Source organism: Pseudomonas sp. NPDC087029 (assembly GCF_044745345.1).
Taxonomy (GTDB): domain Bacteria; phylum Pseudomonadota; class Gammaproteobacteria; order Pseudomonadales; family Pseudomonadaceae; genus Aquipseudomonas; species Aquipseudomonas faucium.
The window spans coordinates 110,517-168,187 of the sequence record NZ_JBIVAB010000009.1 but is presented as its reverse complement, the minus strand read 5'-3'; the positions used below and the strand labels follow the sequence as shown (position 1 = coordinate 168,187).

Genomic DNA, 57,671 nt, shown 5'->3' with positions numbered 1-57,671 from the left:
CAAGAGCACCGAGCCATTGGCCTTCAGCGTGGCCGGCAAGGCCCAGGTCAACCAACTGCATACCCTGGACACCATCAAGGACCGCGACTTCGTCAAATGGCAGCAGGTGAACGTGGACGGCCTGTCCTACGTCCACGGTGATGCCCTGTCGATCGACAAAGTGACGCTGCTGCAGCCCTATGCGCGCTTCATCATCAACGAAGACCGCACCACCAACGTCTCCGACATGCTCATTGAACAGCCGGCGGGCGGAGCCAGTTCCGGCCCGGCCAGCAAGCCCAGCGCGCCTGCCAGCAAGCCATTGGGCATCCGCATCGGGCAGATCGACATCAACGATGGCTCGGCCAACTTCGCCGACCTCACCCTGACCCCGAACTTCGCCACTGCCGTGCAGCAACTCAATGGCCAGATCGGCACCATCGACAACCGCAAGCCGGCGCCGGCCAAGGTCGACATCAAGGGCAAGGTCGATCGTTACGCACCGGTCACCATCAAGGGCGCGCTGAACCCGTTCAACCCGCTGGCCAGCCTGGACATCGCCACCAGCTTCAAGCGCGTCGAACTGACCACGCTGACCCCCTACTCCGGCAAGTTCGCCGGCTACCGTATCCGCAAGGGCCGCCTGAACCTGGACCTGCACTACCTGATCACCAACGGCCAGCTCAAGGCCGAGAACAAGGTGGTGGTGGAGCAGCTGCAATTGGGCGAGAAAGTCGACAGCCCGGACGCGGTGGATTTGCCCATTCGCCTGGCCGTTGCCCTGCTCAAGGACACCGAAGGCAAGATCTCGATCGAGCTGCCGGTCACCGGCGACCTCAACAACCCGCAGTTCAGCGTCATGCCGATCGTCTGGCAGACCCTGCGCAACCTGGTGCTGCGCGCGGCCCAGGCGCCGTTCAAGTTCATCGGTGGGTTGATTGCCGGCGGTGGCGACGACGACCTCGGCAGTGTCGCCTTCGCCCCCGGCTCCAGCGAGCTCAGCGGCGATGCGCAATCGGCCCTGGACAAGCTGGCCTCGGCCCTCAAGGCGCGCCCTGAGCTGCGCCTGGAGATCGAGGGCACCAGCGCCCAGAGCAGCGACGGCCCGCTGATTGCCCAGCAGCGCCTGGAGCGCGAGTACCAGGCCACCTGGTACAAGATCCTGCAACGGCGTGGCGACAAGGTACCGGCCAATGCCTCGCAGCTGGTGGTCGACGACAGCGACAAGCCGGCGATGCTCGAAGGCATCTACCGCACCCGCCTGAAGCAGCAGCCGCCCGCCGAATGGCAGCAGCTGGGGCGTGACGAGCGCACCGCCAAGCTGCGCGAGGCGGTGATCAAGTCGTGGGCCGAGAGCGCTGCCCTGCTGCGTAACCTGGGCCAGGAGCGGGCCAGCAGCATCAAGGATTACCTGGTCGACAAGGGCAAGCTCGAAGATGACCGGGTGTACTTCATCGACACCAGCCTGGGGCAGGCTGAGAAAGATGGCCGGGTGATTACCCCGATGCATCTGGATGCCGAATGATTCCCATCGCCTGTTCAGGCCCTATCGCCGGCAAGCCGGCTCCCACAGGTACAGTGTGGGAGCCGGCTTGCCGGCGATAGGGCCACCGGCTTCGACGCAGCAGCTTCAGACCAGCCGCTGCCCCGACACCGCCGGATGATAAAGCGGCTGCACCTTGTTCCCGGCCGGGTCCAGCAAGTGGAAGCTGCGTGCCCCGTCACCATGGTTGAACGGCCGGTCGAGCAAGGTCACCCCACGCGCCTTGAAGTACTGGTACCACGCCTCCAGCTCCTCGACGCTGTCGACGATGAACCCGTAATGGTCCAGGGTCTGCAGCCCATTGGCCGCCCCTGCGCCACGCCCCAGCGAGAGGTTGTCGTTGCCACAGGTGAGGTACACCAGGTCCTCGTTGGCGCGGTTGAGCACCTCCATGCCCAGCACATCGACATAGAAGCGCTCGCACTCTTCCAGATTGGGTACCAGCAGGGCGATATGACGCAGGCCGTTCAGGCGACCCGGGCGGGCAGGTAATTCAGACATTGGCGCGGCTCCATTTTTGTATACAATTCATATCTGAATTTAAAACAAAAGGAGCGTCTTGTGTACAGCCTGTTCATCAAGACTCGCGTGAAACCCGGTTGCGCCGAAGCCTTTCTCACTGCCATCAACGTCAATGCCGCTGCTTCGGTAGCCACCGAGCCAGGCTGCCTGGTGTTCGATGTGTCCCAGGACCGGGCCGACCCCGAGGTGATCTACCTGTACGAGATCTACCAGGACGACGACGCCTATGAAGCCCACACCCGTACCGCGCACTTTCGCGACAGCCGCCCACTGGTCGAGCCGCTGATTCTCGAACAGGAATATTTCGAAAGCGATGTGATCGCCCGCAACCCGGTGAACTGAGCGGCAATGAAAAGCCCCGACCGAGGCCGGGGCTTTAGGTGAAAGTGGCCAAATCCTTTTGGCCGACGAGACATTCCTTATTCGGCTTTCAGGCCGTCAGCCGAAACGGCCTTCACGCCTTTGATCTTCTTGGTGATGTCGACTGCCATTTTTTTCTGCGATTCGGTCACGGCAGTGGTGGACGAGAGCGAAACCACACCTTTGTTGGTCTCGACCTTGATGTCAGAGCCCGGGATGCCTTTTTCAGTCATCAGGTCCGATTTGACCTTGGTGGTGATCCAGGTATCGGAGGTCGCTTCCTTGGCTTTGGTCATTTCACCGGCCGCCAGCGTCATTGGGGCCTGCGTGGACTGCTGGGCAAACGCCGCGTTAGCCATGGTCAGGGTCAGAGCGGTAGCAGTAGCGGCAGCAATGGCGAACTTCTTCATGTGGGTCACTCCTGTTTTTTTCAAAGGTCTGCGCCGTGTGTCCTGGCGGCAGGTAACAAGGTAGTTGCATGCGCTGTGCCAGCTTTCCCGCTTCGCTTGTTTCCTTTTAAATCAATAACTTACGATAGAATCCCGGTCCATCGAATCGTGCAATTTGCAATCTGCAGGGTAAAACTGCATGCAAGATGCAAGTGCGCAAAAGGTTCCCGCAAGCCAATAAAAAAAGGGCCCCGAAGGGCCCTTTTTCACAGCGTGTCAGTCACTCAGACGCCGGAAGCCTTGGCTGCGGCAACGTCCTTGATCGACAGCTTGATACGGCCGCGGTTGTCCACGTCCAGTACCAGTACTTCCACTTCCTGACCTTCTTTCAGAATGTCGGTCACTTTCTCTACGCGAGCATCGCTGAGCATCGAGATGTGAACCAGGCCATCCTTGCCAGGCAGGATGTTGACGAAGGCGCCGAAGTCGACGATACGCTCGACCTTGCCCACGTAGATCTTGCCGATCTCGGCCTCGGCAGTGATGCCCAGGACGCGCTGGCGAGCTGCCTCGGCCGCTTCCTTGGTTTCGCCGAAGATCTTGATCGAGCCATCGTCTTCGATGTCGATCGAAGCCTTGGTCTCTTCGCAGATCGCGCGGATGGTGGCGCCGCCTTTACCGATGACGTCACGGATCTTGTCGGTGTCGATCTTCATCGCGATCATGGTCGGTGCGTTGGCCGACAGCTCGGTACGCGACTGGGCGATGATCTGGTTCATCTGGCCGAGGATGTTCAGGCGCGCTTCCAGGGCCTGGCCCAGGGCGATTTCCATGATCTCTTCGGTGATGCCGTTGATCTTGATGTCCATCTGCAGCGCGGTGACGCCTTTGGCGGTACCGGCTACCTTGAAGTCCATGTCGCCCAGGTGGTCTTCGTCACCCAGGATGTCGGTCAGGATTGCGAACTTCTCGCCTTCCTTGACCAGGCCCATGGCGATACCGGCAACCGGTGCCTTCATCGGCACACCGGCGTCCATCAGGGCCAGGGAAGCACCGCAGACCGAAGCCATGGAGCTGGAGCCGTTGGATTCGGTGATTTCCGACACCACGCGGATGGTGTACGGGAACACGTCGGCGGCCGGCAGCATGGCCTGGACCGAACGGCGGGCCAGACGGCCGTGGCCGATTTCACGACGGCCAGCACCACCCATGCGGCCACACTCGCCTACCGAGAACGGTGGGAAGTTGTAGTGCAGCATGAACGGGTCTTTCTTCTCGCCTTCGAGGGTGTCCAGCAGCTGGGCGTCACGGGCAGTACCCAGGGTCGCGACGACCAGGGCCTGGGTTTCGCCACGGGTGAACAGGGCCGAGCCGTGGGTCTTGGGCAGCACGCCGACTTCGATGGCCAGCGGGCGCACGGTCTTGGTGTCACGGCCATCGATACGCGGCTTGCCGTTGACGATGTTCTCGCGAACGGTGCGGTATTCGATCTCGCCGAAGATGTCTTTGACTTCCGAAGCCGAAGGCTGGCCTTCTTCACCGGAGAACTTGGCGATGGCCTGATCGCGCAGCTCGCCCAGGCGCGCATAACGGTCGGCCTTGACGGTGATGGTGTAGCCCTGCGAAACGCCCTCGCCGAACTCGGCGCGGATGGCGTTGAGCAGTTCGGTGTTGGCAACGGCCGGCTTCCAGTCCCAGGTCGGCTTGCCCGCTTCGGCAGCCAGTTCCTTGACAGCCTGGATGACCGACTGGAATTCGTCGTGGGCGAACAGTACGGCGCCCAGCATCTGGTCTTCGGTCAGCTCTTGGGCTTCCGATTCAACCATCAGTACAGCGGATTCGGTACCGGCCACGACCATGTCCAGGCTCGAAGCCTGCAGCTGCTCGTAGGTCGGGTTCAGCAGGTAGCCGGTGCTCTCGTGGAAGGCAACACGGGCGGCGCCGATCGGGCCTTCGAACGGAATGCCGGAGATGGCCAGGGCAGCCGAGGTACCGATCATCGCAGCGATGTCCGGATCGGTCTTCTTGCTGGTGGAAACCACGGTGCAGACGACCTGGACTTCGTTCATGAAGCCTTCAGGGAACAGCGGGCGGATCGGACGGTCGATCAGGCGCGAGGTCAGGGTCTCTTTCTCGGAAGGACGGCCTTCACGCTTGAAGAAGCCACCAGGGATCTTGCCAGCGGCATAGGTCTTTTCCTGGTAGTGGACCGACAGCGGGAAGAAGCCCTTGCCCGGGTCAGCCTGCTTGGCGCCGACCACGGTCACCAGCACGGTAACGTCGTTGTCGACGGTCACCAGCACGGCGCCGGTCGCCTGACGGGCGATGCGGCCCGTTTCGAGAGTAACGGTCGATTGACCGAACTGGAATTTCTTGATTACCGGGTTCACGGTTTCCTACCTTTTTCAGTGGCTCTGGGGGAACTGGTTTCTTGCGAATTCTTGGGCAGAACGGGGAATCGGCCCCATTGACCGTCCAGATACAACACGAGGCTGGGAGCCTGGCGCCGAGCGGAAATTCCGCTCAGCATTGCCAGGCTGCCAACCTCGAAGATACGCGTGACGTGTCCAACGAAAACGCTGCCAAGCAGCGTTCTCGAAGCATGCGACACGCCATGCACACCACTGACCAGGCCGCTATTAGCGACGCAGGCCCAGGCGACCGATCAGGGCGCTGTAACGAGTGGTGTCTTTGCCCTTCAGGTAATCCAGCAGCTTACGACGCTGGTTGACCATGCGGATCAGGCCACGACGGGAGTGGTGGTCTTTGCCGTTGGCCTTGAAGTGGCCTTGCAGCTTGTTGATGTTCGCGGTCAGCAGAGCAACCTGAACTTCCGGGCTACCAGTGTCGCCAGCGGCTTGCTGGTAGTCGGTAACGATTTGAGCTTTTTCTTCAACGCTGAGGGCCATGAGGCAACTCCTGATTAAACGGATCCCGTCACCGGGGTCCAATAGGCCAGGGACAAATCCCTGTATTAATAAGAAAGGTGTGACCGTGCCTACTGACAGCCACCCTTGTATCCGCAGGCTTGAGCCGAAGCCTTGACCTGCGGTTTCGGTCATTCCGACCGAATCAGTCGACGCGGCGCAATGCGCCCGTCTTCGCTCACTTCACCGATACCGATGAAGCGACCGTTGTGATCCTGTACCCGGACCATGCCGAACTGCGGCGCTTCCGGGGCTCGTACTGCCTGGCCATGCAGCCAGTAGAACGCACTGTGTTCGGACAGGCAGACCAGCGGCCAGTCCAGCAGCCCGCTGTCAGAAGGCATCAGGAAGCGATCGAGCGCTTCGTTACCGCCTTCGGCGTGGGCCTGCTCGAGTTCTTCGAGGGTGACCGTCTGTGCCAGCGCGAAGGGCCCGGCATGGGTCCTGCGCAGCTCGGCGACATAGGCGCCGCAGCCCAGGGCCTCACCGATATCCTCCACCAGGGTGCGAATATAGGTGCCTTTGCTGCAACCAACCGACAGCCGTGCACGGGTGCCTTCGCACTCGAGCAATTCCAAGCGGCCAATAGTAACAGAACGCGCCTCGCGCTCCACTACCTCTCCTGCACGTGCCAGTTTGTACAGCGGCTGGCCATCGCGCTTGAGCGCCGAGTACATCGGCGGTACTTGAAGGATCTCACCGCGAAAACGCGGGATGACCGCTTCCAGATCGGCGCGACCAACGGTCACTTCGCGGGTCTGCAGGACTTCGCCTTCAGCGTCCGCGGTGCTGGTAGTCTGCCCCAGCTGCATGACCGTTTCGTAGCCCTTGTCGGAATCGAGCAGGTACTGGGAAAACTTGGTCGCTTCACCGAAGCACAGCGGCAGCACGCCGGTGGCCAACGGGTCGAGGCTGCCGGTGTGCCCGGCCTTCTCGGCATTGAGCAACCAGCGGACTTTCTGCAACGCGGCGTTGGAGGTGAACCCCAGCGGCTTGTCGAGCAGGATGATGCCGCTGACGTTGCGGCGGATACGTTTGACCTGGGCCACCGCTTACTCCTTGGTGTCCAGCTCGTCGGCATCCTTGTGCAGGCGGTCTTCGGCCACCGCACGCTCGATCAGTGCCGACAGGTGTACACCACGGCTGACACTTTCATCGAAGTGGAAATGCAATTGCGGCACGCTGCGCAGCTGCATCGAGCGGCCCAGGTGCAGGCGCAGGAAGCTGGCGGCGCTGTTCAGTGCCTTGAGCGACTGCTGCACGGCGTCAGGGGTTTCTTCGCCCATGACGGTGATGAAGACCTTGGCATGGCCCAGGTCGCGGCTGACGTCCACGGCGGTGATGGTCACCAGACCGACGCGTGGGTCTTTGACTTCACGGCGGATCAGTTCTGCCAGCTCGCGCTGCATCTGATCACCGATACGTTGGGTACGGCTGTATTCTTTGGCCATTCTTGCTACCTGTAACTTAAAGCGGCAAACGCCCGGTCAAGCTTGAGCCTGACCGGGCGCTACCTTCCGAGGCGCTGCCACCGCCCTGCGGCGGGGGCTGGCGCCATGCCCGCCCTTAAAGGGTACGAGCAACCTGGACTTTCTCGAAGACTTCGATCTTGTCGCCGACCTTGACGTCGTTGTAGCTCTTGACGCCAATACCGCACTCCATGCCCGAACGCACTTCCGAGGCGTCGTCCTTGAAGCGACGCAGCGATTCCAGCTCGCCTTCGAAGATCACCACGTCGTCGCGCAGTACGCGGATCGGACGGTTGCGGTACACGGTACCCTCGATGACCATACAGCCAGCGATGGCGCCGAACTTCGGCGAACGGAACACGTCACGCACTTCGGCGACACCCAGGATGTTCTCGCGAACATCGCTGCCGAGCATGCCGGTCAGGGCTTTCTTGACGTCTTCGATGATGTCGTAGATCACGTTGTAGTAACGCATATCCAGACCTTCCTGCTCGACGATCTTGCGCGCACCGGCATCGGCACGCACGTTGAAGCCGAACAGCACCGCGTTGGACGCCAGCGCCAGGTTGGCGTCGCTTTCGGTGATACCACCGACGCCGCCACCGATCACGCGAACCTGAACTTCGTCGTTGCCCAAACCGCCCAGCGAACCCTGCAGTGCTTCCAGGGAACCGCGCACGTCGGTCTTGAGGACGATGTTGAGGGTCTTCTTCTCTTCCTGACCCATGGTCTCGAAGATGTTTTCCAGCTTGCCGGCGTGAGCACGGGCCAGCTTGACCTCGCGGTACTTGCCTTGACGGAACAGGGCAACTTCGCGGGCTTTCTTCTCGTCGGCAACCACCGACAGCTCGTCACCGGCTTCCGGCGTGCCGTCCAGGCCGAGGATCTCGACCGGGATCGACGGGCCAGCTTCCTTCACAGGCTTGCCGTTCTCGTCGAGCATGGCACGCACGCGGCCATAGTTGGAGCCGCACAGGACCATGTCGCCCTGACGCAGGGTACCGTCCTGAACCAGGATGGTGGCCACTGGGCCACGGCCCTTGTCCAGGCGCGATTCGACGACCACACCACGACCTGGAGCGGTCGGCGTGGCGGTCAGCTCGAGGATCTCGGCCTGCAGCAGAACGGCTTCGAGCAGTTCGTCGACACCGGTACCCATCTTCGCCGAAACCTTGACGAACGGCGTGTCACCACCCCAGTCCTCGGAGGTCACGCCTTCGACGGCCAGCTCGTTGCGGATGCGATCGAGGTCGGCACCCGGCTTGTCGATCTTGTTCACCGCGACCACCAGCGGAACGCCAGCTGCCTTGGCATGCTGAACGGCTTCGCGGGTTTGCGGCATCACGCCGTCGTCCGCCGCCACCACCAGGATGACGATGTCGGTCGCCTTGGCACCACGTGCACGCATCTGGGTGAAAGCTGCGTGGCCCGGGGTGTCGAGGAAGGTGACCATGCCGCGGTCGGTTTCCACGTGGTAGGCACCGATGTGCTGGGTGATACCACCGGCTTCGCCAGCGGCAACCTTGGCACGACGGATGTAGTCGAGCAGCGAGGTCTTGCCATGGTCAACGTGACCCATGACAGTTACCACCGGCGCGCGCGACTCGGTCTGGCCTTCGAACTTCAGCGATTCTGCCAGGGAGTCTTCCAGGGCGGTGTCGCTGACCAGGGTAACCTTGTGGCCCAGCTCTTCTGCGATCAGCTGAGCGGTTTCCTGGTCGAGCACCTGGTTGATGGTGACCGGGGTGCCCATCTTGAACATGAACTTGACCACTTCAGCGCCCTTGACGGACATCTGGTTGGCCAGTTCCGAGACGGTGATGGTCTCGCCGATGGTCACGTCACGGATGACGGGGCCGGTCGGGTTCTGGAAGCCATGCTGGTTGCGCTTCTTCAGCTTGCCCTTGCCACCACGACCACGACGAGCGCCATCGCTCTCTTCGTCGGTAGTGCGCGGCGCGGCACGTGGAGTCGGCGCTTTTTCCTTCTCCTTGACCTTGACCTTGATCGACACACGCGGCGCCTCGCCACGACGACGGTCGTCATCGCGAGTGCGGCTTTCGTTGCGACGGGTCTCGTCCTTCTTGCGCTCGGCAGCACGGGCAGCGGCGTCTTCCGACGCCGGGGCCTCGGCAACTACCGGTGCCGGAGCGGCAGCAGGTGCCGGCTCGGCCTTGGCAGCTGGCGCTTGAGCAGCCGCAGGGGCCTCGGCCGCCTGACGACGGGCCTGCTCTTCGTTGCGCTGGCGAACGTCGGCTTCGACCTTCTCGCGCGCAGCGTTTTCGGCCGCGCGGCGCTCTTCCTGCTCACGCTTCTGCTCAGCCTGGATTTCTTCAGGGCTGCGCTGAACGAATACTTTCTTCTTGCGTACTTCTACGCTGATGCTTTTGCTACCGGCGACACGCAGGGTGCTGGTGGTCTTGCGCTGCAAGGTAATCTTGCGCGGCTCTTCCGCCTTGCTCTTGTGGCTGCTCTTCAAATGGGTCAGCAGAGTCTGCTTCTCATTGTCGGTCACTACCTGACCGGCGTCGGTGTGCGGCAGACCTGCCTCACGCATCTGCTGCAGCAGGCGCTCTACCGGTGCCTCGACCTCTTGGGCCAGTTCTTTCACCGTGACTTGCGTCATGCACTTCTCTCCTCAGGCCGCGCCTAATTACTCGAACCAGTGGGCTCGGGCGGCCATGATCAACTTGCCGGCACGCTCTTCGTCGATGCCGTCGATGTCGAGCAGGTCGTCAATCGACTGCTCGGCCAGGTCTTCGCGGTTAACCACGCCGCGCACCGCCAGTTCCGCCGCCAGGTCCTTGTCCATGCCCTCGAGGGAGAGCAGGTCTTCGGCCGGATGGGCGTCTGCCAGTTTTTCTTCGGTAGCGATGGCCTTGGTCAACAAACGGTCCTTGGCTCGAGCGCGGAGCTCATTGACGATGTCCTCGTCAAAGCCATCGATGTTGAGCATTTCTTCCAACGGTACGTAGGCAATTTCTTCAAGGCTGGTAAAGCCTTCGTCGACCAGCACTTGGGCCAGCTCCTCGTCGACTTCCAGTTCCTCGATGAAATTGCGCAGGATGTCACCGGTTTCGGCCTGCTGCTTGGCCTGGATGTCCTTCTCGGTCATCACGTTCAGGGTCCAGCCGGTCAACTGACTGGCCAGGCGAACGTTCTGACCGCCACGGCCAATGGCCTGGGCCAGGTTGTCCTCGGCAACGGCGATGTCCATGGCATGGGCATCTTCATCAACGATGATCGCCGCGACTTCGGCCGGCGACATGGCGTTGATGACAAATTGCGCCGGGTTCTCGTCCCACAGGACGATATCCACACGCTCACCACCCAGCTCGCCGGATACGGCCTGGACGCGCGAACCGCGCATGCCGATACAGGCACCTTGCGGGTCGATGCGCTTGTCCTTGGAGCGGACGGCGATCTTGGCACGCGATCCCGGATCACGGGATGCAGCCATGACTTCGATGAGGCCTTCGGCGATTTCCGGCACTTCGATGCGGAACAGCTCGATCAGCATCTGCGGCGCGGTGCGCGACAGGATCAGCTGAGGGCCGCGGTTCTCGGTGCGGATTTCCTTGAGCAGCGCGCGCAGGCGCACGCCAACCCGGAAGGTCTCACGTGGAATGATGTCTTCGCGAGCCAGCAGCGCCTCGGCGTTGTTGCCCAGGTCGACGATGACGTTGTCGCGGGTGACCTTCTTGACGGTGCCCGAGATGATCTCGTTGACACGCTCGCGGTAGGCGTCGACCACCTGGGCGCGCTCGGCCTCGCGGACCTTCTGCACGATCACCTGCTTGGCGGTCTGGGCGGCGATACGACCGAATTCGATGGACTCGATCTTCTCTTCGATCACGTCACCCACCTTGGCTTCAGGGTGAGTCTCGTGGATCTTCGCCAGCCAGGTCTCGATGGCCGGATCGTCCAGATCGGCTTCGTCGACGACAGTCCAGCGACGGAAGGTTTCGTAGCTACCGGTGTGGCGGTTGATTTCCACACGCAGGTCGACTTCGTCCTCAAAACGTTTTTTGGTTGCAGTGGCCAGAGCCACTTCCAGCGCTTCGAAAATGACGCCGGGTGGTACACCTTTTTCGTTGGATACCGATTCAACAACCAGCAGTACTTCTTTGCTCATCGTACGCCTCGCCTTGCGCAAGCCATTGGGCCCGGAAAGTCCGCCGGGCCCGGCACGTCTCAGTCAAAACTGGGAATAATATTGGCCTTGTCGATCGAGTCGATCGGCAACAGGAATTCGTGATTGTCCACCTGGACCACAACGTCCTGTTCCTCCACACCGCGGAGGAGGCCCTGGAAGTTACGACGACCTTCGAAGGGCGTACGCAGCTTGATCTTCACTTGTTCGCCGGCATGCGAGGCAAACTGTTCCAGAGTGAACAGCGGGCGATCCATGCCTGGTGAGGACACCTCAAGGGTATATTCACTGCTGATCGGATCTTCAACATCGAGGATGGCACTGGCCTGACGGCTGACCGCTTCGCAGTCGTCCACCAGGATGCCGCCTTCCTTGTCAATGTAGATGCGCAATACCGAATGCTTACCCTGGGATACGAATTCGATCCCCCAGCACTGATAGCCCAGACCCTCGACCACCGGGGCCAACAAGGCCTGCAACTGTTCTAGCTTGCTCGACACCTGAACCCCCTCGTGCATGCTGTGCAAATAAAAAATGGGCGAAGCGCCCATCCCTGAAAGCGCCGTTGGACAACGGCGCCGAAAACTGTTCGGCTAGCAAAAAGCCCCTGAAAAGGGGCTCCGCTGAAGCTGGTTGCGGGGGCTGGATTTGAACCAACGACCTTCGGGTTATGAGCCCGACGAGCTACCAAGCTGCTCCACCCCGCGACAAAGCTGGGGCGAAAGTATAAGACCGAACCCGTTGCTGGGTCAATCCAACCTCCACCTACGAGAAAGCCCGCTAAAGCGGGCTCTCAAGCTTTAATTGGTACCGAGAAGGGGACTCGAACCCCTACACCCTATGGGCACAACCACCTCAAGGTTGCGTGTCTACCAATTCCACCACCTCGGCAATACTACTTCTTGAAACCCGTTACTTCTGCTCTTCGGTTGGAGGAGGTACATCACCAGTGTTGGTGGTTTCGCTCTTCTGCTCCTGGAGCACCGGTACATCATCATTTACTGCCGGCTTTGGCTGTTTCACTTCCAAGACCGCTGGATCTGGGAGACCCGCCTGGCTCAGCTGGTGAGCTTGTTGCTTGGCGAAGTATCCTAACCCAAGTGCTGTCAAAAAGAAAGTGGCAGCAAGTATAGCAGTTAATTTACTCAGGAAGGTAGCAGAACCTTGGCTTCCGAACACAGTATTTGAAGCACCTGCGCCGAAAGATGCACCTGCTTCCGCACCTTTACCCTGTTGCAACAGAACCAGCACTACAAGCGACAGCGCTGCCAACAGATGAAAAACAACGATGACTGTTTCCAGCATTTGTTCAGTTTCCTGCGGCGCGACAAATTGCACCGAATTCGTCTGCGTTCAGGGACGCTCCACCAATGAGCCCCCCATCGATATCCGGCATGCCGAACAGTTCGGCCGCATTGGCCGCCTTCACGCTGCCGCCGTAAAGAAGCTGCACGTTCGCGGCAACTTCGGCGTCCTCGGCCGCCAACTGCGCCCGGATGGCTGCGTGCACATCCTGAGCTTGCTGAGGCGAGGCTGTCAAACCTGTGCCAATGGCCCAAACAGGCTCATAGGCAATTACTGCATTGGCAAAAGCCTTAACACCGAAAGCATCGATGATACTGCTTAGTTGACGCCCGACAACTTCGAGCGTCTTGCCTGCTTCGCGCTCTTCAAGGGTCTCCCCTACGCAGAGCACCGGCATTAAACCACTAAGTTGAGCCGCTGCAAACTTGCGATTGAGCACTTCTTCATTTTCACCAAGGATCTGGCGGCGTTCGGAGTGGCCAATCAACACCAACTTGCAACCTGCTTCAACCAACTGACTCGGTGCAATTTCACCTGTCAGCGCGCCCTGTTCGGGCTGTATTGCAGAATTCTGTGCACCTACGGCAATCGCCTTACCCTGCAAACCATCAATCACCTGATTGATGAACAAAGCCGGCGGAAAAACCGCAACTTCGACACCGTTCGGCACGGGCATATTGCCCAAACCCTGGATCAGCTCAGCGACGCTGGCGCGGGTACCGTGCATCTTCCAGTTACCAGCTACCATGGGGCGACGCATGCTTTACCTCGTCGGTCAAAGTGGGCGCAGATCTTACCCAACCCGATCTGCGCTGGCAAGCCTCTTTCAGATACAAACTTCTGCAACCAGTTTGGCCAAGGCCTCGGCATGCGTGCGCACCTGGCTTTCGTCGTCGCCCTCGACCATCACCCGCACCAAGGGCTCGGTGCCGGACTTGCGCAGCAACACACGGCCACGCCCTGCCATGTCCTCGGTCACCTTGGCACTGGCTTCCTTGACTGCCGGGTGCTCCAGCGGGTCGACCTTGCTTGCGCCGAAACGCACGTTGATCAGTACCTGCGGGCACTTGCGCAGGGCCTGGCGCGCCTGTGCCAGGGTCTCCCCGCGGCGCTTGAGGGCCATCAACACCTGCAGCGCGGCAATGATCGCGTCACCGGTGGTGGTGTGGTTACAGCACACCACGTGGCCGGAGTTCTCCCCGCCCACCAGCCAGTCGCGCTCGAGCAGTTCGGCCATCACGTAGCGGTCACCGACCTTGGCCCGCACGAACGGGATATCCAGGTCCTTGAGCGCCAACTCCAGGCCCAGGTTACTCATCAGCGTACCGACCACGCCGCCCTGGAGCTTGCCACGCTCCTGCAGGTCGCGGGCGATGATGAACAGCAATTCGTCACCGTCGACGATGGCACCGGTGTGGTCGACCATCAGCACGCGGTCGCCATCGCCATCGAAGGCGATGCCCAGGTCGGCGTGCCCGACCAGCACGGCAGCCTGCAGCGATTCGATATGGGTCGAGCCACAGCCTTCGTTGATGTTCAAGCCATCGGGTTGCGCGTGCAGCACCGTCACATCGGCACCCAGCTCACGGAACACGCTCGGCGCGACCTTGTAGGTGGCGCCGTGGGCGCAGTCGATCACAAGCTTCAGGCCATCGAAACTGGTGCTGCTCGGCACACTGCTCTTGCAGAACTCGATGTAGCGACCAGCGGCATCGTTGATGCGCGAAACCTTGCCCAGCTTGCTGGATTCGACCACGGTCATCGGCTGATCGAGCAACTCCTCGATCATCAGCTCGACTTCGTCCGGCAACTTGGTGCCCTGGCCCGAGAAGAACTTGATGCCGTTGTCATCGTGGGGATTGTGCGAGGCACTGATGACGATGCCGGCTTCGGCATGGAAGGTGCGAGTGAGGTAGGCGATCGCCGGGGTCGGCATGGGGCCGAGCAGCAGCACATCGGCACCCGCCGCGGAAAGGCCGGCCTCGAGTGCGGATTCGAACATGTAGCCGGAAATACGCGTGTCCTTGCCGACCAGCACGCGGCAATTGCCCTGCTTGCGGAAGGCCATGCCCGCCGCCCAGCCCAGCTTCAGCATGAAGTCTGGCGTGATCGGGTATTCGCCGACGCGGCCACGAATGCCGTCGGTACCAAAATATTTTCTGCTCATAGGGACTCCAATGTTCTTATTCGGCGTTCTGTACTGCAGCAATCATGCGCACGACATCGACGGTTTCGGCCACATCATGGACGCGCAGGATACTGGCCCCCTTGGTCATGGCCAGAGCCGCCAGCGCCAGGCTGCCATACAACCGCTCAGCGACCGGACGATCCAGCGTCAGGCCGATCATGCTCTTGCGTGAAACGCCCACCAGTAGCGGGCGACCGAGGCGATAAAGCGCCTCCATGTGTTTGAACAGGCTCAGGTTGTGCGCCAGCGTCTTGGCGAAACCGAAGCCTGGGTCGAGGATGATGCGTTCCTCGGCAATGCCAGCCGCCGCGCAGGCAGCCATGCGCTGTCCAAGATAACGCGTTACATCCGCGGTTACATCTTCGTAATGCGGGTCATCCTGCATGTTTCCAGGCTCGCCGCGCATGTGCATGAGGCACACCGGCAAGCCGGTATCTGCCGCTGCATCCAGGGCGCCGTCGCGCTCCAGGGCCCGCACATCGTTGATCAGGCCCGCACCGAGGCGTGCCGACTCGCGAATCACGGCAGGCGTTGAAGTATCCACGGAAATCACCACATCGAGGCGACTGTTGATAGCCTCGACCATCGGCGCCACCCGCTCCAATTCTTCGGTCACCGATACCGCGCGAGCGCCAGGGCGCGTCGACTCCCCGCCGATATCGATCAGCGTGGCACCCGCCGCGACCATGGCCTCGGCATGGCGCAACGCTTCGTCACGCTGGCTGAAGCGCCCGCCATCGGAGAAGGAATCGGGAGTGATATTGAGAATACCCATGACATGGGTACGGGACAAATCAAGAACCCGGTTGCCGCAAGGCAACCGGGTCGGGTACAGCTTCGAGCTCATAGATGCCCTTAGTGTTGAGCCGCTGGGCCGCCGATCGGCGATTCCGGACGGTCATTCTGGGCAGCCGGGGTGCCCGAGGTCTTGTCGTCGTCCCAGTCACGCGGTTCGCGCGGGGTGCGGCCGGACATGATGTCGTCGATCTGGTCGGCGTCGATGGTCTCGTACTTCATCAGCGCTTCGGCCATGGCGTCGAGCTTGTCGCGGTTGTCGGTCAGCAGCTGCTTGGCAGTGGCGTAGCACTGATCGATGATGCTGCGCACTTCGGAGTCGATCAGCTTGGCCGTTTCGCCGGAAACGCTGGCGTGCTGGCTACCGGCACTGCGACCGAGGAACACCTCGCCCTCTTCTTCCGCGTACATCAGCGGGCCGAGTTTCTCGGACAGGCCCCACTTGGTAACCATGTTACGGGCGATCTGGCTGGCCCGCATGATGTCGTTGGAGGCACCGGTGGTGACGCCATCAAAGCCCAGGGTCATCTCTTCGGCGATACGGCCGCCATACAGCGAGCAGATCTGGCTGATCAACGCACGCTTGGACAGGCTGTAACGGTCTTCCTCAGGCAGGAACATGGTCACGCCCAGGGCACGGCCACGTGGAATGATCGAAACCTTGTAGACCGGGTCGTGCTCGGGCACCAGGCGGCCGACGATGGCATGACCTGCCTCGTGGTAAGCGGTGTTCTGCTTCTCTTTCTCGGACATGACCATGGTCTTGCGCTCGGCGCCCATCATGATCTTGTCCTTGGCCAGCTCGAACTCTTTCATTTCGACCAGGCGCTTGTTGGAGCGTGCAGCGAACAGCGAAGCCTCGTTGACCAGGTTGGCCAGGTCGGCACCGGAGAAGCCCGGGGTACCACGGGCAATGACTGCCGGGTTGACGTTTTCGCCGACCGGCACCTTGCGCATGTGCACCTTGAGGATCTGCTCACGGCCACGGATGTCCGGCAGGCCGACCACTACCTGGCGGTCGAAGCGGCCGGGGCGCAGCAGCGCCGGGTCAAGGACGTCCGGACGGTTGGTGGCGGCGATGACGATGATGCCATCGTTCATTTCGAAGCCGTCCATCTCTACCAGCAGCTGGTTGAGGGTCTGCTCGCGCTCGTCATGACCACCGCCCATGCCGGCGCCACGGTGGCGACCGACGGCGTCGATTTCGTCGATGAAGATGATGCACGGTGCGTGCTTCTTGGCCTGCTCGAACATGTCGCGCACGCGGCTGGCACCCACGCCGACGAACATCTCGACGAAGTCGGAACCGGAAATGGTGAAGAACGGCACCTTGGCTTCACCCGCAATGGCCTTGGCCAGCAGGGTCTTACCGGTACCCGGTGGGCCAACCATCAGCACACCACGCGGGATGCGGCCACCCAGGCGCTGGAACTTGCCCGGGTCGCGCAGGAACTCGACCAGCTCGCCAACCTCTTCCTTGGCCTCGTCGCAACCCGCAACGTCAGCCAGGGTAGTCTTGACCTGGTCTTCGGACAGCAGGCGTGCCTTGCTCTTGCCGAAGCTCATCGGCCCGCCCTTGCCGCCCGCGCCGCCTTGCATCTGGCGCATGAAGAACATGAATACGGCAATGATCACCAGGATCGGGAAGCTGGCCACCAGCAGTTGCGTCCAGATGCTCTGCTGCTCGGGCTGCTTGCCTTCGACGACCACGTGGTTGTCGACCAGGTCGCCGATCAGGCCATTGTCGGTGATGGCCGGGCGCACGGTCTTGAAGTTGTCGCCGTCGGCGCGCTTGCCGGTAATGATGTAGCCGTCTACGGTCACACGCTCGACCTTGCCATCCTTGACCTGCTGGATGAAGTCGGAATAGTTGAGGGTCTGCGGCTCGTTAGGGCTGGAGAAGTTGTTCATCACCGTCACCAGGACAGCCGCGATGATCAACCACAGGATCAGATTCTTTGCCATGTCGTTCAATTCGCTACCCTCTGAGGCCGGCGCACGACGCAGCCGTGCCTCGCATGATATTCATCGCCCTAACTTACTACATTACCTACGCATCCGCAGGCACCGTCTGTAACCCTTTGTGAAAGCTAGACTACACGAAGTTCGGACAATCCAGACGGGGCAGCCAATTGGAAATAACTATCGGCCACCCCGCATTACGCCTCATTCCCCCTTGAAACCCCTGGCCAGCAGGTACTGTTCGCGAGAACGGTCCCGCGACGACGACGGCTTGCGCATCTGCACCTTGTCGAACTTGCTGCGCACGTCCTTGAGGTATACGTCGAAGCCTTCGCCCTGGAAGATCTTGATCAGGAAATCGCCGCCGGGCTTGAGCACGCGGGTCGCCAGATCCAGAGCCAGCTCGCAGAGGAACATGGCACGCGGCATGTCCACCGCAGGCGTACCACTCATATTGGGGGCCATATCGGAAATCACAAGGTCTACGTGCGAATCGCCGACTGCCTGGAGAATCTGCTGCAGCACTTCATCCTGGGTAAAGTCGCCCTGGATGAAGGTCACATCAGGGATCGAGTCCATTTCCAGGATATCGGAGGCAATCAGCCGGCCCTGGCCACCAATCAGACGACTGGTCACCTGCGACCACCCGCCCGGGGCCGCGCCAAGGTCGATCACGCTCATGCCAGGGCGGATCAGGCGGTCTTTTTCCTGGATCTCAAGCAGTTTGTAGCTCGCGCGCGAGCGGTAGCCATCCTTCTGCGCCTGCTTCACAAAAGGGTCGTTAAAATGCTCTCGCAGCCAGTTGGCGCTGCTTTTGGAACGTTGTACCACGGGGCACCTCGATGATATGCGTCGTGTTTGACTGGGCGGAGCCACAGGCCCTCGGGTAAAATGCCCGTCAATTTTACAGAATCAGACGGAAAGGGTCAGATTATGCCGCTCAATAACGAGCAGAAGAAGCAATACAAGTCCATTGGTCATGACCTGAAGCCGGTCCTGATCGTTGCCGGCAACGGTTTGAATGAAGGCGTGATCGCCGAACTCGAGCGTGCACTCGCCGACCATGAACTGATCAAGGTCGAGATTCGCTCGGAAGATCGCGAAGAACGCGCTGCCGCCATCGCCGAGCTGTGCAAGGCCGGCCGCGCCGAGCTGGTGCAGACCATCGGCAAGAAGGCGCTGATCTATCGCAAGAACCCACAGCCGAACAAGCAGCTGTCCAACATCCACCGCTACAAGTAACAGCGGCTCCGATCAGTGGCGCGCCTGGCGCGCCCTGACCGGTACTGGCTGGGCCACCAGCACAATGCCGGAAAAGCCCAGCACCAGGAAGCAGAACATCTGCCAGCGCTCACCGACCGAGATGCCATAGCGCAAGGTGTAGTACCCCACGCAGGCCGCAAGGCCGAGCAACAGCATCTGGCCACGGAACTGTCGCCACCAGGCCGGTAGGCCGTCGACCCGCGCCAGCACCGCCAGCTGCGTCAGCAGCCCGAGCAACGCCACGCCAATCAACCAGCGGTCGATCTGCCCGGCGATGTCCTGCACCAGCAAGGGTGCCAGGCCACTGACCTTGAGTGCCGGCACCAACCCCACATGGAACACCCACAGGCCACCGACCCAGAATACCTGGGCCAGTTGCCAGAGGATCCCCTCCAGGGAAGGCGCCCGCAGGCGCCGGTCAGATGTGCTTGACTTCGACAATCTCGTACTCGACCGTGCCGCTTGGCGTCTTGACGACGACCGTATCACCTTCTTCCTTGCCGATGATGGCACGGGCAATGGGCGCACCGCTCGAAAGCTTGCCCTGCTTCACGTCGGCTTCGTCCTCGCCGACGATCTGGTAGGTCACCTCGTCATCGGTTTCGGTATTGGCCAGCACCACGGTGGTGCCGAAAATGACCTTGCCGGTGTGAGGGATGGTGGTCACGTCGATCACGACCGAGTTCTGCAGGCGGCCTTCGATATCACGGATACGCGCCTCGACCATGCCCTGCTCCTCACGGGCGGCATGGTATTCGGCGTTTTCCTTGAGGTCGCCCAGCTCGCGCGCTTCGCCAATTGCCTGGCTCAGGCGCGGGCGCTCGGTCTTGCTCAGGAACAGGTGTTCCTCTTCCAGGGCGCGAGCGCCCTGGACGGTCATCGGGTACTTGGTAATGCTCATGCTTTAAGTCCTGCATGCAGATCCTGCAAGCGGCGAACGGTCTTTTCAGGGCCGAATTTCAGCGCTTCGCAGATGGCTTCACCAGCCGCAATGGTCGTGGTGCAGTAGATCTTGTGCTGCAACGCATTGCGACGAATCGAGTAGGAATCGGCGATCGACTGGCGGCCTTCGGTGGTGTTGATGATCAGCGACACTTCGTCGTTCTTGATCATGTCGACCACGTGCGGGCGACCCTCGGTCACTTTGTTCACACGGCGCACTTTCAGGCCAGCCGCTTCGATGACCTTGGCGGTACCTGCAGTAGCAACCACTTCAAAGCCCAGGGCGATCAGGTCGCGAGCAACGCCGGCCACTTGTGGCTTGTCGTCGTCACGCACGCTGATGAACGCGGTACCGCCGGTCGGCAGCACTTCGCTGGCACCCATCTGGGCCTTGGCGAAGGCTTCGCCGAAGCTGTCGCCGACACCCATGACTTCACCGGTGGATTTCATCTCAGGGCCGAGGATCGGGTCAACCCCTGGGAACTTGGCGAACGGGAAGACGGCTTCCTTGACGCTGTAGAAGTTCGGGATGATTTCCTGGGTGAAGCCCAGCTCTTTCAGGGTTTTGCCAGCCATCACGCGGGCCGCGATCATGGCCAGGGAGGTGCCAATGCACTTGGAGACGAACGGCACGGTACGCGAGGCGCGCGGGTTGACTTCGATCACGTAGATCTTGTCGCCCTGCAGGGCCAGCTGCACGTTCATCAGGCCGACCACGCCCAGCTCCAGGGCCATCTTGCGCACCTGGTCGCGCACTTCGTCCTGCACTTCCTTGCTCAGCGAGTACGGCGGCAGCGAGCACGCCGAGTCACCGGAGTGAACACCGGCCTGCTCGATGTGCTGCATGATCGCGCCGATCACCACGTCGGTGCCGTCGCAGACCGCGTCCACGTCCATCTCGATGGCGCAGTTGAGGAAGTGGTCGAGCAGCACCGGGCTGTCGTTGGAAACCTGTACCGCTTCACGCAGGTAGCGCTTGAGCTCGTCCAGCTCGTAGACGATTTCCATCGCACGGCCGCCCAGTACGTAGGACGGGCGCACCACCAGCGGGTAGCCGATACCGCCCGCGGCGCGGATGGCTTCTTCTTCGCTGCGCACGGTGGCGTTTGGCGGCTGCAGCAGGTTCAGGCGCTGAACCATCTGCTGGAAGCGCTCGCGGTCTTCGGCGCGGTCGATGGCGTCCGGGCTGGTACCGATGATCGGCACGCCGGCTTCTTCCAGGGCGCGAGCCAGTTTAAGCGGGGTCTGGCCGCCGTAGTGGACGATCACGCCCTTCGGCTTCTCGACGCGGCAGACTTCCAGCACGTCTTCCAGGGTCAGCGGCTCGAAGTACAGGCGGTCGGAGGTGTCGTAGTCGGTGGAGACGGTTTCCGGGTTGCAGTTGACCATGATGGTCTCGTAACCGTCTTCACGCAGCGCCAGGGCCGCGTGCACGCAGCAGTAGTCGAACTCGATGCCTTGGCCAATACGGTTCGGGCCGCCACCCAGGATCATGATCTTGTCACGGGTCGACGGGTTGGCCTCGCACTCTTCCTCGTAGGTCGAATACAGGTAGGCGGTGTCGGTGGCGAACTCGGCGGCGCAGGTGTCGACGCGCTTGTACACCGGGAACACTTCCAGCTTGTGGCGGTGGCGACGCAGATTCTTGTCGGTGATGCCGAGCAGCTTGGCCAGGCGCTGGTCCGAGAAGCCCTTGCGCTTGAGGCGCAGCATGTAGTCCTTGTCGATTGCCGACAGGGCCAGGGTCTTGACCTTCTCTTCTTCCTTGATCAGATCTTCCATCTGCACCAGGAACCACATGTCGATGCCGGTCAGGGCGAAGATCTCTTCGCAGGTCATGCCCGAACGCATGGCGTCGGCCACGTACCAGATACGCTCGGCGCCCGGCACGGTCAGCTCGCGCTTGAGGATGCCGGCCGCTTCCGGGCTGGCCAGGTCGACTTTCGGGTCGAGGCCGCAAGCGCCGACTTCCAGGCCGCGCAGGGCTTTCTGCAGGGATTCCTGGAAGGTACGGCCGATGGCCATGACTTCACCCACGGATTTCATCTGGGTGGTCAGGCGTGCGTCGGCCTTGGGGAATTTCTCGAAGGCGAAGCGCGGCAGCTTGGTGACGACGTAGTCGATCGACGGCTCGAAGGAGGCTGGGGTACGGCCGCCGGTGATGTCGTTCTGCAGTTCGTCGAGGGTGTAGCCGATGGCCAGCTTGGCGGCGATCTTGGCGATCGGGAAGCCGGTAGCCTTGGACGCCAGCGCCGAGGAACGCGAAACGCGCGGGTTCATCTCGATCACGACCATGCGGCCAGTGTTCGGGCAGATACCGAACTGCACGTTGGAACCGCCGGTTTCGACACCGATTTCACGCAGCACCGCCAGCGAGGCGTTGCGCATGATCTGGTATTCCTTGTCGGTCAGGGTCTGCGCTGGAGCAACAGTGATCGAGTCACCGGTGTGCACGCCCATCGGGTCGAAGTTTTCGATGGAGCAGACGATGATGCAGTTGTCCTTCTTGTCGCGGACCACCTCCATCTCGTATTCCTTCCAGCCGATCAGCGATTCGTCGATCAGCAGTTCCTTGGTCGGCGACAGGTCCAGGCCACGGGTGCAGATTTCTTCGAATTCTTCACGGTTGTAGGCGATGCCGCCGCCGGTGCCGCCCATGGTGAACGACGGGCGGATGATGCACGGGAAGCCGAGCTTCTCGAGCACCGCATAGGCCTCTTCCATGCTGTGGGCGATACCCGAGCGCGGGCACTCCAGGCCGATGTCCTTCATGGCCTTGTCGAAGCGTGAGCGGTCTTCGGCCTTGTCGATGGTATCGGCGTTGGCACCGATCATCTCCACGCCGAACTTTTCCAGCACGCCGTGGCGCTCCAGGTCCAGGGCGCAGTTCAGTGCGGTCTGGCCACCCATGGTCGGCAGGACGGCGTCAGGGCGCTCTTTCTCGATGATCTTGGCCACCGACTGCCACTTGATCGGCTCGATGTAGGTGGCGTCGGCCATGGCCGGGTCGGTCATGATGGTGGCCGGGTTGGAGTTCACCAGGATGACGCGGAAACCTTCCTCGCGCAGGGCTTTGCAAGCCTGGGCGCCGGAGTAGTCGAATTCGCAGGCCTGGCCGATCACGATCGGGCCAGCGCCGAGAATCAGGATGCTTTTGATGTCTGTACGTTTTGGCATGGTTGTCACTCAAATCCGGGGTCAGTCGGCAAGCCGCTTTGAACAATCTGGGTCAGGCGCTGCCGGGCGCGGCAAGTGCCGGCCCGGGGCCTTGAAGCAGGATGCTCAGCGGCGCTTGGCCATGGCATCGGTGAAACGATCGAACAGTGGCGCGACGTCGGTCGGGCCCGGGCTCGCTTCAGGGTGGCCCTGGAAGCTGAACGCGCTCTTGTCGGTGCGCTCGATGCCCTGCAGGGTACCGTCGAACAGCGACTTGTGGATGGCGCGGACATTGCCCGGCAGGGTCGCTTCGTCGACGGCGAAACCGTGGTTCTGGCTGGTGATCATGACCACGCCGGTGTCCAGGTCCTGGACCGGGTGGTTGGCGCCGTGGTGGCCGTGGCCCATCTTCACGGTCTTGGCGCCGGAGGCCAGGGCCAGCAGCTGGTGGCCGAGGCAGATGCCGAAGACCGGGATCTCGGTTTCAAGGATTTCCTTGATCGCCTGGATCGCGTAGTCGCATGGCTCGGGGTCGCCAGGGCCGTTGGACAGGAACACGCCATCGGGGTTGAGGGCGAGCACTTCGCTGGCTGGGGTCTGGGCAGGCACCACGGTCACGCGGCAGCCGCGGGCAACCAGCATGCGCAGGATGTTCAGCTTGACGCCGTAGTCGAAGGCGACCACGTGGTACGGCAGGTCGGCAGCGTCGATGGTCGGGTGGCTGTCGGTTTTCAGCTCCCACACGCTGGAGCGCCACTCGTAGCGTTCCTTGGTGGACACGACCTTGGCCAGGTCCATGCCTTTGAGGCCTGGGAAGCCGCGGGCAGCGGCGATGGCGGCCTCTTCGCTGATGTTGTCACCGGCGAGGATGCAACCGTTCTGGGCGCCCTTTTCACGCAGGATACGGGTCAGGCGGCGGGTGTCGATGCCAGCGATGGCGACGACATTGTTGGCCTTGAGGTACTCAGGCAGCGACTGGGTGTTGCGCCAGTTGCTGGCCAGCAGCGGCAGGTCACGGATGACCAGGCCAGCGGACCAGACACGGTTCGACTCGGCGTCTTCCGGCGTGGTGCCGGTGTTGCCGATGTGCGGGTAGGTCAGGGTAACGATTTGCTGCGCGTAGGAAGGGTCTGTAAGGATTTCCTGGTAGCCGGTCATAGCGGTGTTGAATACCACCTCACCAACGGTTTGACCGTCGGCACCAATGGCTTCACCGCGAAAAATACTGCCGTCGGCAAGGGCGAGTATGGCTGGCTTTGTCAAGAAGACCTCCCGTAAATCAAGCATGAAAGGGCGATCGCAGGTTGCAAAAAAGCGGAGTGACGTATGGACACGTCACCCCGCTTTTATGTGCTGAATTCAATTCGCTGCGCGCTTTTAGTGGACACACTAAAGCTGTAGCTTACAGAAAAGTGCGTTTTCGGTCTACCGTATATGTGTCTCTAAAACACATGATTGCGACAGAGGGGTGCGTTGCACCCCCATCGCCGGCAAGCCGGCTCCCACAAAGAACGCCACAAGGCTCTGGGCCTGCGCGCTTCCCGTGGGAGCCGGCTTGCCGGCGATGAGGCCATCAAGGCTTAGCGCAGCTCCAGCACGTCCTGCATGTCATACAGGCCCGGCTCGCGGCCATCGAGCCACAGCGCCGCACGCACGGCGCCCTTGGCGAAGGTCATGCGGCTGGAGGCCTTGTGGGTGATCTCCAGGCGCTCGCCTTCGGCGGCGAACAGCACGGTGTGATCGCCGACCACATCGCCGGCACGCACGGTGGCAAAGCCGATGGTCTTGCGGTCACGCGCACCGGTCTGGCCTTCACGGCCATACACCGCCACTTCCTGCAGGTCACGCCCCAGCGCATTGGCAACCACTTCACCCATGCGCAGCGCGGTACCCGACGGCGCATCGACCTTGTGCCGGTGGTGCGCCTCGATGATCTCGATGTCGACATCGTCACCCAGCACCCGCGCCGCCATGTCCAGCAGCTTGAGGCTGAGGTTGACACCGACGCTGAAGTTGGCAGCGAACACGATGGGAATGTCCTTGCCCGCCTCGGCCAGCAACTGCTTCTCCTCGACGGTGAAGCCGGTGGTGCCGATGATCATCGCCTTGCCGTGCTTGCGGCAGAACGCCAGGTTCTTCAAGGTCACCGACGGGTGAGTGAAGTCGATCAGCACATCGAACTCGTCGGCAACCTTGGCCAGGTCATCGGACAGCAGCACGCCGATCCGGCCCAGGGCTGCCAACTCACCCGCGTCAGCGCCGACCAGCGAGCTGTCCGGACGGTCGATCGCTGCGGTCAGCCCGGCACCTGGAGTTTGCTGCACGGCTTCGACGAGGGTCTTGCCCATCCGCCCTGCCGCGCCCATCACTGCAATACGTCGCATAGCCAATTCCTTATCAGAGATCGCCGAAGAAGCGCTTCACGCCATCGAACCAGCCATTGGCCTTGGGCGAGTGGGAGCTGTCACCTTCGAGCGAGTCACGCAGCTCTTCGAGCAGCTCGCGCTGACGGCGGCTGAGGTTGACCGGGGTCTCGACCGCCACGCGGCACAGCAGGTCACCTGCACCACCACCACGCACCGGCGCCACACCCTTGCCGCGCAGGCGGAACTGCTTGCCGGTCTGGGTGCCTTCGGGGATCTTCAGCTTCACGCGACCATCGAGGGTCGGCACTTCCAGCTCGCCACCCAAGGCAGCGTCGGTGTAGCTGATCGGCACTTCGCAGTACAGGTGCTTGCCGTCACGCTGGAAGATCTCGTGCTCGCGCACGTTGATCACCACATACAGGTCGCCAGTCGGGCCGCCGTGGGTGCCCGCCTCGCCTTCGCCGGACAGGCGGATGCGGTCGCCGGTATCGACACCGGCCGGCACCTTGACCGACAGGGTCTTGTATTCCTCGACACGGCCTTCGCCGTGGCACGAGCCGCAAGGGTCGGTGATGATCTTGCCCTGGCCATGGCAGCGTGGGCAGGTCTGCTGCACCGAGAAGAAGCCTTGCTGCATGCGCACCTGGCCGATGCCGCCGCAGGTCGGGCAGGTGGCCGGGGTCGAGCCCTTCTTGGCGCCGGAGCCATCGCAGGGCTTGCAGTTGACCAGCGTGGGAACGCGGATATTGACCGTGGTGCCACGCACCGCTTCTTCCAGGTTCAGCTCCAGGGTGTAGCGCAGGTCGCTGCCGCGCTGGGCGCCGCCACGCGAACCGCCGCGGCCGCCACCGAAGAAATCGCTGAACACATCACCGAAGATGTCGGAGAAGTTGGCGCCACCGAAGCCGGCACCACCGCCACCCATGCTGGGGTCGACGCCGGCATGACCGTATTGGTCGTAGGCCGCGCGCTTGCTCGCATCGGACAGCACTTCGTAGGCCTCGTTGGCCTCCTTGAACTGCTCTTCCGACTCTTTGTCACCCGGGTTGCGGTCGGGGTGGTACTTCATCGCCAGGCGGCGATAGGCCTTTTTGAGATCACCTTCACTGGCGCCACGCTCGACACCCAGGACCTCATAATAATCACGCTTTGCCATAGGTCATTTGCACTCTTGGGGGCGTTCGGCATACCTCTGCGCTATGCGCTGTGCCGCAGCAGCTGCCAGCCCGCAGGGGCTTTGACAGATGCTGTAAAAATTCTCGTATTCCAGACACACCAACGCGGGAGCAAGCCCCCGCGCGGCGACATCCTACCAGTTCACCGGCTAACGCCGGTGAACTGGCCGACAACATGCAACGATTACTTCTTGTCGTCGCCTTTTACTTCTTCGAACTCGGCGTCAACCACGTCGTCGTGCTTGGCTTCAGGCTCGGCCTGCTGCTGGGCAGCGCCTTCCGGTTGCTGAGCCTGATCGGCGTACATCTTCTGGGCAACCGGTGCCGAGACTTTCGACAGTTCTTCGACCTTGGCGTCGATAGCAGCCTTGTCGTCGCCTTTGACGGCGGCTTCCAGGGCAACCACGGCCGCTTCGATGGCCGTCTTCTCTTCGGCGGTGACCTTGTCACCGGCGTCAGCGACCATCTTGCGGGTCGAGTGAACCAGTGCATCACCCTGATTACGGGCAGCGGCCAGTTCTTCGAACTTGCGGTCTTCCTCGGCGTTGGCCTCGGCGTCACGCACCATGCGCTCGATTTCCTCGTCGGACAGGCCGGAGTTGGCCTTGATCACGATCGATTGAGCCTTGCCGGTGGCCTTGTCTTTGGCGCCGACGTGCAGGATGCCGTTGGCGTCGATGTCGAAGGTCACTTCGATCTGTGGCACGCCACGCGGTGCTGGCGGAATGTCAGCCAGGTCGAACTTGCCCAGCGACTTGTTCTGCGCAGCCTGCTTACGCTCGCCCTGCAGCACGTGAATGGTCACGGCGCCCTGGTTGTCGTCGGCAGTCGAGAACACCTGCGACTTCTTGGTCGGGATGGTGGTGTTCTTCTCGATCAGCGCGGTCATCACGCCGCCCATGGTTTCGATACCCAGGGTCAGCGGGCTGACGTCCAGCAGCAGCACGTCTTTCACGTCACCGGCCAGTACAGCGCCCTGGATGGCAGCACCCATAGCCACGGCTTCGTCCGGGTTGACGTCCTTGCGCGCTTCTTTACCGAAGAAGTCGGCAACGGCCTTCTGCACCATCGGCATACGGGTCTGGCCACCGACCAGGATCACGTCGTCGATCTTGCTGGCGTCGATGCCGGCGTCTTTCAGGGCGATGCGGCAAGGCTCGATGGTACGTTGAACCAGGTCTTCGACCAGCGACTCCAGCTTGGCGCGGGAGATCTTCACGTTCAGGTGCTTCGGACCGGTCGCATCTGCAGTGATGTACGGCAGGTTGACGTCGGTCGACTGAGTCGAGGACAGCTCGATCTTGGCTTTTTCAGCAGCTTCTTTCAGACGCTGCAGGGCCAGTGGATCGTTCTTCAGGTCCATGCCGGACTCTTTCTTGAACTCGTCGACGAGGTAGTCGATCAGGCGCATGTCGAAGTCTTCACCACCGAGGAAGGTGTCGCCGTTGGTGGCCAGTACTTCGAACTGGTGCTCACCGTCGACTTCGGCGATTTCGATGACCGAAACGTCGAAGGTACCACCACCCAGGTCATAAACGATGACGGTGTGATCGCCCTTGGCCTTGTCCATGCCGTAGGCCAGCGCAGCGGCGGTCGGCTCGTTGATGATGCGCTTGACGTCCAGGCCGGCGATGCGACCGGCGTCTTTGGTGGCCTGGCGCTGGCTGTCGTTGAAGTACGCCGGTACGGTGATGACCGCCTCGGTGACAGGCTCGCCGAGGTAGTCTTCGGCGGTCTTCTTCATTTTCTTCAGGACTTCGGCGCTGATCTGTGGTGGCGCCATGTCTTTGCCGTTGGCCTGGACCCAAGCGTCGCCGTTACCGCCCTTGACGATCTTGTAAGGCACCAGCTTGATGTCTTTCTGCACGACGTCTTCTTCGAAGCGGCGACCGATCAGGCGCTTCACGGCGAACAGGGTGTTGTGCGGGTTGGTCACCGCCTGGCGCTTGGCCGACTGGCCGACCAGGATTTCGCCGTCGTTGGCGTAGGCCACGATCGAAGGGGTGGTACGCGCGCCTTCGGCGTTCTCGATGACCTTGACGTTACCGTTTTCCAGAATGGAGACGCACGAGTTGGTGGTCCCCAGGTCGATACCGATGATTTTGCCCATGTTTACTCTCCCGAAACTTGAATTTGGTGGCAGCGACTACTTTGGCCAACTGCGGTAATACTTGAAGGCTTGACACTTAGATGGGGATGCCCCGTCGGATTTCAAGCCTTCTCATCGATCGAAGGTTGCGGGGCGGCTGGCGCCTTGCTCACCACTACCATCGCAGGGCGCAGCAGGCGGCCGTTGAGCAGGTAGCCCTTCTGGAACACGTTGAGCACGCTGTTCGGCTCGACCTCGGCGTTTTCCTGCATGGCCATGGCCTGGTGGTGCTCAGGATTGAACGGCTGGCCGTGCGGGTCGATGGCTTCGAGGTTGTAGCGCTTGAGGGTGTCCTGGAACATCTTCAGGGTCAGCTCGACGCCATCGCGGATGGTCTTGACCTGCTCGTCCTGGGCGCTCGAATGCGCCAGGGCCAGCTCCAGGCTGTCGATGACCGGCAGCAGGTCGCCGGCAAACTTCTCGAGGGCGAACTTGCGGGCCTTGTCGACTTCCTGCTCGGCGCGGCGGATGCTGTTCTGCGCTTCAGCTGCAACACGCAGGGATTGATCCTTGGCGGCGGCCAGCTGCTCCTCGAGCTCCTGAACGCGGGCGCCGTTATCCACTGGGGCGGCCTCTTCGGCATTAAGGTCTTTCTCGTTCAGCTGTTCGTCAGCCATGGGGTCTCTCCTCTGCAATTTCTGTTGTACGAGCAAAGCTCGCCGTGTCTGCCGGCTATATGGGGCCGGAAAAACCAGCTTCAAGGGGCAAGGCGGTTTTCCAGGCGGCGAGAAAATCCGCCGAGGGACATTGGCAGGGTCGAAAAAAGTACTGTATAAATAACCAGACCTGAACTTCGGGAGCCGCCCCCATGCTGGTGCACCTGTCCATTCACAACTACGCCATCGTCGAACACCTCGACCTCGAACTGGCCCGCGGCATGTCGGTCATCACCGGCGAAACCGGCGCCGGCAAATCGATCATGCTCGACGCCCTCGGCCTGGCCCTGGGCGACCGTGCCGACAGCGGCGTGGTGCGCCCCGGCGCCGACAAGGCGGACATCCTCGCCACTTTCGACCTGGTGGACATTCCCGAAGCACACACCTGGCTGGCCGAACGCGACCTGGACAACGACGGCCCGTGCATCCTGCGCCGCGTCATCACCGCAGAGGGCCGCAGCCGTGGCTACATCAACGGCACGCCCTGCCCCCTGGGCGATCTCAAGGCGCTCGGCGAGCTGCTGATCGACATCCACAGCCAGCACGAGCACCAGTCGCTGCTCAAGACCGACACCCACCGCCGCCTGCTCGACGAGTATGCCGGCGCCGTCGACCTGGCCCGCCAGGTGCAGCTGGCGGCCAAGCGCTGGAACCAGACGCGCCTGGAGCGGGAGCGCCTGGCCAACTCCGGCGATGAACAACGCGCCCGCCACCAGCTGCTCAGCTACCAGCTGGAAGAGCTGGACAACCTTGGCCTGGGTGAAAACGAACTGGAGCAACTGGAGCAGGAGCACAAGAACCTGACCAACGCCGAAGCCCTGTTCGGCATCTGCCGCCAGGTCATCGACCAGTGCAGCGAAAGCGACTCGGGCAACGTGCTCAGCGCCCTCACCTCCAGCCTCAACCGCCTTGGCGCTGCGGCCAATACACCCAAGGCCCTGGGCGAAGCGGCCAACCTGATTTCCAGCGCGCAGATCCAGATAGAGGAAGCGGTCGGCGAGCTCAACCGCTTCCTCGACAACTTCGACGCCGACCCGATGCGCCTGCAATCGCTCGAAGAACGCCTGGACACCATCTATACCCTGGCGCGCAAACACCGGGTGCACCCAACCGAGCTGCCGCACCTGCAGCAGCAATTGATGGAAGAACTGGAAAGCCTGAATGCCAGCGACGAGTCGATCGAGCGCCTGGGCGAGGAGCTGACCGCCTTTGCCCAGCATTACCAGGCCAAGGCAGTCGAGCTGAGCGCCCTGCGCCAGCAGGCGGCCCAGCAACTGGCGATTGCCGTGGAACAGGAAATCCAGCGCCTGGGCATGCCGGGCGGGCGCTTCTGCATCGAGCTCACGCCCAATGAAGGCAACGACCTGTCGCCCCATGGCCTGGAGCAGATCGAACTGCTGGTCAGCGCCAACCCCGGGCAGCCGCTCAAGGGCCTGGCAAAGGTGGCATCGGGCGGCGAGCTGTCACGTATCAGCCTGGCGATCCAGGTCATTACCGCACAGACCTCGCGCATCCCGACCCTGGTGTTCGACGAGGTCGATGTCGGTATTGGCGGGCCTACTGCCGAGATCGTCGGCCAGTTGCTGCGCCGGCTGGGCGAGCGCGGGCAGGTGCTGACCGTGACCCACCTGCCGCAAGTGGCAGCGCAGGGGCATCACCACCTGTTCGTGCACAAGGTGCGCAACAGCGACACCACCCATACCGCCGTGGCCAGCCTGGGCAAGCGCGAACGGGTCGAGGAAGTGGCGCGGATGCTGGGCGGTATCGACCTGACCAAGGAATCGCTGGCCCATGCGCGCAAGATGGTGGTGTCCGGCAAGGCCTGATGTCGCTCGCAAGCTAGCGCATTGATTGTAGGAGCGGCCTTGTGTCGCGAAAGGGCCGCAACGCGGCCCCAGGAAGCCAGTTGCACAGCTTGAATTGCCGGGGCTGCGCTGCAGCCCTTTCGCGACACAAGGCCGCTCCTACAGCCCACCCGAAAAGCATTCTTCAAAAAGCACAAAGGCGACCCTAAGGTCGCCTTCGCTATTCATAACGATCGAAATCGTTACTTTTTCTTACGCACATACAGGACCAGGTTGTGGTCCACCAGCTCGTAGCCATGCTCGGCCACGATCTCCTTTTGACGCCGCTCGATTTCGGCATCCATGAATTCGATCACTTCGCTGGTCTCCACGTTGACCATATGGTCGTGGTGACCGCCGTCCGCCAGCTCGAACACCGCGTGACCGCCATCGAAGTTGTGCCGTACCACCAGCCCCGCCGCTTCGAACTGGGTCAGTACGCGATAGACGGTTGCCAGACCGACGTCCTCGCCAGCCTCCATCAGCGCCTTGTAGACATCTTCAGCGCTCATGTGACGTTGCTCGGTCGAATCGAGCATTTGAAGGATCTTGACTCGAGGCAGGGTTACCTTGAGACCGGCTTTGCGCAATTCGCTATTTTCAACCATGGTCAGCTTTCTCGCCGATGCTGCTTCGCAGCTTCTCTTAATACGGGTATGATCGGGGTTTACGTTGTCCAGCCAAGATAGTGGAAGTCGCCCACCGATGCAAAACACCAAGCTCTTGCTAAACAGCCTCGCCCTCGCGGGACTGCTCGCACTCGCCGGTTGCTCGTTTCCCGGGGTTTACAAAATCGACATCCAGCAGGGCAATGTCGTTACGCAGGACATGATAGACCAATTGCGCCCGGGAATGACCCGCCGGCAAGTAAGGTTTATCATGGGCAACCCGCTCATTCAGGATACGTTCAACACCAACCGTTGGGACTACCTGTACAGTCTGCAGCCTGGTGGCGGCCAACGCCAGCAGGAACGCATGAGCATCTTCTTCAACGAGAGCGACCAACTGGTCAGCCTGTCCGGCGACTTCATGCCCGGCGTGAGCAAGGACCAGGAAATCCTCGGTGGCAGCAGCGATACCACGGTCAGCCCGGCTACCCAGCCCGCTCAGCCCGCGCCGCAGCCGGAAGAAAAACCTGCCAAGCCAGGTTCGGTGGAAGAATCCATCCAGCGCGAAATCGATACCATCGAGACCACGCCGGTCCCGACCCCAGCACCGCTGGAAACCTCGCCGCAGTAAATGCAGGCGACATGAAAAAGCCCGGACATGTCCGGGCTTTTTTGTGGGCGCCTATATAGCGATAAGCGCTTGCGGCTAATCAGCCATTGAGCTGCTTGGCCCGCTGGCAGAAGGCATCCACCAGGGTATTGGCCGCCTGGTTGAACAGCGGCCCCAAGGTGGCGCGCACAATCGGCCCGGCATAGTCGAACGACAAGTCCAGGCTGATCTTGCAGGCCTTTTCACCCAGCGGCTTGAACACCCACAGGCCATGCAGCTGGGTAAACGGCCCTTCTTCCAGGTTCATCTCGATGGACTGCCCCGGCACCAGCACATTGCGCGTGACGAACTGCTGGCTCATGCCGCCCTTGGCCACCTCCAGCTTGGCCCGCATGTGCGTGTCGCTGGCCTCGATCACCGTCGAGGCCGAGCACCAAGGCAGGAATTTCGGGTAGCTGGCCACATCGTTGACCAGATCGTAGAGCGCCTGGGCAGGGTACGGCAGCAGGGCGGAGCGTTGAATATGGGTAGTCATCCAGGCGTCACTTCCAAGGCTGGGTGGCGGCGCTTCGCAGCGTGCCGAAAACAGGTTCTGTACGTATGACAGGGGCTGTATTGTCCGGTATTCACCGCAGTGGCTCAAGCTCACCTAAATCCCGTAGCCGACGACGCAGTGTCTTGCCTATAATGCCGCCCCTATGGCTAAGCAAAAGAAACATCCGACCGGGACCATCGCGCAGAACAAGAAAGCGCGACACGATTACTTCATCGAACACAAGTTCGAGGCCGGGCTGGTCCTGTCCGGCTGGGAAGTAAAAAGCCTGCGGGCCGGCAAGGCGCACCTGACCGACAGCTACGTGCTGCTCAAGGATGGCGAAGCCTGGCTGTTCGGCAGCCACATCACCCCGCTGACCGCCGCCAGCACCCACGTCATCGCCGACCCTACCCGCACCCGCAAGCTGCTGCTGAACAAGCGCGAGCTCGAGCGCGTTGAAGCGGCGGTGGCGCAGAAGGGCTACACCTGCGTGGCCCTGGCGCTGTACTGGAGCAAGCACCTGATCAAGTGCGAAATCGCGCTGGGCAAGGGCAAGAAGGAATTCGACAAGCGCGACACCATGCGCGAGCGCGATTCCAACCGCGAGCTGCAGCGTGCGGTGCGCAACAAGGGCAAGGAAGAGTAAGACTTCTTTAGCCTGTAGCGGCCTGATCGCCGGCAAGCCGGCTCCCACAGCGGACAGCACATGTCTTGCGTGGGAGCCGGCTTGCCGGCGATCAGGCCGGTAAAGCTCAACGCCCGCTGCGCCTCTCTGCCCGCGCCACCCGCTGCGCCTCGTCCTGCGCCTCTTCCAGCACCTCCTGCACATACAGAATGTGCCGGCTGGACACCTCCCGCGCATCCTCCGCCCTGCCCTCGACAATCGCCAGGTACAACTCGCGGTGCTGGCTGATCAGCATGTCGCGCGTTTCGCTACGCTGCTGGTACATGCCGCCAATGTTGGTCACCACGTTGCGCTTGAGCAGGTCGAACAACCCCCGAATGGTATGCAGCAGCACGGCATTGTGGCTCGCCTCGGCAATCGCCAGGTGGAAGCGCGCATCCGCCGCCCCCTCCTCTGCCCGCGTCACTTCATCGGCCCGCGCATAGCAATCCTGCAAGGTATCGAACGCCGCCTTGAGCCGCTCGCGATCCGGCTCGGTAGCCCGCTGGGCCGCGTAATAGGCACAGGAAGCCTCCAGCGTATGGCGAAACTCCAGCAGGTCACGCTGCGCCTCGGCGCTGTGCTCGAGCAGTTGCAGCAGCGGGTCACTGAAGGTCGAGCCCAGCGACTCGGCCACATAGTTGCCGCCACCCTGGCGGCTGACCAGCAAGCCCTTGGCCACCAGCTTCTGGATCGCCTCACGCAGTGACGGGCGCGACACACCGAACTGTTCGGCCAGGACGCGCTCGGCCGGCAGCCGCTGCCCGGAGGTCAGCGTGCCTTCGAGAATCATCCCTTCCAACCGATCGACGATATCGTCGGACAGGCGCCGTTGGCGGACCTGATCAAAAACCATCACATGCTCTCCACAAACCCCCGGCAGATTTCAGGGGGCGCCTATTCTCGCCGATCCGGCCCTCGCCAGCACCCATCAGCCAGTGATTTTCCCTGGCGATCAGCTGCCCATTCATCGGCCCGCGAGCAAAGTTTTGCGCGGGACAAATTGACACACCGACGACAGCGCTTTTAACCTAGCGACCAGACATTGTAAATTGGTCTTACCAATTATCCAATGCCAGTGCTGACCAACAACAATTAGGGGTTACCCCATATGCAAACCTGGCAACAACTCTATTCGCCGCTTGGTAGTCTTGGCCTGTCCGCACTGGCGGCAGTCATCCCCATCGTCTTCTTCTTCCTGGCCCTGGCCGTGTTCCGCCTCAAAGGCCACGTTGCCGGCAGCATCACCCTTGGCCTGTCGATCCTGGTGGCGATCTTCGCCTTCCAGATGCCTGTCGACATGGCCCTCGCCGCCGCAGGTTACGGCTTCCTCTACGGCCTCTGGCCGATTGCCTGGATCATCGTTGCCGCGGTGTTCCTGTACAAACTCACGGTCAAGAGCGGCCAGTTCGAAGTGATCCGCAGCTCGGTGCTGTCGATCACCGACGACCAGCGCCTGCAGGTGCTGCTGATCGGCTTCTGCTTCGGCGCCTTCCTCGAAGGCGCGGCCGGTTTCGGCGCCCCGGTGGCCATCACCGCCGCCTTGCTCGTAGGCCTGGGCTTCAACCCGCTGTACGCCGCTGGCCTGTGCCTGATCGCCAACACCGCACCGGTGGCCTTCGGCGCCCTGGGCATCCCGATCATCGTGGCCGGCCAGGTCACCGGCATCGACGCCTTCCACATCGGCGCCATGACCGGCCGCCAGCTGCCGCTGCTGTCGTTGTTCGTGCCGTTCTGGCTGGTGTTCATGATGGACGGCCTGCGCGGCGTGAAGGAAACCTGGCCTGCCGCCCTGGTCGCCGGCCTGAGCTTCGCCGTGACCCAGTACTTCACCTCCAACTTCATCGGCCCGGAACTGCCGGACATCACCTCGGCCCTGGCCAGCCTGATCTGCCTGACCCTGTTCCTCAAAGTCTGGCAACCCAAGCGCTCGTTCGCCGAAGCCAAAGGCAGCGTCGGCGCCGCCGTGGTACAGCCAAGCGGCAGCCAGCCGAGCCCGTACAGCTTCGGCGAAATCTTCAAGGCCTGGTCGCCGTTCCTGATCCTCACCGTGCTCGTCACCCTCTGGACCCTGAAGCCGTTCAAGGCGGCCTTCGCCCCGGGCGGCGCGATGTACAACTTCGTGTTCAACTTCGCCATCCCGCACCTTGACCAGTTGGTGATCAAGACCGCGCCGATCGTCAGCGCGCCCACCGCCATGCCAGCGGTGTTCAAGCTCGACCCGATCTCCGCCACCGGCACCGCGATCTTCCTCTCGGCGCTGATTTCCATGGCGGTGCTGAAGATCAACTTCAAAACTGGTCTGACCACTTTCAAGGAAACCTTCTGGGAGCTGCGCTGGCCGATCCTGTCGATCGGCATGGTGCTGGCGTTCGCCTTCGTCACCAACTACTCGGGCATGTCCTCGACCATGGCCCTGGTCCTGGCCGGCACCGGCGCCGCGTTCCCGTTCTTCTCGCCGTTCCTTGGCTGGCTGGGCGTGTTCCTGACCGGCTCCGACACCTCGTCCAACGCCCTGTTCAGCTCGCTGCAGGCCACCACCGCACACCAGATCGGGGTCAACGACACCCTGCTGGTGGCCGCCAACACCAGCGGCGGCGTGACCGGCAAGATGATTTCGCCGCAGTCCATCGCCGTGGCCTGCGCCGCCACCGGCCTGGTCGGCAAGGAATCCGACCTGTTCCGTTTCACCGTCAAGCACAGCCTGTTCTTCGCCACCATCGTCGGCCTGATCACCCTGATCCAGGCGTATTGGCTGACCGGCATGCTGGTTCATCACTAAAGTGAAAGGGGCCGGGCGCCCGCGCGCGCCCGGCATCTCCCTCAACCCACGCTGCGAGAATCCATGATCATTTCCGCCTCCACCGACTATCGCGCCGCGGCCCAACGCAAGCTGCCCCCGTTCCTCTTCCACTACGCCGACGGCGGCGCCTACGCCGAGCACACCCTGCGCCACAACGTCTCGGACCTGGCCAGCATCGCCCTGCGCCAGCGCGTGCTGAAGAACATGTCCGAGCTCAGCCTTCAGACCCAGCTGTTCGACGAAACCCTGAGCATGCCCGTGGCCCTGGCCCCGGTCGGCCTCACCGGCATGTACGCCCGCCGTGGCGAAGTGCAGGCGGCGCGCGCCGCGGCGGCCCATGGCATTCCGTTCACCATGTCGACGGTGTCGGTGTGCCCGATCGAAGAAGTCGCGCCTGCCATCGACCGGCCGATGTGGTTCCAGCTCTACGTGCTCAAGGACCGCGGCTTCATGCGCAATGCCCTGGAGCGCGCCAAGGCCGCCGGGGTGAAAACCCTGGTGTTCACCGTCGACATGCCGGTGCCCGGCGCCCGCTACCGCGACGCCCACTCCGGCATGAGCGGCGTCAACGGGCCGATGCGCCGCGTGCTGCAAGCCATGACCCACCCCGAATGGGCCTGGGACGTCGGCGTGATGGGCCGCCCGCACGATCTGGGCAACATTTCCAAATACCGTGGCAACCCCACCGGCCTTGCCGACTACATCGGCTGGCTGGGCAACAACTTCGACCCGTCGATCTCGTGGAAGGACCTGGAGTGGATCCGCGAATTCTGGGACGGCCCGATGATCATCAAGGGCATCCTCGACGCCGACGACGCCCGTGACGCGGTCAAGTTCGGCGCCGACGGCATCGTCGTGTCCAACCACGGCGGCCGCCAGCTCGACGGCGTGCTGTCCAGCGCCCGCGCCCTGCCGGCGATTGCCGATGCGGTCAAAGGCGACCTGAAGATTCTCGCCGACTCCGGCATCCGCAGCGGCCTCGACGTGGTGCGCATGATCGCCCTGGGCGCCGACACCGTGCTGATCGGCCGCGCCTTCCTCTGGGCCCTGGCCGTGCACGGCCAGGCCGGGGTGAAGAACCTGCTCGAACTGTTCGAGAAGGAAATGCGCGTGGCCATGGTGCTGACCGGCGCCAAGTCGATCAGCGAAATCAGCCGCGACTCGCTGGTCCGCGAACTGGGCGCCTGAGCGCCCGCCCCACACCGCCTGAATGACCGGGGCACACGGCGCGCCAGACGCCGTGGCCCCGCGAGGAGATTGCATGAGCCTGCCCGCCGCGTTCCTGCGTGATGTCGAGCACCTGATTCCCGCCGAACGCCGCTTCGACGACCCGACCTCGACATTGGCCTTCGGCACCGATGCCAGCTTCTACCGGCTGATCCCCAAGCTGGTGGTGCGCGTCGAGTCCGAAGACGAAGTGGTCGGCTTGATCCAGCTGGCCCAGCGCGAGCGCGTGCCGGTCACCTTCCGCGCCGCCGGCACCAGCCTGTCCGGCCAGGCCATCAGCGACTCGGTGCTGATCGTGCTCGGCGACAACTGGGGCGCCAAGGAAATTCGCGGCCAGGGCGAGCAGATCCGCCTGCAGCCTGGGGTGATCGGCGCCCAGGCCAACGCCTGGCTGGCCCCCTACGGGCGCAAGATCGGCCCGGACCCGGCCTCGATCAACGCCTGCAAAATCGGCGGCATCGTCGCCAACAATGCCAGCGGCATGTGCTGCGGCACCGCGCAGAACACCTACCACACCCTGGCCGGCCTGCGCCTGGTGCTGGCCGACGGCACCCGCGTCGACAGTGAAGACCCGGCCAGCGTCGCCGCCTTCGAAAACAGCCACGCCGAGCTGCTCGAAGCACTGGCCCGGCTCGGCCGCGAAACCCGCGCCAACACTGAACTGGCCGAGCGCATCCGGCACAAATACCGGCTGAAGAACACCACAGGCCTGTCACTCAACGCACTGGTGGACTACGACCAGCCGCTGGATATCCTGCAGCATCTGTTGGTCGGGTCCGAAGGCACCTTGGGCTTCATCAGCGCCGTCACCTACGACACCGTGCCCGACCACCCGCACAAGGCCAGCGCCTTGCTGGTATTCCCCAGCGTGGAAAGCTGCTGCCGCGCGGTCACCGTGCTCAAGCGCCAGCCCGTGTCCGCAGTCGAGCTGCTGGACCGACGTAGCCTGCGTTCGGTGCAGAACATGCCGGGCATGCCGCTGTGGGTCAAAGGCCTGTCGGACAACGCCTGTGCCCTGCTGATCGAATCCCGCGCCGCCAGCCAGAGCCTTCTTCATGAACAGTTACAGCAGGTAATGGCATCGATCGCCGACTACTCGCTGGAACAGAAAGTCGACTTCAGCGAAGACCCGGCGGTGTACAACCAGCTGTGGAAAATCCGCAAGGACACCTTCCCCGCCGTCGGCGCCGTGCGCCAGACCGGCACCACGGTCATCATCGAAGACGTGACCTTCCCCGTCGAGCAACTGGCCGAGGGCGTGAACCGCCTGATCCAGCTGTTCGACAAGCACCACTACGACGAAGCGATCATCTTCGGCCATGCCCTGGAGGGCAACCTGCACTTCGTCTTCACCCAGGGCTTCAACAGCCCCGAAGAAGTCGCGCGCTACCAGGCCTTCATGGACGACGTGGCGCAGCTGGTGGCCGTGGAGTTCGGCGGCTCGCTCAAGGCCGAGCACGGCACCGGGCGCAACATGGCGCCGTTCGTGGAGCTGGAGTGGGGCCGTGATGCCTACCAACTGATGTGGGCGCTCAAGCGCCTGCTCGACCCCAACGGCATCCTCAACCCCGACGTGGTGCTGAGCGAAGACCCGGACATCCACCTGAAGAACCTCAAGCCGCTGCCAGCCGCCGACGAAATCGTCGACAAGTGCATCGAATGCGGCTTCTGCGAACCGGTGTGCCCGTCCAAGGGCCTGACCCTCAGCCCACGCCAGCGCATCGTCATGTGGCGCGACATCCAGGCCAAGAAGCGCGCCGGCATCGACACCCGCGAGCTGCTGCAGACCTACCAGTACCAGGGCATCGACACCTGCGCCGCCACCGGCCTGTGCGCCCAGCGCTGCCCGGTGGGCATCAACACCGGCGAGCTGGTGAAGAAACTGCGCAGCCAGGCCGCCGACCACGCCAAGGTAGCCGACTGGCTGGCCGAGCACTTCCACACCGCCCTGGGCGGCGCACGCCTGACCCTCACCGCCGCCAACACCGCCCGCAAGCTGCTCGGCGCCCCGCGCCTGGGCCGCCTGAGCGCGAGCTTGAGCAAGGCCAGCAAAGGCCGCCTGCCGCAGTGGACCCCGGCCATGCCGCAGCCCCTGCGCAGCATCGACTTCGGCCCGGCCAGCCATGACGCCCGCCCCCGCGTCGTGTACCTGGCCGCCTGCGTCTCCCGCGTGATGGGCCCGGCCTACGCCGACCGCGAGCAAAGCTCGCTACTGGACAAGACCCGCGCCCTGCTGGAAAAGGCCGGCTACCAGGTGGTGTTCCCCGACAACGCCGACAGCCTGTGCTGCGGCCAGCCGTTCGCCTCCAAAGGCTACCCCGAGCAGGCCGAGCACAAGCGCCAGGAGCTGATCAATGCGCTGCTGCACGCCAGCCGCGGCGGCCTCGACCCGATCTACTGCGACACCAGCCCATGCACCCTGCGCCTGGTGCAGGACCTGGGCGAAACCCGCCTGGACCTGTACGACCCTGTACGTTTCATCCGCACCCACCTGATGGACAAGCTGGAGTTCAGCCCGCAGGAGGAGCCGGTGGCCGTGCACGTGACCTGCAGCACCCAGCACCTGGGCGAGAGCCAGGCGCTGATTGATCTGGCGCGGATGTGCAGCAAGCAGGTGGTGGTGCCGGAGGGGATTCACTGTTGCGGGTTTGCCGGGGACAAGGGCTTCACCACGCCCGAGCTGAATGCGCATTCGCTGCGTAGTCTGAAGGATGCGGTGCAGCATTGCGGGGAAGGGATTTCTACCAGCCGGACCTGTGAGATTGGGTTGTCCAGCCATAGCGGGATCGATTACCACGGGTTGGTCTACCTGGTGGATCGCGTCACCCGCCCGCGCAGTGCCTGCCGATAGTTATTCGGCGCCCTTGAGATCGAGCGCCGCCCGCGCGGCGCATCGCGGATAAATCCGCTCCTACATTTGTTGCAACGTGCCAATGCCTGATAGGCCATGGTTGTCAGCCTCGTGAGTACGGCGCAATGTCTCGGCGGGCGCCAAAAGCGGACAACCATGGCCTGACAGACCGTGGCACGTTGCAACAAATGTAGGAGCGGATTTATCCGCGATGCGCCGCGCGGGCGGCGCTCGATTTGTGCACCACCAAAAAACTCAAGACATGCACCTGCCAGCCCCACCACCCTCTCCAGCCGTAAGACTTTTCCCAAACTGAAACCAAATCCTTCTGAATTGGACACTTTGAGAATTATCCTACGATCGTTACAGACGTTTCGCTGTTGTTGCTCACAACCATCAGGGCTAATTTCCCAGAGTCGTTTTCGAACGATGTGGGCGTGAGAACCCTGTAAACATGACAGCAGCCTCGTTATGGCAGCCCTGCGCGGGCAGACTTCGGTCTGGCCGGCTTTCCCATGTTTACCGGTTTCTCACCCCGCGCATGGCTGCCACCCCACTCCCGTGAGAAGGATCGAGTTGGCAGCTCCTGTTCAGTAAACAAACTGGGAATTGCCATGATCAAAATCGTCCCCGACCCACCCCGCGCCACCCCCTATTTCTCCATCCACAGCGACATGCCCCCCACCGACGCCCTGGCCCATGCCAGCGAACTCCTGCGCGGCGTCGCCGAAACCATCGACGAACACTGCCGCACCCATTCAGGCGAATCCGGCCTGAGCATGCTGGGCAACGCCGCCCATGCATCCGAAACCTCAAGGGCGCTGATCGAACATGCCTTGACCGGCCTGCACACCGCAAAAGCCCGGGAGTGCGCCCATGAATGACCTGGTCAGAAACTCCAAAACCGCCGGCCGCGAAACCTTCGACCTGTTCCGCCTGCAGCCCGGCGTCCCCTTCGACCACGCCTTCAGCCAACTCTCGGTGCTGCTCGGCTGCATCCGCCACCTCACCACCGAAGCCGAAATGGAAAACGACCGCAAGGCCGGCAGCGCTGCGCGCATCCTCAGCGAAATGGCCAAGGCCCTGATCGACGACATGGAGCTGGGCATGAACAAATCCGCCTGATTCCACCCCCTGCCGCCCCTCCCACGTCATCTGTGGGAGCGGGCTTGCCCCGCGAATCGAGGGCAAAGCCCTCGCCCGCAAACATCCCGCCACACACCATCATGTCGCCAAGCCACCACCCCGATTGAACCCTCGCCAAATCCCGACAGTCCACCCTTACAGGCCCACCTTCCAGAGGCCTTGAAAGGAGACACCCATGAAAGGTACTGCGCTTTCCGCCCTCTTCGCGGCCGCCACCCTCCTGGCGTCCCCGGTGTTCGCCGCCGACGACCTCTGCGCCGCCAACCTGCAGAAGATCGACGACAGCATGGCCACCGCCGGCGCCACCTCCGAAGGCCTCGACAAAGCCCTGACCGAGCACGTCGACGAAGCCAAGGCCGCCCAGGCCTCCGGCGACACCAAGAAATGCATCGCCATCACCAGCAAAGTGCTCGAGCGCCTGGAGAAAACCGAAAAAGGCAGCGGCTCGTCCGGCGGCGCCGGCGCATGAGCCTTGAGCGGGCGGCACGAACCCGCAGTCGACGCCGCCCGCGCAAAGGCGTATACTCAGCGCCACGTGCCGAAAGGTACGTCAGCTAGAGCTGAGTGTGGGGCCGATCAGGATTCGACGCCGGTAGCGAAACTCTAGGTGCATGCCGAGTTGGTAACAGAACTCGTAAATCCACTGTTGCAACTTTCTATAGTTGCCAATGACGAAAACTACGAGGGCTACGCTCTCGCTGCGTAAGCAGCTGAGCCCGCTCTCCTGGTAGCTTCGGCTCCAGCAATCATCAGGGGATGCCTGTAAACCCGAAATGATTGTCATACAGAACAGGATCGTCGCGTAGCACGTTGGGGGCAAAGCGACTAAAACTTACCCAACTCGTCCAAAGCACCCTGCCCGTCGGGCGGCTGCGGATTAACTCAGTAGACACGGCTAAGCATGTAGTACCGACAGCGGAGTACTGGCGGACGGGGGTTCAAATCCCCCCGGCTCCACCAAATGATCAAACAAAGACGTCCACGGACGTCTTTTTTGTGTCTGGAAGTCAGTGAAATCAAGGGTTTACCGCTCCGCTGAGGGCCACAACGGTTTTTTGAGTTCCAGCCATCCCGGTATTCCCGGTGGTATTCCAGCCTACCTGGGGCTAATCTTGGGAATACCAAAAGGTGTCTTGGAGCCTCTCCCATGTGCGCTCAAACAGCTCGTCTCTCCGACCGCCAGCTCAAGACTGTCAAGCCCAAAGACAAGGACTACGTCCTCACGGATGGCGACGGCCTGCAGCTTCGCGTCCGGGTCAACCGCTCGATGCAGTGGAATTTCAACTACCGGCATCCGGTCACCAAGAATCGCATCAACATGGCGCTCGGCTCCTATCCCGAGGTCTCGCTGGCGCAAGCTCGGCGGAAAGCGGTTGAAGCCAGGGAAGTACTTGCGCAGGGGATCGATCCCAAAGCTCAGCGCAATGATCTCGCGCAGGCCAAACTAGCCGAGACAGAACATACGTTCGAGAAAGTAGCTAGCGCCTGGTTCGAGTTGAAAAAGGACTCGGTCACGCCGGCCTATGCTGAGGACATCTGGCGCTCACTCACGCTGCACGTTTTTCCGAGCATGAAATCGACTCCAATCTTGGAAGTCAGTGCACCGATGGTGATCAAGATCCTTCGCCCTATCGAAGCCAAAGGCAGCTTGGAAACGGTGAAGCGGCTTAGCCAGCGCCTCAACGAGATCATGACCTACGGGGTCAATTCGGGAATGATCTTCGCGAACCCGCTCAGCGGGATTCGGGCGGTATTCAAGAAACCGAAGAAAGAAAACATGGCGGCACTTCCACCTGAGGAGCTTCCTGAGCTCATGCTGGAAATTGCGAACGCCAGCATCAAACGCACGACCCGCTGCCTGATCGAATGGCAGTTGCACACCATGACTCGCCCCGCCGAGGCGGCGACTACTCGCTGGGCAGACATCGACTTTGAAAGGCGTGTCTGGACCATCCCGCCGGAGCGGATGAAGAAGCGCCGCCCGCACAGCATCCCGCTGAGCGATCAAGCCATGTCATTGCTGGAGATACTGAAGTCTCACAGTGGTCATCGGGAATACGTCTTCCCGGCAGACCGAAACCCTCGTACTCACGCCAATAGCCAGACCGCAAACATGGCGTTGAAACGCATGGGCTTCCAGGACCGCTTGGTCAGCCACGGCATGCGCTCGATGGCCAGCACCATATTGAATGAACATGGGTGGGACCCGGAGCTCATCGAAGTGGCGTTGGCGCACGTCGACAAGGATGAGGTGCGCAGTGCCTACAACCGAGCCGACTACATCGAGCGACGGCGGCCGATGATGGCTTGGTGGAGCGAGTACATTCTGAAGGCGTCGACGGGCAATCTCTCGGCCAGCGCGATGAATGTGGCTAGGGATCGAAACGTAGTACCCATCCGATAGGGCGGCGACAACGGCGACAGACCGCGTTCCATCTACATCCTTGTCGTCTGAGCGGATGGCGACAGTCGCCAACTCGCCTCGACCTTGGCTTCTCCGGCTAAGCCCGTGAGCATGGGGAGGCTTCGCATCCCCATGCTCACGGGCTAACACTAGAAAAGCGACAAACGGCCACTTTGCCACTGACACCCACCGACTTCCATAGCACGCCAGAGGTGGAATCTGGCGCATTTCCATGTGCCGTTCACCAATTGACCCGTGCCGCGGTGACCGATAGAACGAAGGTTCAAAGCGCTGCCTTAGGCAGCACCCCAGATGACCAGAGCCTTCAAGGTCATGCCGTTAACCCGGTGGTTCATCCCAAAGTGCGATTCGCGCCCGGAGGCTCGCACGGTCATTCGCCAGAATGATGGACGCCCTCTAAACAATCCGCCTAGTGCGGCTGCCCGCTAACCCTTTAGCCCTGCAGCAACGAACCTGCTCGGCCAACGTTTTGCGCCAACCGCTCGCCCGTCTCTTTTTCCAGAAAAGAGACGGGCGCTCCTACCACTGCTGCAGCCCTCATCGCACAGGGCTTTGCGGCAATTCCCCTCGTGACAATCGGCGTGACAAACGCAGATGTCACCAGCGACAGCCCTGTAGATGATGGTGCCGCAGACCAAGGAATGGACTGCACCTGACTGACAGTCAGGCATGCCCCGGTCATCGCAGTGCTGCTTGCTCCTGGCTCAGGATCTCGCGGCGCTGGTCTCGTCAGCCAGTGCAGCCTCCACCCGCCCACCGGTAACGGTGCTCAGGAGGCCAGATCATGAGATGCCCTTGCTCCTGGTCGTAAGGAGCCGCCAGTCCCGCGTCAGTGGACACCCTCACAGGTCGCAGGGGCCTTGATCCCTGATAACACTCAACATTCTTGGCGGGATGACGTGAGGGAGAGATCGGTAATTTATGGAGGACGGCTATGCAACTGCGCGAAGTACAAGGGCCACCACGCCCCTTGTTGGAACAGCAGATTACGCCCCTGCCCTACCCGGTCGAGGCGCTGGGCGATCTATTGGGGCCTGCCGTCGAACGCATGGCCGATGTAATCGGCGTTCCCTGCGCCATGGCCGCGCAATCCGTTCTGGCCACAGCAGCGCTAGCGAGCCAGGCGCACGCCAATGTTCACCTCGACGGCCGAAACTATCCGTTGTCGCTGTACTTGCTCACCGTGGCTTGCTCGGGTGATCGCAAAAGCGCGGTGGACCAAGTTGCGCTGCAAGCCGTACGCGACTGGGAGAGACAACAGTGGATCGCTTATGGCGAACAGCTCAAGGCGCACCGCGCCGCAATGAGCGCCACCGCAAAATCTCCGACCAAAAAAAAGTCGGTACAGCGAGCGCTAGACGCCCAACCTGAACCTGCCCAACCGAGACTGCTCAGTGCTGAGCCAACTGTTGAAAGCCTGGTGAAAAGCCTGTGCCATGGTTTGCCAAGCATGGGGCTATTCAGCGATGAAGGCGGGCAGTTTTTGGGCGGCAGCACCATGAGTAAAGACAACATGATCAAGGCGATCACTCACTTGTCGACGCTGTGGGACGGTAGCCCAATTGATCGGTCGCGCGCGATGGCTGGGGAAAGTCTGCGTGCCTATGACCGCCGCCTCAGCATGCACTTGATGCTCCAACCCCGACTGGCAGACCGCTTGCTGCAAGACGCTGATATCAAAGACCAGGGCATCCTGGGACGCTGCCTGATCAGTTGGCCAGAGCGTCTGGTTGGACAACGGCTGTACAAAGCGATCGACCTGACCCGTGATCCAAAGGTGCACCTGTACCAGCAGCGCATTGCCGCGCTCATGCAGAAGCCTTGGTCACGCCATAAAGACGGCGGCCTCAGCCCTGCAACCCTAGAGTTAAGCCCCCGCGCCCGTGAAGCATGGATTGCCATTCACGACACCATTGAATGCGAGTCCGGGGAATTCGGCGAGCTGGTCAACGTGCAAGCTGCTGCGGGCAAAGCCGCAGCGAACGTTCTCCGCATGGCTGGTGTGATGGCGGTGGTTGAAGAATCGACTGTCTTGGAAGAAATGCACATCCAGCGCGCCTCTACGCTGATGGACTACTACCTGGCCGAGAACCAACGACTGACCGAACAGGAACCACTGAACAAGCTTCGCGCAGAGGCCGATTGTCTGCTCCGCTGGTTGATTAAGAAGAACTGGCCACCGTTCCGCCTCCGCGATCTCACGCGAAACGGCCCTCGCTTTGCCCGTAAAAGCACGCGGCACACCTTCGAGCTATTGCTGCAGCTGGTTACCCATAACTGGCTGAACAATACCGGAGACATATTCGAGGTGCGCCATGTTCCGTCTCAATGACGCCGTGCGTCGCTACCAGGCGCAACATCGCTCGTCGACCGAATTGCGGCTTGTCGCCGCCACCGTTACCACTTTGTCGCCACGTGCCAAGCGACATGCAACGGGGGTTGTCGCCAGTGTCGCCACTGTCGCCACTACAACATCTGAGCTCATCGACCTCGCTCAGCTCATTGAGCAGTTGCAAGAAGAAGGAGCTCTGCTGGAACACACCGAAAATGCCCTCCTCATCCGCCCAGCACACTGGGGGCAGTTGGACAGCGTCGGCGCCCACTGGAAAGCCCTGCTGCTGCTCCTTCAAACCAAAGTTCACGGTGAAGACAATGGCGCTGGTCGGTCGGCGTGACGGTCGCAACTTTGGCTACGGCCGACAACTGAGCTACGCCGGTCGGCAGGCACTGCAAGATCTGTTTGCCGGCGGGCACTTCGCCACAATCAAAGCGCACAGCGATCGCTGGCAAGCCTTCGCGCGCTGGTGCCGGTCAGAAGACGGCCCCGGCTACAACGATGCGCGCCAGATCGATCAGCAGACATTGCAAGACTATGCCACTTATTTGCGCCAACTAATCAAGAAAGGCGAACTGTGCATCGCCACCGCGCAGAACCGCCTGAGCAGCGTCAACCGCACCCTCGCTGCGCTGCGCGGTGATCAGAACGTTACAATCGTCAGCCCGAGCCAGGCCTTGGGACAGCAGCGCTGCTTAGTGCGCGTCCGTGCGCCGGATGGCCAAGACCACCAAAAAGTGCAACAACTGCTTCAGGTGCTGGTTGAAAAAAAGCACGAGCGGGTGGCTGCGATTGTCATGCTGGCCCGAACTACCGGAATGCGTTTGCGCGAAGCAATCCTGGCGGATCTGCCACGCCTGCACCGCCAAGCCAAGCAAATTGGCCGTATCAACATCCAAGAGGGTACCAAGGGAGGGCGCTCGGGGGCATCAGCGCCGCGTTGGATCATCGCGAACGAAAAAGTAATCGCGGCACTCGAGTCGGCGCGTGAAGCGTCTCCCTTCGGCAGTCGCAACTTACTGGACCGCACTGAAAGCTACGCCGCATTCTTGCAACGAACGGTTCTCCCCGCCCGCGAAGTGCTGCGTACGTACGGATTGAAAGGCTTCCATGAATTGCGCGCAGCCTACGCTTGCGAACGCTACACTCAGCTCACAGGCCACCCTGCCCCAGTCAATCGATGTCAAAGCTATCGTATTGATTGCGATTTAGATCAAGCAGCCCGCAAGCAAATTAGCCTCGAGCTAGGGCATTATCGGGTTGACGTGGTTTCCGCCTACATAGGAGGGCGGATATGACCAAAACTTTTGATATGGAGCTGTTTTTAAGCGGTGTTTTAACGGGCTCGAAGCTCACCCAGCAGCGCCACCTACGGCAAGCTAAGATCATGCAAGCAGCCATTCAGCTTCGATGGCAGCGAGACAATCCTTGGGTTTGGCAGCTTAAACACTTGCGATGGTTTTTCGCACATTATCTAAAAAATCGCTCCTACAGCACCCGCTATTACTACAGACTAACAACCTTGATTATCTATAAACGGCTAGGCAAAAATGATCAGATGCTCATCGATTGGCTGAACACCAAGAAATGATAGCCCCGCCACTCTCTTTCTAGCCCGTCCATCTCAGCGAGCGCATCTTACTAGATGCGAAACGCTGCGATGGGGATACATAGACTTCAGACGACCTCAAACGCTTGCCGCCTCACCTTCCAATTTTTTCCTTTGCTTTCAAAATTCTTGACTTCATCATTTTTGCAACAGCCTCGAAAACAGGCACCGCCACTGAATTACCAAACTGACGATACGCCTGAGTGTCCGAAACAGGTATAACGAAGGTGCTTTCGCCTGGTTTGTCAAAGCCCATAAGCCTGGCACACTCTTGAGGTGTCAGCCGACGGGGGCGACTCAGACTGTTAACTTCGCCATAAAAGTCTAAGTTATCTGAGAATCCGCGATCGACCAAAATTTCCGAACCATCCTTATGATACCGTGCAGAAAGTGTACGAGCCACATCATTAGGACGAGTAAGGCCGAAGCCAAAGCCATTACCCTTCGCCTTGTGCTTTTGAGCATACTTGTACAAATACTCCCAAAGTTTAGGAGTCAGTACGTACTTACTATCAACGTTTTTATCAAGCAGATCACCAAAGGAAGGACGCTGAACCGGCTCAAACTTCGAAATATCCTTCAGTGTGAAACCCTGATGGACATTCAGGTCTCGCCTGAAGCCTACCAGGACGATCCGTTCTCGATGCTGAGGCAAGAACTTGACTGCATCGATGACCTTCGGATCAGCGCCTTTGGGAGCATTAACATCTGCTACCTCATAGCCCAGCTCATCTAACGTTTCACAAATAATCCGAAAAGTATTTCCTTTGTCATGACTTTTGAGGTTCTTGACGTTCTCGAGCAGGAAAGCAGCGGGACGCTTTGCCGCGATGATTCGGGCCACATCGAAAAATAAAGTGCCCTGAGTTTCACACTCGAACCCATGCTTGCGCCCTAAAGAATTCTTTTTCGACACACCTGCAAGAGAAAATGGCTGGCAAGGGAAACCCGCAAGCAGCACATCATGATCTGGGATTTCCCGATCGATATTTCGGTAAGCCTCTTCCTCACTAACCTCCGGTTTGTCCGAGAGCGTTACTGATCGAATGTCTAAATTAAAACGATGACGAGCAGGATCGCAATAGTGGTTAGCCTTATAGGTCCTGACCGCATATTTGTTCCATTCAGAAGTAAAGAGACATTCGCCCCCTACTGCCTCGAACCCCTTGCGAATTCCACCGATACCGGCAAACAAGTCGATAAAAGTGAAAGTTCTCTCCCCTTCCACCTTCCGTGGCAGCAGCTCACTAAGGCGTTTGTGGTCAATGTATGACAGCTTGGGAGATGCCTTGCCCTTATGCCAACGATTAATCGTCTCGCGACACCAATGTCCCGGGCTTGCTTCGTTAAGCACAGCAGCTAGAAAACCCTGATCATAAATTTCGAGCAGCTCCTGCAGTAACGCTCGATCGCTTCCTGCATAGTCACCGGATTGATCGGTTGCAGCAGCGCGCGGGTTTGCGCCTTGCACATCTTCAATAAAACTCATAAGCGCTCTCTGGGTCAAATCTGTGACGACACGTCACTATTCTATCCCTTAGATCAGCAATGTGAAGCGTTTTTTACCGAGGTATCCTAAGGACGCTACATCGTAGGCGGCGCCGCAGAAGCAGCCAAATCGCCAATGCCCCTTTCATGGAGGTCTGAAAAGGAGGTGAACCTCGTGTCATAGATGGAACCGAACGTAAAATGAACACAACTCCGCTCTGCCAATGGTAACGATATGGACACGGTCGATTCAGCAACTCGCTCCAGGATGATGTCTGGCATCCGAGGGAAGGATACCGCTCCCGAAATGCTGGTCAGACGATTCCTGCACAACCAAGGGTACCGATATCGCTTGCATCGAAAGGACCTCCCCGGGAATCCGGACATTGTGATTCCACGCCTCAAGGTATGCATTTTTGTCCATGGCTGCTTCTGGCATCGTCACCCCGGTTGCCGATATGCGACCACTCCCAAAACCCGACCTGAGTTCTGGGGTGACAAATTCCAGAAAAACGTAGCTAGGGATGCTGCCAACACGCTAGCGCTGGAGGCTCGCGATTGGACCGTCTTGATCGTCTGGGAGTGCCAGTTGAAAAAAGATCCCAAGACGTTGTCTAGGCTGGAACACCGGCTCCAAATGATTGCCCATGCTAGCTAAGGACGCGACCACGCCGCGGAGGTCACCTCCCTGCCGCAGTTTGCACCAGGCGGTACCGACAAGGTTGCCTTGTGGTGGCGGAGTGCAATTATACTGACCACTTCCGAGAGTCTCGCAGAGCTCATGGCACTGGGGCTAGGGAAGCCTAGAGCCCCATAAATGCAAAGGACCCCAATGTGAGTGATTTGATAAACGAGCCAGATGCGCCCCGCCTGATCTTCGGGCTTAGAGATACAGGCTACAACGTCAGGACTGCTGCCGCAGACATCATAGATAACTCCATCGCCGCCAAAGCAGATCAAATCAACGTCGAGATCACCCTACGTAGCGACGGCCGTAAGCTGGTCTACTTCGGAGACAATGGCGAAGGGATGGATGCTGATGGTGTCTACAAGGCGATGCGATATGGGGCGCCGGAACGCGACAACCCCGAGAGTCTCGGGAAGTTCGGGCTTGGGCTTAAGACTGCATCCAGCTCCGTTTGCCTCAAATACACGCTGATTTCTCGCAAAAGTCCCACCGATGAATTCGCAAAGCTCGCTTGGGATCTCGACCACGTCGCTCAGAGCGAAAAGTGGGAGATGCTCCGCGAGCCCGTCACCCCAGACGAACAGGAGATGTTCGAGGAGCTATGTGGGGAAAGGGGCACGCTCTTAATATGGGAAAAATGCGATAGGATTCTGACCAGAGAATACGAAGCAGGCTCGAGCAAAGAACAGAGCGCGATTAAGCGCCTCGCGGAAAGCCTGATTAAACACCTATCCCTCGTTTATCACCGATTCCTTGACCACACTGACGAGCGCGAACGCAATATCGATATTTTCATCAATCAAATGCCGGTAGAGCCGTGGAATCCGTTTTACCCTGCACGCTCCGAGCAGGTTCTTTCAGAAAAAAAGCAAAAGTTAGTAGTAGAACTGGCTGACGGCTCCGAGGAGACGGCGACTATACGAGCGTGGATTCTGCCGCACCGCAGCGACATGACAAAAGATGAGGAAAAGATCCATGCACGCATCTCAAACCGTGCGCAGGGTTTTTACGTCTATCGAGAAGGTCGCTTGATCCAGGATGGCAGCTGGCTAGAAGTCTTTGGTGCACCTGAGCCTCATACCTCCTTGCTGCGTGTGGAGTTTGACTTCGGACATAAGCTTGACGACGCATTTCGGATCGACGTCAAAAAGTCGAGAATCCTTTTCCACCCAGACCTAGAGGACGGGCTGCGAGAGTTGCTTCAGCCAGTCTATCGTGAAGCAGGACAGCGGGCTCGTAGACAAAACCGAGAGCACACCAATCTCAAAAATATCGACCACACCAGCGCTAACAAGAACATTGCGGAAACCGGCAGTGCTAGCAAACCGCAGGTGAACTCTGTCGATCCCGCAACCCAGTCTGCGATCATTTCAAATAATCAAGGCAACAAGATCAAGCTTAAGGTACCAGTTCAGAATCATGTAAGTCCCGAAACAGTGTATGTAGACGCTGTAGAGAACATCAATACCGGAGAACTCTGGCAACCAGCTCTCCGCAGTGCTGGAAATAGTGACCACGTCCCTGCTGTTTTGCTCAACAAACATCATGACTTCTATCAGAAAATCTATAAACGCGCGGCCGCTAACGGTTTCGCCGTTGAAGGTATGGATCTTCTGTTGTGGGCTTTTGCTGTAGCTGAGCAAAACAATACCAACGACGAGCTTGAGCCGATATTTGAGGATATTCGTAACGAAATATCCAACAACCTTCGCAAACTTCTACGAAATGTTCCCGACCCTGAGCCGGGCGACCTGATGGCTGAAGAAGAAGGCTGAGATGATCGGCGGAAAGAAAGATCTGATCCTCAGAGAGCTTGAGGAAGGGACTGGAGCTCTCATATCGGCCGCAGTCGATCTTAGTGGACTTAGGTCAGGACTTCGTATTTGGTTTGGTGACTTAGACGAGAAACACGGGCCGGTTGCGGAGCTACGCCCATTTGGACTCAAGGGACATAGTGTAAGTCTCTTCTTTGGACGCTTCTCCGGAGAAGTCATCGGACAGATCAAAAAGGCGTCCCTTGAAGACGTCCAATTAGCACATGCTCTAGTGGCATCAATCCGAACTGACATCGACTTGGAGATTTCGGGCCAAACGCTCACGGACTGGAAAATAACATCTGGGGATTTTCAAATTTCCGCAAAAATTCGTGACCAAGATGATCCACATAGCGATGCCAATATCATTGCGACATGTCGTGAAGTGATCGTCCCAATGATGGCAGCGATGGCGGAGCTTATTGGCTACGATGTAATCAAGGACGATTTAGGTGAGGTGGCTCCGGTTTTCGAAGGCGCTATCTCGCACTCGGTTATAAAACGACGGGAAAGAAATCCTCGCAATAGACTTTTGTGCATTCGCATTCATGGAGAGCGTTGCCTGGTTTGCGGCTTGGAGCCAAAGAGATCCTATGGCGAGGCAGGATCAATAATTGAAGTTCATCACCTAGAGCCTGTAGGACTTCTTTCAGAGCCTCGCCCTTATGACCCGCGCACGGATCTAGTACCACTCTGCCCTAACTGCCACAGAGCCCTACATACGAGGCGACCCATACCGTTTACCCTCGAAGACTTAAGAGCGCTGAGGGAAAATTGCCGTGACTGATATTATCAAACTTCCTGAGACCTTCGCAGCCCTCTTAAGCAGTCCCCCTGAAAACCTGACACTCTCAGAGCGGCTTGTTGATCCTGTCATGATCATCTGTAAGACGGATGATCGTATAGTCGCGCGCCTAGGAGGGATTCGATCGCTTCGAGGCAAGCGGTCTGTGCATTATGCTCCAAGCAATCGACATTCTTGGATACTGGATGGAAACACAATCCGACCACTTCCGAGCGACGCTGTCACTCTTTTTAACGAAGCACTGAATTACTCGTCGTCCGAAAATCTTTCTTACAGCAAGGCTATTGAGCTAATTCGAACCCCTAACACGAGTTTGGAGGTGCTTCCTGATGAGATATTTCTACAATCGGGAAGAGTTGCTGCGCATAAACTTGAAGGGGAGCTTACAATCCATGGGCTGAGTGCAACGCTATTTCCCTATCAGTCGCGTGGTGTTCTCTGGATGTGGGAAACCGTTAAACATACAGGCGGACTGATTCTCGCCGATGAAATGGGCCTGGGCAAAACTATTCAGATTATCGCATTGCTGCTAATGGACCCACCAAAGTCCGACTCGCCTGCATTGATAATCTGTCCGACTAGCCTTATTGCCAATTGGGCGCGAGAGTTTGAACGGTTTGCAGCTGGATTGACCTTGATGATACATCGTGGTCAAAGTCGGGCAGGAATATATCGAGAACTGCAACGGACCAGTGTTGTAATCACAACATATGACACCATGGTCAACGACATCTCAATTTTTTCATCCGTCGAATGGTCTTGGCTAATTTGCGACGAAGCACAAGCAATCAAGAACCCGCAATCAAATCGCAGAAGGGCTATCGCTTCGATCCCACGCCGACGTACTGTTCCCATGACTGGTACGCCCGTTGAAAACAGTCTGGTTGATCTATGGTCTCTTGCCGACTTCGCCATCCCCGGCCTACTTGGCTCTCAGCTTGACTTCGAAGCTCAATATCCGGACTGTATTGAATCGGCTCAGGCAGTGGGGCAACTCACTGATCCTATGATACTCAAACGCCGGGTAGCAGATGTAGCTGGCGATTTACCCCAGCGAATAAATATCGATTTGCCGCTCGAGCTGGACGACCTTCTGACTGAGCATTATTTAAATGTACGATCTGAAACACTAGCCAAGTACCCTACAGCAGGGGCGCTAGTGGCTACGCTTCAACTGCAACTCGTATGTGCTCACCCTTGGCTGCGCCAAGTTTCCGAAGGGGACGTTGATGGTGAGGAGTCGACAATCACTCGCACAACCAAACTCCCCCTGATGACCTCAAAAATGGAGAGAACAATCTCTCTCTTAAAGGAGTCATTCGCAAACAAACGAAAAGTCATAATTTTCGCACTATTCAACCGAATCGGCGAATTAGTAAGGGAGGCGTTCTCGAGTTCGCCCAATACGTACTGGGGCTCTATTAATGGTTCTACCGCGCAACCAGATCGCCAATCAATTATCGATGACTTTACAAATCACGACGGCCCCGGATGTTTGATACTCAACCCTAAAGCGGCCGGCGCCGGTTTAAATATTACCGCAGCAACCGTGGTGATACATTTCACTCCAGTATGGAACCCGGCACTAGAAGCACAGGCGAGTGCTCGGGCCCACCGACGAGGCCAAACTCAGCCAGTCACCATTTACCGTCTTTTTTACAAAAATACAGTGGAAGAAGTTATGTTAGAACGTTCTCTTTGGAAGAGCGAGCTGGCAAATGAAAGCATCCCAGTTTCCTCCAGAGATGCAACCGACATCAGACGCGCCCTTGAAATTACTCCGGTGAAGACATGAAAACACCCATATTCCGAAAAATTTTGAGCGCTAATGACGTCGGCGCCACAGGCGCTCATCAAGCCGGCATCCTCATACCAAAATCAGAGTCGGATCTTCTTTCAATACTCCCTTCGCTTGACCCAGCGATAAAAAACCCAGATGCGTGGATTGAATGCGAAGATGAAGATGGAACCATAAGGAAGTTTCGCTTTGTATATTACAACAACAAAATCCATAAATCCGGCACTAGAAATGAGTACCGAATCACTCACATGACGAAGTACTTTAACGAGACAGGAGCCCGCGAAGGCGAATCATTGGAAATATCTAAGCCTGAAAATTCCAGTCATTACAGAATTCGGATCGTACGCTCGGCAACGGCACTCGAAGCTCTTGACCAAGAGAGCGGTGTCAGAATTAAAATCAAGTCAGCATGGCGGCGCGTCCACTAAAGACATCACTATCGTAATACTTGGATACTCCATAAGTCTGATGGCGTCGTGCACGATCGAATACCTTTGGGGGCCAGCATTAGTTTCCTAAGTAAGCTCAAGCTGCGCCCCTTCTGGCTTACGCTGTTCGACAACAGATGCGGGGGGGAGAACCCTCGCTCTCTGCATCAACCCAATCTCAGCACCGCTCCCACTGAGAAATGCCAGGGCGGTGCTCCGCACTGCCAGTGCGAATTAGGATGCAATGAAGCAGGCCCTGCCCATCGTAGCCGATGATGACATTATCACCCTCTTGGGCATGCTCCATAACTTGGTTGTTTTGGAAGTAGAGCCGATACTCGGAACGGGTAGGATGTTCCTCGCGGGCATCGTACCAAGTCATTTTAGCCCGATCGGAAACGCTTTCACCTCTGACCGAGAACTGGACACTGAATTCCGCCCGATCAGGCCCGAACACGTTTTTGAGCGCGGACACACCATTAAACTCATGCTGGTTTGAACGCTCAGGGCGAGCCTCCACCGCAGACAAGGTCTTGATACAAGCAGGGTTGAGCACTACTGGCCGACTCGACATTGCATTCCAATCCTTCTGAAACTCGCACAGGGGTTCATCACCGAAGCCTTCTCAGCTGGCAGCTTGGTGACTTTGCCTCAATGATATGATGGCAACCTGACCTCATTTCAAGGGCTTGCCGTAAAACGTCGCTGACGGAGGATTTTCGCTAGTTTTTTGTACCGGTCAGAGAGCTCTCGCCGAGAGCTGGTGGCCATCTGCGTGGCAAAGGCGTGCGGATCGATTGCAAACGGATGGCCGAGCAGCGACCAGCATTCCTTTTGGTATTCCAAGCTGAAAATGATATTCATTTTTTCTATATATATCAACGACCTGCCGGTAGAATTCAGATTACCCCGGCCCACCAAACACGCAAAGGCACCTGGTCATCCAAGTGCCTTTTTTATGCACGCGCAACATGCCCTGCAGCTGCCCCATGCTCTGGAAGCGGCCGCCCCAGCAGCACTCCGACTAACACTGCAAAAACCAACGCAACAACCCCCGCACTCACCAACACCGCCTCAAAGCCCCCAGCAAACGCCTGCCGTGCCACCGGCGCCACCGCCTCACGCAAGCTCGGGTCAATCAACGCCAGTGCCGCCTGCAAATCCCCAGCAGCAACCCGCGCCGCCATCGCCGCAACCTTACCCATGTGCTCAGGCGCCAACCCGGCCATGGCCTCACGCAACAGTTGCCCACTACGCGCCGCAAGCACCCCACCCAACACCCCAATCGCAATCACGATCGCACCAAACCGAGTCGTGGTACTCAACCCCGAAGCCATCCCCGTACGCTCACGCGGCACACAAGCCATGATGTTCTTCTGCGTATCACCATTAAGCAGCCCCGCCCCCGCCCCCAGCACCACGCTAGCCAAGGCAAACGCCACGTAGCCCCCATGCCCAACCGCCCAGGCACACAGCAGATTCCCCACCCCAACCAGCACCAGCCCCAAGGCAAATACCCGCGCCGGGCTCCAACGCCCCGCCAACCGCATCCCCAGCCGCGGCGTCAAGAGCATCGCCACGGCAAACGGCAACATCCCCGCCCCCGCCGCCAGCGCCGACAACTGCAGGCCGTTCTGCAGGTACAGCGGCAGCAAGGTCATCATCACCTGAGCGCACGCGGCGTAGGCGAACATGCCCAGCAGCGCGCCGATGAAGCGCCCGCTGCGCATCAGTTGCAGGTCGATCATCGGCCGTGGCTGGCTGCGCTCTACCATGATGAACAGGCTGAAAAGGAAGGCGCTGATGAGTAGCCGCCCGAGGGTGTCGACGCTGGTCCAGCCGACCTGGTTGGCATCGATCATGGCCCAGATCAGGCAGCCGAGGCTGCCGGCGAAGGTCAGGCTTCCCATGGGGTCGAGCCGGGCGGCGGCGCTGTCGCGGGATTCTTCGACGCTGCGCAGCACCATCAGGGCGAGCAGCGCGACCAGGGGTAGGTTGATGTAGAAGATCCAGCGCCAGCCGAGGGTGCTGGCGATTATGCCGCCAAGCAGTGGCGCGAAGGTGATGGTCGCGCCCATGCAGGCGCCCCAGAAGGCCCACGCGCGCATGCGCTCCTGGGGTTCGTGGAAGCGGTGGCCGATGGCGGCCAGCGCTGCGGTCAGCAGCAGGGCGGCGCCGATGCCTTTGGCGGCGCGGGCCAGGTCGAGGAACAGCAGGCTGGGGGCAGCGCCGCAGGCGAGTGAGGCGGCGCCGAACACGGCCAGGCCGATCAGCAGCATGCGCTGGCGGCCGAAGCGGTCGGCCAGGCTGCCAGCGGGCAGCAGGCAGGCGGCGAAGGCCAGCAGGTAGGCGCTGACCACCCATTCGATATCGGCGAACGAGCCGGACAGGTCGCGGGCGATGCTGGGCAGGCTGACGGCGACGATGTTGGTGTCGAGGATGATCAGGGCGCAGACCAGGGAGGCGGTGAGCAGGGTGAAGCGCGCAGAGGGGGCAGGCATGGCGGACTCCAAAAGCAAGCTGGTCGCCAATGCACCAGCCTTGTAGTGTTGGCTTAACCATAACGCCACCACTCGCCAAGCGTGTTAGCTCCAGCGTCCGGCGTCATTAGCTTGCAGGTAACAGGCCATGGAAATCCGTCATTTCCGCTACTTCCTCTGCGTCGCCCGGCACGGCCATTTCACCCGTGCC

The 57,671-nt window shown here is 60.4% G+C and carries 52 protein-coding genes, 2 tRNA genes and 1 other RNA gene (2 of these 55 cut by a window edge); 25 read left to right on the top strand and 30 right to left on the bottom strand.

All coding sequences use genetic code 11. The features are described from left to right. Positions 1 to 1,504, top strand: partial view of a DUF748 domain-containing protein gene (locus tag ACIPG5_RS16580; RefSeq protein WP_176517421.1) — the 3' portion only. It extends 1,433 nt beyond the left edge of the window; the window shows 1,504 of its 2,937 coding nt (coding positions 1,434-2,937); its start codon lies beyond the left edge, outside the window; it ends in the stop codon at positions 1,502 to 1,504. Positions 1,505 to 1,609: 105 nt separating this feature from the next. On the opposite strand, the gene ACIPG5_RS16575 is transcribed toward ACIPG5_RS16580, so the two are convergent. Next, complete coding sequence (locus ACIPG5_RS16575) at positions 1,610 to 2,023, bottom strand: VOC family protein (RefSeq protein ID WP_019470460.1); 414 nt, start codon at positions 2,021 to 2,023, stop codon at positions 1,610 to 1,612. Between the two features lie 60 nt (positions 2,024 to 2,083). Between ACIPG5_RS16575 and ACIPG5_RS16570 the strand changes: the two genes are divergently transcribed. Then, positions 2,084 to 2,386, top strand: coding sequence for a putative quinol monooxygenase (locus ACIPG5_RS16570; RefSeq protein WP_176517422.1), 303 nt, complete (start codon positions 2,084 to 2,086; stop codon positions 2,384 to 2,386). Between the two features lie 77 nt (positions 2,387 to 2,463). Here ACIPG5_RS16570 and ACIPG5_RS16565 read toward each other — a convergent pair whose 3' ends face one another. The 16 genes from ACIPG5_RS16565 to rlmE all read right to left on the bottom strand — a co-directional run bounded on the left by ACIPG5_RS16565 (position 2,464) and on the right by rlmE (position 18,423). Further along, positions 2,464 to 2,814: a BON domain-containing protein gene (locus tag ACIPG5_RS16565; protein ID WP_176517423.1), complete on the bottom strand. Its 351-nt coding sequence runs from the start codon at positions 2,812 to 2,814 to the stop codon at positions 2,464 to 2,466. Positions 2,815 to 3,077: 263 nt separating this feature from the next. Further along, positions 3,078 to 5,183: a polyribonucleotide nucleotidyltransferase gene (gene pnp / locus ACIPG5_RS16560; protein ID WP_401376356.1), complete on the bottom strand. Its 2,106-nt coding sequence runs from the start codon at positions 5,181 to 5,183 to the stop codon at positions 3,078 to 3,080. Between the two features lie 249 nt (positions 5,184 to 5,432). Continuing rightward, positions 5,433 to 5,702, bottom strand: coding sequence for a 30S ribosomal protein S15 (gene rpsO / locus ACIPG5_RS16555; protein ID WP_016489163.1), 270 nt, complete (start codon positions 5,700 to 5,702; stop codon positions 5,433 to 5,435). A 149-nt stretch (positions 5,703 to 5,851) separates the two neighbouring features. Continuing rightward, positions 5,852 to 6,769, bottom strand: a complete 918-nt coding sequence (truB, locus tag ACIPG5_RS16550) for a tRNA pseudouridine(55) synthase TruB (protein ID WP_176517425.1) — start codon at positions 6,767 to 6,769, stop codon at positions 5,852 to 5,854. Between the two features lie 3 nt (positions 6,770 to 6,772). Then, positions 6,773 to 7,171, bottom strand: coding sequence for a 30S ribosome-binding factor RbfA (gene rbfA, locus ACIPG5_RS16545; RefSeq protein ID WP_016391794.1), 399 nt, complete (start codon positions 7,169 to 7,171; stop codon positions 6,773 to 6,775). Positions 7,172 to 7,286: 115 nt separating this feature from the next. Continuing rightward, positions 7,287 to 9,815, bottom strand: coding sequence for a translation initiation factor IF-2 (infB, locus tag ACIPG5_RS16540; protein WP_176517426.1), 2,529 nt, complete (start codon positions 9,813 to 9,815; stop codon positions 7,287 to 7,289). Positions 9,816 to 9,842: 27 nt separating this feature from the next. Next, positions 9,843 to 11,324, bottom strand: a complete 1,482-nt coding sequence (gene nusA, locus ACIPG5_RS16535; protein ID WP_008098919.1) for a transcription termination factor NusA — start codon at positions 11,322 to 11,324, stop codon at positions 9,843 to 9,845. Between the two features lie 59 nt (positions 11,325 to 11,383). Next, positions 11,384 to 11,842 carry a ribosome maturation factor RimP gene (gene rimP / locus ACIPG5_RS16530; RefSeq protein ID WP_043274067.1) on the bottom strand — a complete coding sequence of 153 codons (459 nt, stop codon included), beginning with the start codon at positions 11,840 to 11,842 and terminating at the stop codon, positions 11,384 to 11,386. Between the two features lie 130 nt (positions 11,843 to 11,972). After that, positions 11,973 to 12,049 (bottom strand) — tRNA-Met (locus ACIPG5_RS16525). Positions 12,050 to 12,147: 98 nt separating this feature from the next. Further along, positions 12,148 to 12,233: transfer RNA gene (locus ACIPG5_RS16520), tRNA-Leu, on the bottom strand. Positions 12,234 to 12,254: 21 nt separating this feature from the next. Beyond that, a complete protein-coding gene (gene secG / locus ACIPG5_RS16515; RefSeq protein ID WP_176517427.1) occupies positions 12,255 to 12,647 on the bottom strand; it encodes a preprotein translocase subunit SecG in 393 nt (130 codons plus the stop codon). A gap of 4 nt (positions 12,648 to 12,651) precedes the next feature. Further along, positions 12,652 to 13,407 carry a triose-phosphate isomerase gene (gene tpiA / locus ACIPG5_RS16510; protein ID WP_176517428.1) on the bottom strand — a complete coding sequence of 252 codons (756 nt, stop codon included), beginning with the start codon at positions 13,405 to 13,407 and terminating at the stop codon, positions 12,652 to 12,654. 66 nt (positions 13,408 to 13,473) lie between these two features. Then, positions 13,474 to 14,814, bottom strand: a complete 1,341-nt coding sequence (gene glmM, locus ACIPG5_RS16505) for a phosphoglucosamine mutase (RefSeq protein WP_401376351.1) — start codon at positions 14,812 to 14,814, stop codon at positions 13,474 to 13,476. Between the two features lie 16 nt (positions 14,815 to 14,830). Next, on the bottom strand, positions 14,831 to 15,682 hold the full coding sequence (gene folP / locus ACIPG5_RS16500) for a dihydropteroate synthase (RefSeq protein ID WP_401376349.1): 852 nt from the start codon (positions 15,680 to 15,682) through the stop codon (positions 14,831 to 14,833). 8 nt (positions 15,683 to 15,690) lie between these two features. Beyond that, positions 15,691 to 17,595 carry an ATP-dependent zinc metalloprotease FtsH gene (gene ftsH / locus ACIPG5_RS16495; RefSeq protein WP_176517431.1) on the bottom strand — a complete coding sequence of 635 codons (1,905 nt, stop codon included), beginning with the start codon at positions 17,593 to 17,595 and terminating at the stop codon, positions 15,691 to 15,693. 201 nt (positions 17,596 to 17,796) lie between these two features. After that, positions 17,797 to 18,423 (bottom strand): 23S rRNA (uridine(2552)-2'-O)-methyltransferase RlmE, encoded by a 627-nt coding sequence (gene rlmE, locus ACIPG5_RS16490; RefSeq protein ID WP_176517432.1) that lies wholly within the window; start codon positions 18,421 to 18,423, stop codon positions 17,797 to 17,799. Positions 18,424 to 18,525: 102 nt separating this feature from the next. On the opposite strand from rlmE, the gene yhbY reads away from it, so the two are divergent. Then, the gene (gene yhbY / locus ACIPG5_RS16485; protein ID WP_054892619.1) at positions 18,526 to 18,834 is read left to right on the top strand and encodes a ribosome assembly RNA-binding protein YhbY; all 309 of its coding nucleotides are present in this window, start codon (positions 18,526 to 18,528) and stop codon (positions 18,832 to 18,834) included. Between the two features lie 12 nt (positions 18,835 to 18,846). Here the strand turns inward: yhbY and ACIPG5_RS16480 are convergent, their stop codons facing one another. From ACIPG5_RS16480 to grpE, 8 genes are all read right to left on the bottom strand, one after another. After that, the gene (locus tag ACIPG5_RS16480; RefSeq protein ID WP_176517433.1) at positions 18,847 to 19,296 is read right to left on the bottom strand and encodes an MFS transporter; all 450 of its coding nucleotides are present in this window, start codon (positions 19,294 to 19,296) and stop codon (positions 18,847 to 18,849) included. Continuing rightward, positions 19,274 to 19,756: a transcription elongation factor GreA gene (greA, locus tag ACIPG5_RS16475; protein ID WP_008098898.1), complete on the bottom strand. Its 483-nt coding sequence runs from the start codon at positions 19,754 to 19,756 to the stop codon at positions 19,274 to 19,276. Before greA ends, ACIPG5_RS16480 begins: the two co-directional genes overlap by 23 nt. Beyond that, complete coding sequence (gene carB, locus ACIPG5_RS16470; RefSeq protein WP_176517434.1) at positions 19,753 to 22,974, bottom strand: carbamoyl-phosphate synthase large subunit; 3,222 nt, start codon at positions 22,972 to 22,974, stop codon at positions 19,753 to 19,755. Before carB ends, greA begins: the two co-directional genes overlap by 4 nt. A 105-nt stretch (positions 22,975 to 23,079) precedes the next feature. Further along, positions 23,080 to 24,216, bottom strand: a complete 1,137-nt coding sequence (gene carA, locus ACIPG5_RS16465) for a glutamine-hydrolyzing carbamoyl-phosphate synthase small subunit (protein ID WP_003249935.1) — start codon at positions 24,214 to 24,216, stop codon at positions 23,080 to 23,082. 317 nt (positions 24,217 to 24,533) lie between these two features. Next, a complete protein-coding gene (dapB, locus tag ACIPG5_RS16460; protein WP_236193857.1) occupies positions 24,534 to 25,337 on the bottom strand; it encodes a 4-hydroxy-tetrahydrodipicolinate reductase in 804 nt (267 codons plus the stop codon). A 13-nt stretch (positions 25,338 to 25,350) separates the two neighbouring features. Then, on the bottom strand, positions 25,351 to 26,475 hold the full coding sequence (dnaJ, locus tag ACIPG5_RS16455) for a molecular chaperone DnaJ (RefSeq protein WP_176517370.1): 1,125 nt from the start codon (positions 26,473 to 26,475) through the stop codon (positions 25,351 to 25,353). Positions 26,476 to 26,678: 203 nt separating this feature from the next. Beyond that, entirely contained in the window at positions 26,679 to 28,604 is a 1,926-nt protein-coding gene (gene dnaK / locus ACIPG5_RS16450) for a molecular chaperone DnaK (RefSeq protein WP_176517371.1), read from the bottom strand. Positions 28,605 to 28,705: 101 nt separating this feature from the next. Then, entirely contained in the window at positions 28,706 to 29,260 is a 555-nt protein-coding gene (gene grpE / locus ACIPG5_RS16445) for a nucleotide exchange factor GrpE (protein ID WP_236238051.1), read from the bottom strand. Between the two features lie 191 nt (positions 29,261 to 29,451). On the opposite strand from grpE, the gene recN reads away from it, so the two are divergent. Then, positions 29,452 to 31,125: a DNA repair protein RecN gene (gene recN, locus ACIPG5_RS16440; RefSeq protein ID WP_176517373.1), complete on the top strand. Its 1,674-nt coding sequence runs from the start codon at positions 29,452 to 29,454 to the stop codon at positions 31,123 to 31,125. A gap of 221 nt (positions 31,126 to 31,346) precedes the next feature. On the opposite strand, the gene fur is transcribed toward recN, so the two are convergent. Beyond that, positions 31,347 to 31,751, bottom strand: a complete 405-nt coding sequence (fur, locus tag ACIPG5_RS16435) for a ferric iron uptake transcriptional regulator (RefSeq protein WP_008096237.1) — start codon at positions 31,749 to 31,751, stop codon at positions 31,347 to 31,349. A gap of 97 nt (positions 31,752 to 31,848) precedes the next feature. Between fur and bamE the strand changes: the two genes are divergently transcribed. Further along, a complete protein-coding gene (bamE, locus tag ACIPG5_RS16430; RefSeq protein WP_176517374.1) occupies positions 31,849 to 32,382 on the top strand; it encodes an outer membrane protein assembly factor BamE in 534 nt (177 codons plus the stop codon). A 79-nt stretch (positions 32,383 to 32,461) separates the two neighbouring features. Here bamE and ACIPG5_RS16425 read toward each other — a convergent pair whose 3' ends face one another. Further along, positions 32,462 to 32,896: a type II toxin-antitoxin system RatA family toxin gene (locus tag ACIPG5_RS16425; RefSeq protein WP_176517375.1), complete on the bottom strand. Its 435-nt coding sequence runs from the start codon at positions 32,894 to 32,896 to the stop codon at positions 32,462 to 32,464. Between the two features lie 163 nt (positions 32,897 to 33,059). Between ACIPG5_RS16425 and smpB the strand changes: the two genes are divergently transcribed. Continuing rightward, a complete protein-coding gene (gene smpB / locus ACIPG5_RS16420; RefSeq protein ID WP_016391772.1) occupies positions 33,060 to 33,542 on the top strand; it encodes an SsrA-binding protein SmpB in 483 nt (160 codons plus the stop codon). A gap of 106 nt (positions 33,543 to 33,648) precedes the next feature. Here smpB and ACIPG5_RS16415 read toward each other — a convergent pair whose 3' ends face one another. Next, on the bottom strand, positions 33,649 to 34,416 hold the full coding sequence (locus ACIPG5_RS16415; RefSeq protein WP_176517376.1) for an FCD domain-containing protein: 768 nt from the start codon (positions 34,414 to 34,416) through the stop codon (positions 33,649 to 33,651). A 255-nt stretch (positions 34,417 to 34,671) separates the two neighbouring features. On the opposite strand from ACIPG5_RS16415, the gene ACIPG5_RS16410 reads away from it, so the two are divergent. The 12 genes from ACIPG5_RS16410 (at position 34,672) to ACIPG5_RS16355 (ending at position 47,938) form a co-directional block, all read left to right on the top strand. Further along, entirely contained in the window at positions 34,672 to 36,342 is a 1,671-nt protein-coding gene (locus tag ACIPG5_RS16410) for a lactate permease LctP family transporter (RefSeq protein WP_401376340.1), read from the top strand. A 63-nt stretch (positions 36,343 to 36,405) separates the two neighbouring features. After that, positions 36,406 to 37,551 (top strand): FMN-dependent L-lactate dehydrogenase LldD, encoded by a 1,146-nt coding sequence (gene lldD / locus ACIPG5_RS16405; RefSeq protein ID WP_401376338.1) that lies wholly within the window; start codon positions 36,406 to 36,408, stop codon positions 37,549 to 37,551. Between the two features lie 73 nt (positions 37,552 to 37,624). Beyond that, the gene (locus tag ACIPG5_RS16400; RefSeq protein WP_401376336.1) at positions 37,625 to 40,441 is read left to right on the top strand and encodes an FAD-binding and (Fe-S)-binding domain-containing protein; all 2,817 of its coding nucleotides are present in this window, start codon (positions 37,625 to 37,627) and stop codon (positions 40,439 to 40,441) included. A 614-nt stretch (positions 40,442 to 41,055) separates the two neighbouring features. Next, positions 41,056 to 41,325 carry a hypothetical protein gene (locus tag ACIPG5_RS16395; protein ID WP_401376334.1) on the top strand — a complete coding sequence of 90 codons (270 nt, stop codon included), beginning with the start codon at positions 41,056 to 41,058 and terminating at the stop codon, positions 41,323 to 41,325. Next, complete coding sequence (locus ACIPG5_RS16390; protein ID WP_401376331.1) at positions 41,318 to 41,566, top strand: DUF3077 domain-containing protein; 249 nt, start codon at positions 41,318 to 41,320, stop codon at positions 41,564 to 41,566. Before ACIPG5_RS16395 ends, ACIPG5_RS16390 begins: the two co-directional genes overlap by 8 nt. A 196-nt stretch (positions 41,567 to 41,762) precedes the next feature. Further along, a complete protein-coding gene (locus ACIPG5_RS16385; RefSeq protein ID WP_176518147.1) occupies positions 41,763 to 42,056 on the top strand; it encodes a hypothetical protein in 294 nt (97 codons plus the stop codon). Positions 42,057 to 42,155: 99 nt separating this feature from the next. Then, positions 42,156 to 42,547, top strand: a transfer-messenger RNA (tmRNA) gene (gene ssrA / locus ACIPG5_RS16380). A gap of 187 nt (positions 42,548 to 42,734) precedes the next feature. Further along, positions 42,735 to 43,991 (top strand): integrase domain-containing protein, encoded by a 1,257-nt coding sequence (locus ACIPG5_RS16375; RefSeq protein WP_401376328.1) that lies wholly within the window; start codon positions 42,735 to 42,737, stop codon positions 43,989 to 43,991. A 955-nt stretch (positions 43,992 to 44,946) separates the two neighbouring features. Then, complete coding sequence (locus ACIPG5_RS16370) at positions 44,947 to 46,344, top strand: YfjI family protein (protein ID WP_401376325.1); 1,398 nt, start codon at positions 44,947 to 44,949, stop codon at positions 46,342 to 46,344. Then, entirely contained in the window at positions 46,328 to 46,687 is a 360-nt protein-coding gene (locus ACIPG5_RS16365; RefSeq protein ID WP_316906432.1) for a hypothetical protein, read from the top strand. Before ACIPG5_RS16370 ends, ACIPG5_RS16365 begins: the two co-directional genes overlap by 17 nt. After that, positions 46,665 to 47,645 carry an integrase domain-containing protein gene (locus ACIPG5_RS16360; RefSeq protein ID WP_401376322.1) on the top strand — a complete coding sequence of 327 codons (981 nt, stop codon included), beginning with the start codon at positions 46,665 to 46,667 and terminating at the stop codon, positions 47,643 to 47,645. Before ACIPG5_RS16365 ends, ACIPG5_RS16360 begins: the two co-directional genes overlap by 23 nt. Continuing rightward, positions 47,642 to 47,938 carry a hypothetical protein gene (locus tag ACIPG5_RS16355; protein ID WP_401376319.1) on the top strand — a complete coding sequence of 99 codons (297 nt, stop codon included), beginning with the start codon at positions 47,642 to 47,644 and terminating at the stop codon, positions 47,936 to 47,938. The genes ACIPG5_RS16360 and ACIPG5_RS16355 overlap by 4 nt, the downstream gene beginning before the upstream one ends. Before the next feature lie 112 nt (positions 47,939 to 48,050). Here ACIPG5_RS16355 and dcm read toward each other — a convergent pair whose 3' ends face one another. After that, positions 48,051 to 49,445, bottom strand: a complete 1,395-nt coding sequence (dcm, locus tag ACIPG5_RS16350) for a DNA (cytosine-5-)-methyltransferase (protein ID WP_316906435.1) — start codon at positions 49,443 to 49,445, stop codon at positions 48,051 to 48,053. A 234-nt stretch (positions 49,446 to 49,679) separates the two neighbouring features. Between dcm and ACIPG5_RS16345 the strand changes: the two genes are divergently transcribed. The 6 genes from ACIPG5_RS16345 to ACIPG5_RS16320 all read left to right on the top strand — a co-directional run bounded on the left by ACIPG5_RS16345 (position 49,680) and on the right by ACIPG5_RS16320 (position 55,479). Beyond that, positions 49,680 to 50,102, top strand: a complete 423-nt coding sequence (locus ACIPG5_RS16345) for a very short patch repair endonuclease (protein ID WP_401376316.1) — start codon at positions 49,680 to 49,682, stop codon at positions 50,100 to 50,102. Between the two features lie 176 nt (positions 50,103 to 50,278). Continuing rightward, entirely contained in the window at positions 50,279 to 51,907 is a 1,629-nt protein-coding gene (locus ACIPG5_RS16340) for an ATP-binding protein (RefSeq protein ID WP_401376313.1), read from the top strand. A 1-nt stretch (position 51,908) separates the two neighbouring features. Then, positions 51,909 to 52,733, top strand: a complete 825-nt coding sequence (locus tag ACIPG5_RS16335) for an HNH endonuclease (protein WP_401376311.1) — start codon at positions 51,909 to 51,911, stop codon at positions 52,731 to 52,733. Beyond that, entirely contained in the window at positions 52,726 to 54,546 is a 1,821-nt protein-coding gene (locus ACIPG5_RS16330) for a DEAD/DEAH box helicase (protein WP_401376309.1), read from the top strand. Before ACIPG5_RS16335 ends, ACIPG5_RS16330 begins: the two co-directional genes overlap by 8 nt. Next, complete coding sequence (locus ACIPG5_RS16325) at positions 54,543 to 54,980, top strand: EcoRII N-terminal effector-binding domain-containing protein (RefSeq protein ID WP_253091876.1); 438 nt, start codon at positions 54,543 to 54,545, stop codon at positions 54,978 to 54,980. Before ACIPG5_RS16330 ends, ACIPG5_RS16325 begins: the two co-directional genes overlap by 4 nt. A gap of 244 nt (positions 54,981 to 55,224) precedes the next feature. Beyond that, a complete protein-coding gene (locus ACIPG5_RS16320) occupies positions 55,225 to 55,479 on the top strand; it encodes a hypothetical protein (protein ID WP_401376307.1) in 255 nt (84 codons plus the stop codon). Between the two features lie 457 nt (positions 55,480 to 55,936). Here ACIPG5_RS16320 and ACIPG5_RS16315 read toward each other — a convergent pair whose 3' ends face one another. Then, positions 55,937 to 57,481 (bottom strand): MFS transporter, encoded by a 1,545-nt coding sequence (locus ACIPG5_RS16315; protein ID WP_401376304.1) that lies wholly within the window; start codon positions 57,479 to 57,481, stop codon positions 55,937 to 55,939. Positions 57,482 to 57,608: 127 nt separating this feature from the next. On the opposite strand from ACIPG5_RS16315, the gene ACIPG5_RS16310 reads away from it, so the two are divergent. Then, positions 57,609 to 57,671, top strand: the 5' end (the start) of a protein-coding gene (locus ACIPG5_RS16310) for a LysR family transcriptional regulator (protein ID WP_401376301.1). It continues 801 nt past the right edge of the window; the window shows 63 of its 864 coding nt (coding positions 1-63); it begins with the start codon at positions 57,609 to 57,611; the stop codon falls past the right edge of the window.

Coding starts and splice junctions, on each gene's coding strand:
- ACIPG5_RS16575 (WP_019470460.1), bottom strand. CDS start 2,023: ATGTCTGAATTACCTGCCCGCCCGGGTCGCCTGAACGGCCTGCGTCAT.
- ACIPG5_RS16565 (WP_176517423.1), bottom strand. CDS start 2,814: ATGAAGAAGTTCGCCATTGCTGCCGCTACTGCTACCGCTCTGACCCTG.
- rpsO (WP_016489163.1), bottom strand. CDS start 5,702: ATGGCCCTCAGCGTTGAAGAAAAAGCTCAAATCGTTACCGACTACCAG.
- rbfA (WP_016391794.1), bottom strand. CDS start 7,171: ATGGCCAAAGAATACAGCCGTACCCAACGTATCGGTGATCAGATGCAG.
- infB (WP_176517426.1), bottom strand. CDS start 9,815: ATGACGCAAGTCACGGTGAAAGAACTGGCCCAAGAGGTCGAGGCACCG.
- nusA (WP_008098919.1), bottom strand. CDS start 11,324: ATGAGCAAAGAAGTACTGCTGGTTGTTGAATCGGTATCCAACGAAAAA.
- secG (WP_176517427.1), bottom strand. CDS start 12,647: ATGCTGGAAACAGTCATCGTTGTTTTTCATCTGTTGGCAGCGCTGTCG.
- tpiA (WP_176517428.1), bottom strand. CDS start 13,407: ATGCGTCGCCCCATGGTAGCTGGTAACTGGAAGATGCACGGTACCCGC.
- glmM (WP_401376351.1), bottom strand. CDS start 14,814: ATGAGCAGAAAATATTTTGGTACCGACGGCATTCGTGGCCGCGTCGGC.
- folP (WP_401376349.1), bottom strand. CDS start 15,682: ATGAGCTCGAAGCTGTACCCGACCCGGTTGCCTTGCGGCAACCGGGTT.
- ftsH (WP_176517431.1), bottom strand. CDS start 17,595: ATGGCAAAGAATCTGATCCTGTGGTTGATCATCGCGGCTGTCCTGGTG.
- yhbY (WP_054892619.1), top strand. CDS start 18,526: ATGCCGCTCAATAACGAGCAGAAGAAGCAATACAAGTCCATTGGTCAT.
- greA (WP_008098898.1), bottom strand. CDS start 19,756: ATGAGCATTACCAAGTACCCGATGACCGTCCAGGGCGCTCGCGCCCTG.
- carB (WP_176517434.1), bottom strand. CDS start 22,974: ATGCCAAAACGTACAGACATCAAAAGCATCCTGATTCTCGGCGCTGGC.
- dapB (WP_236193857.1), bottom strand. CDS start 25,337: ATGCGACGTATTGCAGTGATGGGCGCGGCAGGGCGGATGGGCAAGACC.
- dnaJ (WP_176517370.1), bottom strand. CDS start 26,475: ATGGCAAAGCGTGATTATTATGAGGTCCTGGGTGTCGAGCGTGGCGCC.
- dnaK (WP_176517371.1), bottom strand. CDS start 28,604: ATGGGCAAAATCATCGGTATCGACCTGGGGACCACCAACTCGTGCGTC.
- grpE (WP_236238051.1), bottom strand. CDS start 29,260: ATGGCTGACGAACAGCTGAACGAGAAAGACCTTAATGCCGAAGAGGCC.
- recN (WP_176517373.1), top strand. CDS start 29,452: ATGCTGGTGCACCTGTCCATTCACAACTACGCCATCGTCGAACACCTC.
- fur (WP_008096237.1), bottom strand. CDS start 31,751: ATGGTTGAAAATAGCGAATTGCGCAAAGCCGGTCTCAAGGTAACCCTG.
- bamE (WP_176517374.1), top strand. CDS start 31,849: ATGCAAAACACCAAGCTCTTGCTAAACAGCCTCGCCCTCGCGGGACTG.
- ACIPG5_RS16425 (WP_176517375.1), bottom strand. CDS start 32,896: ATGACTACCCATATTCAACGCTCCGCCCTGCTGCCGTACCCTGCCCAG.
- smpB (WP_016391772.1), top strand. CDS start 33,060: ATGGCTAAGCAAAAGAAACATCCGACCGGGACCATCGCGCAGAACAAG.
- ACIPG5_RS16415 (WP_176517376.1), bottom strand. CDS start 34,416: ATGGTTTTTGATCAGGTCCGCCAACGGCGCCTGTCCGACGATATCGTC.
- ACIPG5_RS16410 (WP_401376340.1), top strand. CDS start 34,672: ATGCAAACCTGGCAACAACTCTATTCGCCGCTTGGTAGTCTTGGCCTG.
- lldD (WP_401376338.1), top strand. CDS start 36,406: ATGATCATTTCCGCCTCCACCGACTATCGCGCCGCGGCCCAACGCAAG.
- ACIPG5_RS16400 (WP_401376336.1), top strand. CDS start 37,625: ATGAGCCTGCCCGCCGCGTTCCTGCGTGATGTCGAGCACCTGATTCCC.
- ACIPG5_RS16395 (WP_401376334.1), top strand. CDS start 41,056: ATGATCAAAATCGTCCCCGACCCACCCCGCGCCACCCCCTATTTCTCC.
- ACIPG5_RS16390 (WP_401376331.1), top strand. CDS start 41,318: ATGAATGACCTGGTCAGAAACTCCAAAACCGCCGGCCGCGAAACCTTC.
- ACIPG5_RS16385 (WP_176518147.1), top strand. CDS start 41,763: ATGAAAGGTACTGCGCTTTCCGCCCTCTTCGCGGCCGCCACCCTCCTG.
- ACIPG5_RS16375 (WP_401376328.1), top strand. CDS start 42,735: ATGTGCGCTCAAACAGCTCGTCTCTCCGACCGCCAGCTCAAGACTGTC.
- ACIPG5_RS16370 (WP_401376325.1), top strand. CDS start 44,947: ATGCAACTGCGCGAAGTACAAGGGCCACCACGCCCCTTGTTGGAACAG.
- ACIPG5_RS16365 (WP_316906432.1), top strand. CDS start 46,328: ATGTTCCGTCTCAATGACGCCGTGCGTCGCTACCAGGCGCAACATCGC.
- ACIPG5_RS16360 (WP_401376322.1), top strand. CDS start 46,665: ATGGCGCTGGTCGGTCGGCGTGACGGTCGCAACTTTGGCTACGGCCGA.
- ACIPG5_RS16355 (WP_401376319.1), top strand. CDS start 47,642: ATGACCAAAACTTTTGATATGGAGCTGTTTTTAAGCGGTGTTTTAACG.
- dcm (WP_316906435.1), bottom strand. CDS start 49,445: ATGAGTTTTATTGAAGATGTGCAAGGCGCAAACCCGCGCGCTGCTGCA.
- ACIPG5_RS16345 (WP_401376316.1), top strand. CDS start 49,680: ATGGACACGGTCGATTCAGCAACTCGCTCCAGGATGATGTCTGGCATC.
- ACIPG5_RS16335 (WP_401376311.1), top strand. CDS start 51,909: ATGATCGGCGGAAAGAAAGATCTGATCCTCAGAGAGCTTGAGGAAGGG.
- ACIPG5_RS16325 (WP_253091876.1), top strand. CDS start 54,543: ATGAAAACACCCATATTCCGAAAAATTTTGAGCGCTAATGACGTCGGC.
- ACIPG5_RS16320 (WP_401376307.1), top strand. CDS start 55,225: ATGAAGCAGGCCCTGCCCATCGTAGCCGATGATGACATTATCACCCTC.
- ACIPG5_RS16315 (WP_401376304.1), bottom strand. CDS start 57,481: ATGCCTGCCCCCTCTGCGCGCTTCACCCTGCTCACCGCCTCCCTGGTC.